The following is a 56,498-nucleotide window of genomic DNA, read 5'->3' as shown; positions in this document are numbered from 1 at the left end:
ACGGTCCAAGAGCGATCATTGAGTGATCCGCGGACTACCTGCGGTTGCGACCGCTCACCGTTTCCACCGCTCGCTGCCGGTTCGCCCCTGTGACGACACCCGGATCACCGCCGGCGGGAACGGGCGAAGGAGAATCCCGTCGAACCCCAGCGCATGAGCGGACGCGGCACCGCTGGAGCAGCGAGGGCAGCCAGACGATACCCCCATCCCGGCACCGAGACGACCCTCCCCGCCCGCGCATCACGCAGAGACTCCCGCACCACCTGATCGACGCCGAGCCAGATCAGACCGGGTCCGGGCCGCTCCACGCCGAGGCGGCTGTGGAATTCCGTGCGGACGAAACCGGGCAGAACTACGGTGACCGTCACCGGGCTGTCCTTGAGCTCACCGGCGAGCGCCTCGGTGAAGACCAGGGTCGACGCCTTCGAAGCGGCGTACTGTCCCATCGTCGTCACCGCCGCCAGCGAGGAGACGTTGATGACTCCTCCGCGACCACGGGCCTGCATGCGCCGGGCTGCGGCCAGCGACAGTTCCCTCACCGCCACGGTGAGCACCCGATCCTGATCATTGAGCTCGGCGATATCGGTGTCCAGCAGTGTTCCGCGCAGACCGAAGCCGGCGTTGTTGATGAGCACATCGACCGGCTGCGTCGCGATGATATCGATGACCGCGTCGATTCCGTCACGGGTCGACAGATCGGCCACGGCCACCTCGGCGTGGATATTCTGCGCGGTCTGCAGCTGTTCGGCCAGCACACTCAGTCGGGCCTCGTCCCGGGCGACCAGGACGAGGTCGTATCCCTCGGCGGCCAGCGTGCGGGCATAGCCGCGTCCCAGCCCGGAGCTCGCCCCGGTGATGAGGGCACGCGGCCGCAGGCTCATACCGCTCCGCGGCCTCTGCGCACGGTCAGTGACTGCACCGCGGTGCCGATGGGACCGTCTGCGTCGTTGAGCACGCTCGTCGTCTGCCCCAGACCGTTCGGCCCGAAGGCGACCTTCGTGTCGAAGCCGACCCAACCGGCCTCGGGAACACGGGTGAGGTGGATGGAGAGGTCCACGTTCGGGAAGAACGTCGTCTTCGGATCCTCGCGGACGGCCAGACCGTTGGCGGTGTCGACGAACTTGACGAAGGCCGCGGTCGGCGGGTCGATCTCACCGTCGACGAGAGGGTAGGAGCTGCGCACCCAGGTCTGTGCGTATCCGGGGTGGGCGTCCGCTCCCTGCCGACCTTCGAGCGACGCGATGTAGCCACCGCCCCACCGACCGGTGAACGGGACCTCGGGCACTTCGGACACCGGCGGCAGCGCCTGCCATTCGTCGCCGGCGACCTCCTCGGTGTCCGAGGCCTGCAGACGCCACACCCGGGCGGTCACGCTGGTGCGCTCACCGTGGCGCATCTGCGCTTCGACGAGTTCGATGGTCCGTCCCGGACGGATGACGTTGACGTCGATGGTGAACTCGCCGGAGTGGATGACGCCGAGGACGTCGAAGGTCACCCGGGAGATGAGCTTATCGCTGGGCAGGCGACGTTCGATCTCGGCGAGCACCATCCCCGAGGCGGGTGCGAGGTGCTGTTCGCCGGGCTGCCATGCGCCCTGACTGTGCAAGGTCGAGACGAAGCGGTCCTCGGACAGCCGCACATAGTAGGAGTCCGGGTAGGCGGCACCGTCGTGGCCGAGGTGTGCGTTGGGAGCTTCAGGCATGCACCCAGCCTATCGAGCCGAGGGTGCCCGTTCGACGCGGGGGCGGCGCACGCACCCGCTTTCACCTCCGCCGCGGACGGCTTAGGGTGGGAGGGTGAGAATCGCTACGTGGAATGTGAACTCGATCCGTGCCCGTCATGACCGCATCGGAGCCTGGCTGGATCGTTCGGATGTCGATGTCCTGGCCATCCAGGAACTCAAGTGCAAGGATTCGCAGTTCCCCGAGGAGCTGTTCACCGAGCGCGGCTATGAGGTCAGCTATCACGGCCTCAATCAGTGGAACGGTGTGGCCATCGCCTCTCGCGTCGGACTGGCCGACACCGAGATCGGGTTCAGAGACATCCCTGCCTTCGGTGCCGACGACCCCGTCGTCGAAGCCCGGGCACTGTCGGTGACCTGCAACGATGTGCGAGTCTATTCGCTCTATGTGCCCAACGGCCGCGAACTCGATCACCCGCACTACGGCTACAAACTGGAGTGGTACAAGGCGCTGACGGCCGATATCGCCGCCCAGCTGAGCGCCGAACCGGAGAAGAAGCTCGTCCTCTGCGGTGACTTCAACGTCGCTCCTCTCGACGAGGACGTCTGGGACATGGCCGAATTCGACGGTGCCACCCACGTCTCCGAGGCCGAACGCGCGGCCTTCGACGATCTGCTCGGCGCGGGCCTGTCCGAAGTCACTCGGCAATTCACCCCCGGGCCCGGCGTCTACACCTTCTGGGACTACCAGAAGCTGCGGTTCCCGAAGAAGCAGGGCATGCGCATCGACTTCCAGCTCGCTTCGCAGGCGCTGGCGAAGACCGCGACCGCCGGCGAGATCGACCGTGAGGAACGCAAGGGCAAGGGCGCGTCCGACCACGCTCCCGTCATCGTCGACTACGACGCCTGAGGCACCTTCGTCTCACCTTTCGGCACACCGGCGCAACTTCGGAGTCGAAGCCATAGACATCTCTCCTCTCTTCTGGTGAAGTTGAATCAGGAGCTAGGAAGGTGACGAGGATGTCAGCAACTGTCCGCGAATTGGTCGACGAAGCCTACGATCGGCGTGAGTCGACCTGGAGGGCCGCCCTCGAGACGGTCAACGACTGGGTCGAGTCCGTCCGCGCTCCTTCCGCACTGCTCTCCGGCGATCGGGTGCGTGTCGTCGACGGTCGGATCAAGGATCGCCTGCGCACGGGAGAGAAGCTGCGCCGCAAGCTCGCCGACGCCAATGACGAGATCCACGAATCCGTCGAGGTCGAGAACCAGGTCATCGATGTCGTCGGCTCCCGCGTCATCTGCCGCACCGAACGCGAACAGTCAGCCCTGTGGGATCTGCTCACCGAGGTCAGTGACGATACGAATCTCTCCATCGCCGAGGTGCGCGACTATTCCGCGATCCCGAAGCCCTCGGGGTACCGCGGCCGTCACCTCATCGTCGAGGTCCCCTTCGATTCCGAGCCCTCCGTCCTCGTCGAGCTCCAACTGCGCACGATCATGCAGGACGCGTGGTGTGTGCTGGCCGAGGAACACCTGTTCAAACCCGGGCAGGCGCTGAAATCCGATGCGCAGCAGGAGCGGCTGTCGGTCATCCTCGCCGGGCTCATGGCGCAGGCGGATTCCGTGGCCGGCTATATCGCCGACGACGTCGGGGCGTATCTGGGCATGGGCAATTCCGCTCCGCCCCGAGCCTTCGCCGAGGTGGACGAACCGACCGATCCGGCCATCGAGGTCACGATCCGCGAACTCAACCACTCCTATGTCCTCGCCGCCGACGAGGTGGGCAGACACGGAATCATCCGCTTGGAGACTCTCGGGCTGACTCCCGACAATCCGGAGCGCTCCGCCTTCCCCCATCCGGGGGACAAGCTGCAGGTGCGCATGGACGAGTCGAACACCACGCGCTACTTCATCCCCGTCGGCCGGGAAAGCTGAACTCGACGCCGCAGCACCGACCGCGGACCCATCGACCCGGTCACCGCTGCACCGACTAGACTTGCATCCCATGGGAAAGAAGTCGAAGCGCTCCAAGGAAGAACTCATCGCCAAACGCCTCGCCAGGGCGCAGGCCACGGCATTCATCGCGAGACCGTTCGCGGACCTGGCGTTCGAAACCGACCTGATCTGTCTGCGCGAGCTCGTGCCCGCGGCCACCGCGACCGCGAAGCTGACCGAGGAGTACGGCGGCCACGAGGTGACCATCGCCTCCCTGCTGCCCGCCGCCTGGCAGGCGTGGCGCCGCGACGACGGTGAGATCATGGCCGGCATGCAGGTGCCCGTGTCCTCGACCGACGCCTCCCGCGACGTCGCCCGTGGGCTGCTGGCCGCCGTCGACGCCGAACCCGGCACCTCGATCGAGGCGACGACAGAGCCCGGCGAGGGTCCGCGCCTGCAGGACATCCTCGACACCTCTCATCCGTTCGACGTCCGCGTGCTCGAGAGCTTCGACTACTGGGCCCTGCCCGAAGCCGAGTCCGACCCCGACGTCGCAGCCGCCCTGCAGCAGGCCAACGACTCCGTGGCCCCGACGGAGAAGCTCGCCTCCGTCGATTCCGCCTACTGGACCGAGATGTCCGGCCGCACCTACGTCCGCTGGGCCCGTTCCGAGGGTGAGGACCGCGTCGTCGACGCAATGGCGCGCCTGCAGGCAGAGAACGCCAACGACCTCGGCGGAATCGGCACCTTCCTCGGCTACTTCCGCGCCCACGGCATCATCGTCCCCGTCTGGGAACTGACGTTCGGCACTCAGGTCGACGACGTCGAAGAGCCCATCGCCGCCTTCGGCAAACGCCTCGACGAAGCGCTGAACACGACCGAGCCGATGAGCACCGAGGCCCGCCGCGTCCGCTCGGGCATCGTGTCCCGCCAGCTGACCATCCACTGATATCCGTCACCACCCCATCACCGAGGCAGGACCCGGGAACGGTGCCCCGCCTCGGTGCCGGTGACGGACAGGAGAACCGACATGAGCGCACAGCCGCACCCCGCCCCCGAGGCGGTCGCCGCCGTCATCCCCGCGATGAACGAATCCGCACGGATCGGTGCCACCGTCACCGCGGCCAAGCAGATCCCCGGGGTCGACATGGTCCTCGTCGTCGACGACGGATCATCTGACGACACAGGGTCCCTGGCCCGCCGCGCCGGCGCCGAGGTGATCACCCACCCGAAGAACAAAGGCAAGGCCGCGGCCATGATGACCGGGGCGTTCGCCGTGCGCAACCGGGAGATCTCCGACGCGGATCCGAACGTCGAACCGACGCACCGGGCGCTGCTGTTCATCGACGGCGACCTCGAGGACTCAGCGACCAATACCGCTCCCCTGGCCGAGCCTGTGCTCGCCGGGGATGCCGATATGACGATCGCGATCCTGCCCGCGCAGAAGCGCAAGGGCGGGGGCTTCGGCTTCGTCGTCGGGCTGGCGAAGAAGGGCATCGCCGAGCTCTCCGGATTCGAAGCCACCCAACCTCTGTCGGGCATGCGCTGCCTGTCGAGAGAGGCCTTCGATGCGGCCCTGCCGTTCGCCGCCGGCTGGGGTGTCGAGGCAGCCATGACCATCGACGTCGTGAACGCCGGACTGCGCGTCGAAGAGGTCGAATGCGATCTCCACCACCGCGTCACCGGCCGCGACCTGAAAGCCCAGATGCACCGCGCCGCGCAGTACCGCGACGTCGCCCGCGCGATCCTCGTCCGCCGCCTCCGCGCGAAGCGCAGCGGGACTTCCCCTGCGGCCCGCAGCGAGTCCGACGTCTCCGCACAGAATCTTTCCGCTGACCACAAGGAGACCGGCCGATGAGCCTCAACCGTTTCGCGTACCTCGGCCCGGAGGCCACCTTCACCGAGGCGGCCCTGCTCAGTTTCCTCGACTCCCGGAACCTGCGCGCCGAGGCCACGACGCATCCGATGCGCAATGCCCCCTCGGCGCTCGATGCGGTGCTCGAGGGTGACTGCGATGCCGCGGTCGTGCCGATCGAGAACTCCCTCGAGGGAGGGGTGCCCGCCACGATCGATGCGCTGACCGAGAACGGACGACTCCAGATCATCGCCGAGGTGGTCGTCCCCGTCCGCTTCGTCCTCGCCGTCAAACCCGGCACTAACAGGGAAGAGATCTCCTCCTTCGGTTCGCACCCGCACGGTGAAGCGCAGGTGCGTGCGTTCATGAACGAGAACTTCCCCGAAGCCGTCTACCTGCCGACCTCGTCGACCGCTGCCGCAGCACGTGATCTGGCCAATGATGCCGGTGACCACATGGCCGCCGTCTGCCCGGCTCTGGCCGCTCAGCGCTACGGTCTCGAGATCGTCGCCGAAGACATCGGCGACCGCAAGGATGCCGTCACCCGATTCGTCGTCGTCACCCGCCCGGGCCCTCTGCCCGCTCCGACCGGCGCGGATAAGACGACCATCGTCGCAGCGCTGCGGTCCGACCGCGCCGGTTCCCTGCTCGAACTGCTCGAACAGTTCTCCAGCCGCGGGGTGAATATGTCCCGCATCGAATCCCGGCCGACCGGGGACGGGCTGGGCCTCTACCAGTTCTCGATCGACCTGCTCGGGCACATCCATGAGGCACGGATGGCCGAGGCTCTGCAGGGAGTCCACCGGGCAGCACTCACACTGCACTTCCTCGGCAGCTACCCGAGCTCCGACGGAGCCGTGGTGCCGATCGACCCGACGACGACGGATGAGTCGTTCGCCGCAGCCGCCGATTGGCTGGAGTCGACTCTGGGCGCCTGAGCGTCTGGGGCTGCTCCCCGTCCCGTTTCGCCGCTGAGTGCGGTGCCTCGCGCGCCCTACCCGGCGCCTAATCTGCAATACTGGCGTCTACTGGTAAGTAAGTGTGCGCAGATTGCCAGAAAAGGGTCCTGTTCCGGGCAATCTGCGCACACTTGACGTCGGTTTGCCCGCCGATGAATGCGACAGAGGAGTCGACGATGAACGCAGACAGCCGCCCATCCCCCGATGCGATCGTCGTCGGGGCCGGTCTCGCCGGACTCGTCGCCGCACATGAACTCACCCAGGCCGGCAAGCGCGTGCTCATCCTCGACCAGGAGAACCGAGCGAACCTCGGCGGGCAGGCCTTCTGGTCCCTCGGCGGACTCTTCCTCATCGACTCCCTCGAACAGCGACGGCTGCGCATCCACGATTCGCTCGAGCTCGCCAAGGATGACTGGGCCACTTCGGCGGGCTTCGACCGAGACGAGGATCATTGGCCCCGGAAGTGGGCGGAGGCCTACCTCGAGTTCGCGGCCGGAGAGAAGCGCCAGTACCTGAGTGACCTCGGCCTGCGACTGACCCCGATCGTCGGCTGGGCAGAACGTGGAGGGTCCGGGGCGGGTGAGCACGGCAATTCCGTGCCCCGCTTCCACCTCACCTGGGGCACCGGCCCCGAGGTGGTCCGAGTGTTCCGTGACCCCGTCGAGACCGCAGAGGCCGCCGGACTCGTCGAGTTCGCCTTCCGTCACCGCGTCGACGAACTCATCACCGAGGATGGGGCCGTCGTCGGTGTCCGCGGACGCACGCTCGCCCCCAGCCACACTGCCCGCGGAATCAAGTCGAACCGGGAGGAAGTCGCGGACTTCGAACTCCGCGCTCCCGCCGTCATCGTCACCACCGGCGGCATCGGACACAATTTCGAGCTGATGAGGAGATACTGGCCGACCGACCGCCTCGGCGAATTCCCGGACACGATGCTCGCCGGAGTGCCCGCGCACGTGGACGGGCGGATGCTGCGGATCGCCGAGGATGCCGGAGCCAGCCTCATCAACCGGGACAGGATCTGGGCGTATACGGAGGGCATCGAGAACTGGAATCCGATCTGGCCGGGGCACGGGATCCGCATCATTCCCGGACCGTCGTCGCTGTGGTTCGATGCCGAAGGCAACCGCTTCCCGGCCCCGAACTATCCCGGCTTCGATACGAATCGGACGATGCGCACCATCCTGGAGACCGGTCACGACTATTCGTGGTTCGTGCTCAACGAGTCGATCATCCGCAAGGAATTCGCGCTCTCCGGTTCGGAGCAGAACCCGGACCTCACCGAGAAGGACATTCGCATCACGCTCGACCGGGTGCGGTCCTCCGACGCACCGGGACCGATCGAAGCTTTCAAGAAGTACGGTTCCGACTTCGTCGTGGCCGAGACCACCGAGGATCTGGTCGCGGGAATGAACGAACACTCCCGCGGACCGGTCATCGATCATGACCACCTCGTGGAGCAGATCCGGCAGCGAGACCGGCAGACCGACCACGCCTTTTCGAAAGATGCGCAGGTCCAAGCCATCCACAATGCGCGGTCCTATCTGGGCGACAAGATCGTACGCGCGGTCAAACCGCACAGAATCCTCGACCCCGCACACGGTCCGCTCATCGCGGTGCGTCTGAGCCTGCTCTCGCGCAAGACTCTCGGCGGGCTGGAGACGAACCTCGACGGGCAGGTGCTTGCCGCGTCTGGTGCTGGTGCAGGGTCCGGCAGCGGCGAACCGATCCCCGGCATGTATGCCGCCGGTGAGGTGACCGGTTTCGGAGGCGGCGGGATGCACGGCTACAACGCACTCGAGGGAACGTTCCTCGGCGGATGCATCTTCTCCGGCTTGCGCGCCGGACGCGCTGCCGCAGAGCAGGCAGGCTATACGGCGAGGCCTGTGAAGCCGGAGACCGGATCCGCACCCAGCGAAGGAAAGCGCACATGACCCCCACCGCACAGTCGGACCTCACCGTCCTCGTCACCGGCGGCACCTCGGGAATCGGCAGAGCCGTCGCCGAGGCACTGGCGACGAAGGGATGCACGGTGCTGGCGACCGGACGGAATCTCGACCGCCTCGAACCAGCCGAATGGATCCCCGGCGTCCGCTATCTGCCGCTCGATCTGGCCGTCCCCGACGGTCCGGACCGTTTGGCCGGAGAACTCGATGAGCTCGGCCTGCTCGACGGCATCGATGTGCTGATCAACAATGCCGGTGAGAGCCAGTCGGGGCCGTTCGAAGAGCTGCCGGCCGAGGCCATCGAGCGGCTCTTCCGCACGAACGTGTTCGGGCCCGTTCGGCTGAGCCAGCTCGTTCTGCCCGGAATGCGTGCACGCCACCGGGGGCGCATCATCATGGTCGGGTCGATGCTCGCCAGTTTCCCGCTGGCCCACCGCAGCTCGTATTCGGCGGCGAAGGCGGCTCTGCGCGCCTTCGCCACGGCGGCAAGGCAGGAGCTCTCCCCCTTCGGAGTGTGGGTGAGCACCGTCGAACCGGGATCGATCGCCACAGGCATCGGACTGCGGCGGACGAAGTACCTCGAAGAGGGTTCGCCCTATACGCAGGATGTCACGACGATGCTCGAACGTCTCGACGCCAATGAACGCGGCGGCATTCCGGCAGAGAAAGTCGCGGCCACGATCGTCGATGCAATCATCGCGCCGCGACCGCGCGAGTTCTACGCCGTCGGCAGCAGGGCACCGCTGCCGTTCCTGCTGGGGCGCGCGCTTCCGCGCGAACTCATGTCGAAGATCGTCGCCGCCCAGCACGGGCTGAAGCGGTGACGACAGGCGCCGGAAGCGGAGGCAGGGCGAGTATCTGACGTCGGGCTGAAGCGGTGAGCCTCGGAGGCCCGGCCCCAGCCGCCTACTGCAGCCGTGACGGGATGAGGTGCTGGGTGGTCGAGATGCCGAGCACCCGCTGCTGCCGTGACAGGTTGTAGGTCCGGTCCGACTGCAGGTATCTGACGAGGAAGAGCTTCGCGAAGTCCCCGCGTTTAAATATGCTCTTGACCTTGAGCCCGAGCTTCGCCGCCACCAGTGCCTTGTCCTTCGCCACGCCTTCGATGACGACTTGGTCGTAGCCCATTCGTGCGAAGTGAGTGACGACAGCCTCTTTGAGCCGGTAGGGAATCGGGTCGCCGATATTGAACGGTCCCGCCGCCGACGGCACATCCAGGCAGGCGAGCGCCGCCCGGACCACATTGTCGATATGAGTCAGGGTGATCTTCTGACGACCGCCACCCGGCAGCCGCAGCACACCCTTCTTCGACATCCGCGACAGGAACGGCATGAGCATCGTCTCGCCCGGGCCATAGACTGCCGCCGGCCGCAGGATCGCCGCATCGGCCCGCAGGCGCCCGACGAGCTGTTCGGCGAGCGCATGAGTGCGAGAGTAGGCATCGGCGAAATCGTTGGGATCCTTCGGACCGGCCTCCTCCCACAACTCGGCGTGGGGTTCGGACTCGGAGTACACCGTCGTCGAGGACACATGGACGACGCGGGACTGCGGGAAGGCGTCGAGGACATTGCGCGTGCCCGTCACCTTCACCTCGTAGAGCTCATCGTCATCGGCGCTGACAGAGGCGATCCCGGCACAGTGGAAGACCGCGGTCGCGCTCTTGGCCAGCGAAGTCACCGCTGCAGGTGCGGGCTCCGTGATGTCCCAATGCTGGAAGTTCACCCCGGGGATCTCCGGGTTCCTCCGACACAGCGCATAGACCGTTTCGCCCCGATCGGCGAGCGCCCGTGCAATGGCACCACCGATGAAGCCGCTGGCTCCGGTCACTATCACCGACACGACGGTCCCCTTCTCCTCTTCATGCCCACCGCCTCAGCGGCGGTGCTGCCACTGCGGTTCCCTCTTCGTCAGGAAGGCGTCGATCCCCTCCTGCGCATCGGCTGCAACGGCATTGTCCGCCATCACCTGCGACATCCGCGCATAGGCATCGGCCACAGGCAGTTCCCGCTGTTCGTAGAACGCGGCTTTTCCTAGGGCAACTGTAGCCGACGAGGCGGACGCGACCTTGAGAGCCAATTCCAAGGTGGCCGACTCCAGGTCAGCATCGGCGACGACATCGGAGACGAGGCCGAACTTCAGCGCATCTGCAGCGGTCACGAAATCACCGGTCAGCAGCATCCGCATCGCCTGCTTCGCCGGCACCGCACGGGAGAGTGCCACCATCGGAGTCGAACAGAACAGACCGATCTTCACCCCGGGAGTGGCGAACCTGGCGGACTCGGCGGCGACCGCCAGATCGCAGGTCGCCACCAGCTGGCAGCCCGCAGCAGTGGCCACTCCCTGCACCTGCGCGATGACCGGCTGCGGGATGGACTGGATGAGCTGCATCAGCCGCACACACGCATCGAACGTGGTCTGCTGCGTGGCATGATCGGCACCACGGATCTCGGTGAGATCATGACCGGAGCTGAACACATGACCGGCGGTGTTGAGGATGACCGCGCGCACATCGGCGCGCTCGGCCACCTCGGTGAGGGTGCCGATGAGGTCCTCCATGACCGTGCGCGACAGCGCATTGCGCGTGGACGGCCGGTTGATCGTCACGGACGCGACTCCGTCGTCGAGGTGGCCGAATACAATTGATTCCGACATAGCCTCATTCTGCCAAAGGTCTGCGGACCCGGCGCGGAATCTGCGCCGACATTTTTCCGCCCGCCTCCGGACTTATCCGCCCCGGTGGGAGCGGTTCGGAGGGACTGGCATGACCACGTTGCTGATGATCATCGGATTCGGAGCCGCCACCTCTGTGGTGGTCGGATTGGGGCAGAAGCTCAAGCTTCCCTGGCCGGCGCTGATGGTCCTCATCGGCATCGCCGGCGCGTTCATCCCCACCTTCGCCGAGGTGGCTATCGACCCCGAGCTCGTCCTCCCCCTGTTCCTGCCGCCCCTGCTCTTCGCCGCCGCGCAGAAGACATCGTGGGCGCTGTTCGCGATCCGGTGGCGCACGATCCTCGGCATGTCCGTGGCCCTGGTCGGGGTGACCGTGGCCGCCGTCGCCGGGTCCGCGGTCTTCCTCATCCCCGGAATCACGATCGCCGCTGCCATTGCACTCGGCGCCATGCTCGCCCCGCCCGACCCCGTCGCCGTCGAAGCCGTGGCCAGCACCGTCTCGATCCCCCGCCGCATCATGTCGACCCTGCAGAGCGAGGGCCTGTTCAACGATGCCGCCTCCCTGGTCATCTTCCAGACCGCAATGGCCGCGGTCCTGGCCGGCACCGAGGTGGACTACGCAGATCTGGCCGTGTCATTCGTCGTCTCCGCCGTCGTGGCGATCATCGTCGGACTGGTTCTGTCCTTCGCCGCATGGTGGGTGATGGAGAAGATCGACCACACGATCGCTCGGTCCTCGCTCATGCTCGTCCTGCCCTTCGGCGTCTACCTCGTGGCCGAGCACTTCCACGCCAGCGGAGTCATCGCCGTCGTCGTCGCGGCCCTCGAGGTGCGACGCCGCGATGTCGAGGGCAATTCGGCGGAGCGGGTGACGCAGAATTCGACGTGGCAGGTCCTCGAGATGCTCATCACCGGAATCGCCTTCGGTCTCATCGGCCTCGATCTGCGCCTCATCGTCGAATCCGAGCACGCCGACCTCGGGCGGGCGATCCTCGTCGGTGCCCTCATCGCCGTCGTGGTCGTCGCCGTCCGCTTCGTGTGGCTGCTGTTGGGCACGGTCATCGAACGCAAGAGACGCGAGGAGGATCCGGATGCCGCGCCCCTGAGCGTCCGCGATGCGACGCTGATGACCTGGGGCGGGATGCGCGGCCTGGCCACCGTCGCACTGGCCCTGTCCATCCCGGCCACGACGAGTTCCGGCGCACCGTTCCCCGGGCGGTCCTATATCGTCGTCGCGGCCGCGGTGGTCCTGCTGGTCACTCTGGTGCTGGCGGGTTTGAGCTTCCCGACGGTCGTCGCCCTCCTCGGCATCGACGACGAAGCGGAGAAGGAGCATCAGGCCACCAGGGACATCGCACTTCGGGCCTACAAAGCCGCGATGCGCGAGATCAAGAACGACGACAGCCTGCCCGACGACGTCATCGAACCTCTGCGGGCACGGTTCAAGGTCCTGCACGATCAGCTCAGCGGAACCACCGATGACCAGGCGAGCTCGGAACAGGCGATGGCGTTCAAGGAGCACCGGGAGCAGATGATGCAGGTGCAGAAGAAGGCCATGCAGTCCGCCCGCGCCGAGGTGCTCAAGGCCCGTCGCGAACGCGGCACCGATCCGGAGATCGCCGACCGGGTGCTCCACCGCTTCGACCTCCAGTCAGTCATCACCCGGTAGGGGCGCCTCGGCGAAATTCTTCTTCGATTCTGAAGGTTGAGTGGAATAGACTCAACTTTGTTGGTGTTGTTCTTTTCGAGAGCTGAAATCAGCACAGAATTCTGAAGAGGAGATGCGTACATGGACGCACAGATGACAACCAAATCCCGGGAGGCGCTGCAGACTGCGGTCAACGACGTCGTCGCCCGGAAGAATAACCAGATAGAACCGGCTCACCTCGTCGCGGCCCTGCTCGGCCAGCCCGATTCGCTGGCCGCCACCCTGCTGACGAAGGTCGGTGCCGACCCGCAGGCCGTGCTCCGGTCGATCGAATCCGTGATCAGCGGATTCCCCACCGTCAGCGGTTCCACCGTCAGCCAGCCGGGGCTCTCCCGCGCGGGCCTGGAGATGATGAACCTCGCGCAGGAGGAGATGACCGCACTCGGCGATCAGTTCGTCTCGACCGAACACCTGCTGCTGGCCGCCGCGGCCGGCCAGGACACCACGGGTGAGGCGCTGCGTGCGAATGGAGCGAACCGGGACGCGCTGCTGGCGGCCCTTCCCGAACTGCGCGCCGGCAAGAAAGTCACCTCGGAGAACCCCGAGGAGACGATGCAGTCGCTGGAGAAGTTCGGTATCGATCTCACCGCAGTCGCCCGTGAGGGCAGACTCGACCCGGTGATCGGCCGCGATAAGGAAGTGCGCCGCGTCGTACAGGTGCTCTCCCGCAGGACGAAGAACAACCCCGTCCTCATCGGTGAGCCCGGCGTCGGCAAGACCTCCGTCGTCGAAGGCCTGGCCCAGCGGATCGTGGCCGGTGACGTACCCGAATCGTTGCGCGACAAGACGCTCATCAGCCTCGACCTGTCCGCCATGGTCGCCGGGGCGAAGTACCGCGGCGAGTTCGAGGAGCGGTTCAAGGCCGTGCTCGAGGAGATCAAGAACGCCGACGGCCGGATCATCACCTTCATAGACGAACTGCACACGATCGTCGGTGCCGGTGCCGGCGGGGACTCCTCGATGGACGCGGGCAATATGCTCAAACCGATGCTCGCCCGCGGTGAGCTGCGGATGATCGGTGCCACCACGCTGGACGAGTACCGCGAGAACATCGAGAAGGACCCCGCCCTGGAACGCCGGTTCCAGCAGGTGTTCGTCGGTGAGCCCAGCGTCGAGGACACGATCGCGATCCTGCGCGGGCTCAAGGAACGCTACGAAGCCCACCACAAGGTCACCATCAACGACGGCGCCCTGGTCGCGGCCGCGACAATGTCGAACCGGTACATCACCGGCCGACAGCTGCCGGACAAGGCCATCGACCTCGTCGACGAGGCGGCTTCCCGCCTGCGGATGGAGATCGATTCGGCTCCGGTCGAGATCGATGAGCTCCGCCGCGCCGTGGATCGACTGAAGATGGAGGACATGGCGCTGGCGAAGGAGACCGACTCCGCGTCCGTCGAGAGGCTGAGCGCCCTGCGCGCCGATCTCGCCGACAAGGAGGAGGAGCTGCGCGGACTTGAGGCCACGTGGGAGTCCCAGCGCGCCGGCCTCAACCGGGTCGGTGAGCTGAAGACGAAGCTCGACGAGCTGCGTTCGGCCGCCGAGAAGGCTCAGCGCGACACGGACCTCGAGACCGCGTCCCGTCTGCTCTACGGCGAGATCCCCGCCGTGCAGAAGGAGATCGCCGAGGCCGAAGCCGCCGAAGCCCAGGCCGAAGCGGGAGCGAATTCGGATCAGATGGTCTCGGACAAGGTCTCGAGCAACGACATCGCCGAGGTGGTCTCCTCGTGGACGGGCATCCCCGCCGGACGTCTCGTCCAGGGTGAGGTCGAGAAGCTGCTCGGCGCGGAGGGCATCCTCGGTGAACGTCTCATCGGACAGAAGAACGCCGTCGCCGCGGTCTCCGACGCCATCCGCCGTTCGCGCGCCGGTGTCGCCGATCCGGATCGTCCGACCGGTTCGTTCCTGTTCCTCGGACCGACCGGTGTCGGCAAGACGGAGCTCGCGAAGTCTCTCGCGGACTTCCTCTTCGACGACGAGAAGGCCCTGATCAGGATCGATATGAGCGAATACGGTGAGAAACACACCGTGTCCCGTCTCGTCGGTGCCCCTCCGGGCTACGTCGGATACGACGAGGGCGGCCAACTCACCGAGGCGGTCCGCCGTCGGCCGTACTCCGTCGTCCTGCTCGACGAAGTGGAGAAGGCGCACCCGTCCGTGTTCGATATCCTGCTGCAGGTCCTCGACGACGGTCGGCTCACCGATGGTCAGGGACGCACGGTCGACTTCAGGAACACCATCCTGATCCTGACCTCGAACCTCGGTTCGCAGTTCCTCGTCGACAAGAATCTGTCGACCGAGGAGCAGAGGTCCAAGGTGCTCGATGTCGTGCATTCGACGTTCAAGCCCGAGTTCCTCAACCGTCTCGATGACATCGTGATCTTCGACGCACTCAGTCAGACCGAGCTCGCTTCGATCGTCGATCTGCAGATCGCGCACATGTCGCGCAGGCTCTCGGACCGTCGGGTCTCGCTCGAGGTCACTCAGGGTGCCGAGGACTGGCTGGCTCTCGAAGGCTACGATCCGGCATTCGGTGCCCGGCCGCTGCGCAGGCTGGTCCAGCGCGAGATCGGCGACAAGCTGGCCCGTGCCCTGCTCGCCGGCGACATCGTCGACGGGGACACCGTGGTCGTCGATCTGCCAGAGGACCCCGAGGCCACCGGCCTGGAGCTGCGCCCCAAACGGTAAGGCTCCTGGCCGCGGCGAGTTCGCAAGAGGCAACCACAAAAGGTGCAGGGCATCAGTTTCGATCCTGATGCCCTGCACCTTTTGTGATGCGGCGTCGAACGTCGGGGCGGGACTACTTTTTGCGCGACCCTGACGACGTCTTTGCCCCGGCCTTCGCGGACTTGCCTTTCGATCCGCCGCCGCGCGCGGCGGAACCTGCCTTCGCCCCTGAATCCACAGCCGAACCGCCCCTGCGCGCGGCCGAACCGCCTCGCGCGCCCGAACCGCCGGCAGACGCGCCGGGTCCAGCAGCCCCGGCGACCGACCTCGGCGCCGACGACTTCCACCAATGCCGCAGGTAGCCCCTGACCTTCGCGAACGAACGGTCGCGGATGAAGATCGCGTCGACGGCGATCATCGTCAGCGAGAACCACGGCAGGCCCATGAGCAGCGCGATGCCGAGGTGGAAGGACAGGATGCCCAACAGCGCAATGATGCGGGTGTAGCGGTTGAAGAGCATGAACGGGAAGGCACACTGGAAGAGGATCGATCCCCACGAGATCGCCACGACCATCGGCCCCCATGCCGTCATCAGGTCTGACAGCACCGGCCATGTGCCGAACTGCTGAGTGTGCAGAGGGTTGTACACGGCGAATCCGTGCTGCCAGGCTTCGCCGCCGGCTTTGTACAGGCCGCCGGACATGTAGATAGCGCACACCTGGAATGCGAGCACGACGATGGCGAGGTTGTTGGCCATGATGAGCGCCCAGCGCCACTGTCCGCCGTCGCGGTCCGGGAACTCCGGGTTCCGCGCCCGCCGTCTGGCGTCGAGGGACCACCGGCGGGTCGTATCCGCGAAGAGCAGGGCGATCATGAACATCCGGTAGGCGTTGTCTCCCTGGTCGCCGGCCCCGTCGTTGAGCTCGATGAAGCTCACCCACAGCACGAGGTAGACCGGCAGAACGATTCGTGTGCGCCAGCCGAGGATGATGACGACCGCCAGCAGCGCGAGTCCGATCATCATCGCGGTGAACAGCGGCGGCACCGTCACCGCCCGGTGGAAGAGGGAGAAGAGCCAGATGGTCGGGAAGTCGCTCTTGGGTTCGGCGATCTCCCCGTTCCAGGCCGACCCCACGCCGAAGGCGTAGTGCCGAGCATTGAAGTTCGTGAGGATGAGGCCGAGCCCGGTGAACCCGATGAGGATCCGCGTCACCGCCAGCCCGTACGTCGCGTGGTACCGGCCGGTGAGCATCTCCTCGAGCCAGTTCCACCCCTGCGAGAGCTTCGTCCGCACGAGGGTCGTCACCGGAACGAGTCCGAATTCTGGCACGGATTCCTGCGCCGAAGCAGCCGTGCCGGTCCGCTGATCCGTGACCTCTGCGTCGCGGTCGTTTCCACCCTTACGGTTCGTGTCGTCACTGTTCACCGACGCACCTCACCTCGTCCGAGGCGCAGAAGTACTTCGTGAATTCCTCTTGCGACTGGTGATCTTCGACGACGAGCGCACGCCATCCCACCGGGACGGGTTGGATATTCGGGCGCTTCGCACCTTTGTCATTGCGGTCGGCGAAAGGCACGACGTTCTGACGGGCGGCCTGGTACTGGACGCGCTGGACATCGTCGCCCCAGATGGCCTTCGCCACCTGCGTCGCATACGCAGTGGCCAGGTGTTCGCTCTTCAGGTACGCGGGAATCGCGTTCTCCGGATCGTCGTATTCCTTCAGCTTCGTCTCCAGCCGGTCGACGGAATCGTCGCCCTTGAAGTAGTCGAGTTTGACGATCGCCTTCTGGTCATCGGGCAGCTCCTCCCAGGAGCCCTTGATGTCCGAGGCCACGCCGATTCCCAGTCCCGCCGACCGCGGCGGAAAGAGCTTGTACGTCGAGTGGTCGAGCTCGACATCAGTGGCCCGCACCCACTGGGTGATCTCTTCGCCGTTGTCGGTCTTGATCACCGCACGCACGTCGAAGTAGTAGTCACCGTTGATCGGTTCGGGGGCGAACACGCTCCACGACTGTCCCCACAGCGGGATCATGTACTTGGAGAGTAGGTCGCCGGGAATCACCTCCCGCATCGTCGAGGCAGGGGCGATCCACAGGAAGCTGGCGAAGATATGGAAGCCCGTGATCACCATGGCGATGACCATCAGGGCCCGTTTCACCGCCGAACGTCGCCGAGGAGTGACCTCGGTCGGCTGATTGTCCATCTCGGTTCCGGAATTCTCTTGGGAATACGACTGTCGTCACCGCAGGTCCCCTCGCCTCATGGGGCGCGTTGCAGATCCTTCGGTGACAACGCACAGTCAATAGCGTACTTCAGCTGTCCCACTGCCCGCCCGTGTACCGACAGAATCATTCGCGAGAATCATTCGCGGTCATTGGACACACAATGACTTGCCGATTCGCGGCGCACAGTCGACGTCGAACTCGGTCGGGCGCTACTCGGCCGCTCGCAGCCACGCCTTGACCGCTTCGGTGGAATCGCCGAGCGTCGGAGGGGCCAGTTCGTAGCTGGGTGGGGTCTCGGACAAGCGGATCGGGTTGCGGACGGTGGGGATGACGCGATCGCCGGACCCCGCCTCGGCGACGGGTTCGAGTCCCAGCGACGATGCCAGGTCCACGCCTTGGGCGATGGAGTTGATCGGTGCGCAGGGCAGCCCCGCCGCGGTGAGAATGTCGAACCATTCCTGGTTCGTCTTCTCACTCAGCGCCGCGATGAGCTCGGGTTCGAGGTCGTCGCGGTTGACGTTGCGGTCGGCGAAGTTCGCGAACCGCTCGTCGGCGGCCCATTCGGGGTGGCCGAGCACCTCGGCGAGACGAGCGAACTGCTTGTCGTTGCCGCATGCGATGATGATCTGCCCCTCGGCCGTGGGCATCGGCTGGTACGGGTACAGGCTCGGGTGCTTGTTGCCCATCGCCTGCGGAGTCACGCCGCCGGCCACGTACGCCGAGGTCTGGTTCGCCAGTCCGGACAGCGCCGAGGACAGCAGGTTCGTCTCCACCAGCTGACCGACCCCGGTGTCCTTGCGATGGGTGAGCGCACCGAGGATGCCCACCGCGGTGTGCAGTCCCGTGATCACGTCGACGACGGCGACGCCGGCTTTGACCGGGCCCGATTCCTCGGAACCGGTCACCGACATGAACCCGGACAGACCTTGGATGAGCAGGTCGTAGCCCGGCTGCGGGTTGCCCCGGCCGAAACCCGTCACCGAGGCGTAGACGATTCCGGGGTTGACTGCGCTGACCGTCTCATAGCCGAGCCCGTACTTCGCCAGTCCCCCGGCCTTGAAGTTCTCCACGAACACGTCGGCTCGCGCGGCGAGCTGCTGGGCGAAGGCGAGGTCCTCCTCGTCCTTGAAATCCAGGACGACGGAGTGCTTGTTCCGGTTCGCCGTGAGGAAGTACGTCGCATCATCCCCTCGCCGAGGCGGCGCCCAGTGACGTGTATCGTCCCCGGTCTTCCCCTCCACCTTGATGACCGTGGCTCCCAGGTCCGCAAGCATCATCGTCGCGTAGGGTCCGGCAAGGACTCGGGAGAAGTCGGCCACGACGGTTCCGGCCAGTGGCCCCGTCCCCCGTCTGCCGAACATCTCCTGCAGATCCTGGTCTTCCACTTGCAGCCTCCTTCGCACGCGATCGGTCGCTGGCTCCGGGTCCGATGCGCGGGTCCGGGCCAGATCTCTGACTCCCTGCCAGACTATACGGACTCCCGTGGCCGTTGACTGCCCGGTCGGCTCCGCGGACTCCGTCGGCTGCCTTGGTGGACTTCCCCGGCTGACGACGTGAACTCCCCGGTTGCCCAGGTGGACTCGACTGGCCGACTCCCCCGGGCTGGCCGGTGCGCAGATCCGGGGGCGGACCTGCGAAATCCGTCGACCGCCTCGGCGAGATTCTGGCTACACTCGGCCTCAGCGACTGGCCAAGCGAAGGGATGAACGATGACGTTGCACATGCCGGCGGAGACCGCCGCCCAGGACCGAGTCTGGATGGCGTTCCCATCGTCGGGATACGCCCTCGGCGACACGGAGTCCGAAGCCGAGGCCGCACGCGCCACCTGGGCCGCCGTTGCCCGCGCCACCAGCGAATTCACCCCAGTCACGGTCGTGGTGACCAGTGCACAGACAGCGCAGGCCAAGGCCCACCTCGGAGAGGGGATCAACCATGAGATCACCGTCGTCAATGCCGAGCTCGACGATGCGTGGATGCGCGATATCGGGCCGAGCTTCGTCGTCGACGAGGCTGGAGCGCTGCACGCGGTGGACTGGGTGTTCAACGGGTGGGGCGCGCAGGAGTGGGCGACCTGGGATCACGATGAGCACATCGGACAGTTCGTCGCGAGCCTCGCCGGGACGCCCGTGGTGTCCTCGGATCTGCGCAACGAAGGCGGCGGATTCCACGTCGACGGCGAAGGCACGGTGCTCGCGACCCGCAGCGTCCAACTCGATCCCGGCCGCAATCCGGGGCTGACCGAAGCCGATGTGGAAGCCGAGTTTGCGCGCACGATCGGGGCGAAGAAGGTCATCTGGCTCGACCGCGGACTCCACCGGGACAATCAGACCTTCGGCACCCGGGGACATGTCGACATCGTCGCCGCGATGCCCAGCCCCGGAGTCGTCCTCGTCCACGATCAGCGCAATCCCGAACATCCGGACTTCGAATTCAGTCGTGCGCTCAAGGAGCAGTTCGCGGCCGAGACCACCGCCGACGGCACACCCTTCGAAGTGGTGCCGATCCCGGCCCCCGAAGTGCTGCGCGACGAGGAGGGATGGATCGACTACTCGTATGTCAATCATCTCGTCACCAACGGCGGAGTCATCGCGTGCACCTTCGATGATCCGATGGACGCCGAGGCGGCCGCCGTGCTTGAGCGCGTCTACCCGGGCCGGAAGGTCGTCGGGGTCGATGCACGCGAGCTCTTCGCCCGCGGGGGCGGAATCCACTGCATCACCCAGCAGCAGCCGAGTCTGGGCTGAGCCGAGAACCCCGCGATGAAGGCGAGCGCGATTCCATCCCCGTACGGGCCCGACTCGGTATAAGCTGGTGCCGAGGGCACAGTGCCCGTACGCGGTTCCATTGCTGATCGGACCTGTGTCGCACAGCAGAGCCGAATGCTGTGACGTCGAGTTGCGAAGAGGAGCACGACCATGAAGAAGAGATTGATTCTCCTGACCGGTCTCGGAGTCGGATTCATTCTGGGATCACGCACCGGGCGCCAGAGCTACGAACGGCTGAAGGCCCAGGCTCAGGATCTGTGGACCGACCCGCGGGTCCAGGACACCGTCGAGAAGGCCAACCAGTCGATCCGCGAGAAGTCGCCGGCTGTCGCCGATGCGGTGCAGACCGCAGCCGACAAGGTCAATGCCGCCGCTGCCACGAGCTCTCCCGTCTCCGAGTTCGATGGTGACGAGGATTCGGCCGGCGCAAAGGCATCAGGCGGTGCCGCCGTGCACGTGCCGTCGCCGAAGGCCAAGGACACGGTCGCCGATCCAGAACGTCACCTCGACGACGAAGGCCCGGCCGGAGTCGCCGACGACGACTGAGCGTCGGCGAACTGGCTGAGCAGCCGCGCTTTCGTGGCAGCCCGTTCGCGGCCCCGTCGGCGGACTGGTTGAGTCGTACCGCCATAGCCCAGAAGAAGGCGAACAGCCACAGCGAACAGCCCATGTTCGAAACTGGGCTGTTCACCCCTTTTCTGTGCCTTTCGCGGATTCAGCCGGCAACCAACAGCACTTCCACCGGCCTCGGGCAGCTCTCCGCCCGCGAATTCCTCCGCCACCTACAGCAGTGAGCTCGTCAGCCGGGCCACGTTCTCCAGATACTTCTTCAGCAGCGGCCGCGCCTGCCATTCCTCGACATTGAGTTCGACGGAGTTCGGTGCATAGCGTTCGGCTTCGAGGTCGTACATGCGCTGGGTGAATTCCTTGTTGACGATGAAGAGGGTGACCTCGAGGTTCATTGCGAAGGACCGTTCGTCCATATTCGACGAACCGATGATCGAGACCTCGTCGTCGATGATGAGGAACTTCGAGTGCAGCACCGTCGGAGCGTGATACATGAAGATCCGCACCCCGGCCCGCACCAGCTCGTCATAGTAGGACTGCTGCGCTTTGTGGGTCAGCCAGTGATCGCTCGTCTCGCCGACATAGAGGCGCACGTCGACTCCCGATCTGGCTTCGGTCGTCAGCGCGTGCAGCAGCGACTCGTCGGGCACGAAGTACGGTGAGCAGACGACGACGCTGCGGTTCGCGTTGTAGATGAGGTGGTTGAACAGGCGCAGATTGTTCTCGTCTTCGAAACCCGGACCGGACGGCACGATCTGCGCCTGGATGCCGCCGAATTCGGGGGCTTCGAGTTCGAAGCTGTCGGGTTCGTCGAGGATCTCGTCGGTCTCCGAGTACCAGTCGGTGATGAACACGGCATCGAGCTCTTCGACGACCGGCCCGCGGCATTCCACCGACAGGTCCTTCCACTGGAATCCCTTCCTGCGATTGCGGGCCTTGTTGTAGGTGCGGTCGATGATGTTCTGCGAACCGGTGAACGCAACCTCCCCGTCGACGACGAGGATCTTGCGATGATTGCGCAGGTCGGGGCGCTGGTACTCGCCTCTCCACGGTCGGATCGGCAGGGCACGGCGCCAGCTGATGCCCGATCGGTCGAGCTTCTTCACCAGTTCCGAATACCCCGGATAGCCCAGCGATCCCACATGGTCGATGAGCACCCGAACACTCACACCGCGCCGGTGAGCGGCCAACAGCGATTCGAGCAGCCGCCTCGTCGTGTCGTCGATGGCGACGATGTAGAACTCGAAGTGGACGAACCGCTGTGCGCGGTCGACGGCGTCTGCCATCGCCTCCATGCAGGCATGGTTGTCGACGTGGAGGTCGAAGGAGTTGCCGTGGGTCATCGGCAGGGCCCCGAGGTCGAAGTTGAGCTGCGCCGCGGTGCTCAGGGGTTCGGGCATATGGTCCTGACGCCCGACGATCGCCTGGTGGCGGATCTGATCCCGGAAGAGGTGGTTCATCTTCGACTGTTTGTCCCGCCGCCGTTTCGGCAGCTTCGCCGAACCCAGCAGCAGGAACGCCGCAATGCCCACATAGGGGATGAGGAAGATCGCGAGCAGCCAGCCGAGCGCGACAGATGGCCTGCGGTTGTGCGGAATCCACCCGAGCGCGATGATGCGGATGATCATGTCGATCAACAGGAGGATGATGATCAGCCAGTTCGGCCAAGCCTGGTTGATCGTGAAGAACGGATAGATCCCGAAACTGCTCATATATTGCCCGTTCAGCCCCGCCCTGTTCGTCACCGGTTGGGTTATCGGCCTCAGATTGAGGATGTCAGATTGTCCCCCATCGTATCCTGCCTGGCCAGTGCATTCACGGCCCACCCCACTGCCGGTCGCCCGTTCGTCGCCGGGCTCACTCCGCCCACCCCCGACGTCGGCCGCCTGTCAGCCCCCGGGCATACTGGATGAGGACATCAATTGCTGAGAGCGAAGGTGCTGAACGTGATTCGAGACATCAACCCCGAGGGCTCCGACCGTTCGGATACCGCCGACAGCGCGAGCCGCGGTCCCGATATCATCGACGCCGAGGCGGTCCCGATCAAGCCCGCCGTCAGCGTGCTCATGCTCCGCGACGGGGACGAAGGACTCGAGGTCTTCGTCCAGCACCGGGTGTCGACGATGGACTTCGCCGCCGGCGTCGTCGTCTTCCCCGGCGGTCGCGTCGACCCCGTCGATTCGACGACTGCACCGTCCATCACCGTTCCCGATCCACAGGCGCACACCTCCGCCTGGTCGAAGTCGACCATTGCCGAGGATGCCGAGGGTTGGCGTGTCCTGCTCGCCACCGCTGTGCGCGAGGTCGAGGAGGAGACGGGCGCGGTCCTCGACCCGGCGGGGCTCATGCCATGGGCGAACTGGGTGACTCCCCTGGGCCGACCGAAACGCTTCGACACGTACTTCTATACGATCGCCGCTCCCGAGCTGGCCGCCAAGCATCAGACGACGGAAGCGCACATGAGCGAATGGCGCTCCGTGACCGGGATCCTCGCCGACGAGGGGGAAGGCAAGCTCAAGCTCATGCGTCCGACGTTCGTCCTGCTGCGTGAGCTCTCAGAGTTCTCCACCGTCGCCGAGGTGGTCGCCGCCGACCGGATCATCGACCCCGTCCGCCCGGAGTTCCCTTCCAACCGCGGTTCCTGAGCTCGGTTCATCGCCTGAATCCCGTAATCCGCTGTTCGCTGCAGGACGCGAGAGAAGCCGGGATCTCAGCCCCTCGCGCGGGCCTTCATCGCGGCCAGTCGGGTGGCGACGACCTGCTTCTGCTCGTCGGTGCCCAGCAGCTCGGCCAGCGCTTCCTGTTCGGCGTCGAGTCCAGTTCTCAGATCGGAGTCATAGGACAGGTCGACGAGCCGCTTCGCCCACACCAGCGCAGATCGTGACTGGCCGGCGATCTGCCCGGCCAGTTCGAAAGCACGCGCCAGGGGATCCTCGGCGACCTCTTCGACGAGACCGATGCGCAGCGCTTCTTCGGCGCCGATCGTGTCCGCAGTGACGATGAGCTTCTTCGCCTGAGCCGGACCGACGAGGCGCGGCAGCAGCTGGGTGCCGCACATATCGGGGATGATTCCCCAGTTGAGTTCCATGAGCGAGAGCTTCGCATCGGGTCCGGCCACACGCATGTCCGCACCCAACGCGATCTGCAGTCCGCCGCCGAGTGCGGCCCCGCGCACGGCCGCGATGACCGGAACCTCGACGAGCGACCACACATGCACGGCCTTCTGTGCCAGGGCCCGTGCCGAACCGAGTCGCTGGCCGACGTCGACGACGCTGGCCACGGAGTCGCCCGCATCCGACTCACCGGCACCGGCCGCCTTCTCCACCGCCGCTTCCTCTGCAGAGGAGCGGGTCGCGGCACCCGCCTCGGCGATCCGGGCGAGCTCGGTGAAGTCGAGGCCGGCGCTGAATGCACGACCGCGACCGGACAGGACCACGGCCTTGACTTCGCTCGAACCCTTCAACGCCAGCCCCACCGCGACGAGGTCCTCGAAGACCTCACGGGTGAGGGAATTGAGTTTGTCGGCACGATCGATCTCGACGTTGGCGACGCCGTCGGTGATCGAGCAGACGACGGTCGAGTGGGTGGTCTCGGGCATGGACTGGCCTTTCGAAGACGGTGCCGGTGCGAATGCAGCCGGTGCAATGCGGAACACGCTGCGACCGCAGGCTGCCCGGCGCAGGCACCGGCGACCCTGAACGAACGATCAGCTGCGTTTCCTGAACCCTATCGGAGCTCCCGTCAGCGTCAAGACCAACACGGCGATCAGCGACGTCGCGCACATGCCGACGACGCCGGGCCAGGCGAAGTCGGCGAAGAGGACCGCCGAGAGCCAGGCTCCGAGACTCGTGCCGAGGTAGTAGACGGTGAGGTAGATGGCCGCGGACCGGGTCGAGTCGACTCCCGGCGAAGCGGCGCTGGCCGCCGCGGAGGCCCCCGTATGGCCGAGGAAGAAGCCGGCAGTGAGCAGCGACATGCCGATGATGATCACCACGAGCGAATCGACGAGGGTCAGGCCCGCACCGGCGAGTGCGATGACCATTCCGGCCAAGGTGATCCACGTGCGTGAGTACTTCGTCGCCAAGCGGCCGTAGTACGTCGTGACGACGGTGCCGACGAGGTAGATGAGGAAGAACAGGGCGACCGCGCCCTCGCTCAGCCGCCACGGGTCCTGCTGCAGGCGGGTGCCGAGCATCGTGAATGATCCGCCGAAGACGATCATGCAGAGGAACCCGGTGAGGTAGACCCGCCACAGTCCCCCGCGCAGCGGAATCGCTCGCCGAGGCGGCTGTGCACTCCCGGCCGCACCTTCATCGGCGTCACCTGCGGTGACAGCGTCAGGGTCGGCCGCCTCGGTGAGGGCGGGATCCGTGGTGGTCTGGTCAGGTTCGGTCGTGTCCGTGTCGAGGACGGCGCGGCTGCGGGCGGTGGAGAAGAGGTCGTGGCGCAGCAGCCAGACGACGATGAGTCCGAAGATCAGTGACACGGCCGCGGTGAACGCGAGGCCGCCGTGCCATCCGAGGAATTCGGAGGCCAACCCGGTGAGCAGTCGCGAACACAGTCCGCCGATCGTATTGCCGGCGATGTAGACGCCGATCGCCCCGGGCAGGGCGGCGGGCGGCAGCCGCAGAGACAGGTAGGCCATGGCCGTGGCCGGCACCGAGGCGATCGCCAAGCCCTGAAGGAACCGGACGACGATGAGCAGCTCCGGGGTCGGGGTGAAGGGAAGGATGAGCGCGAGGATCGCCGCAACGATCACTCCCGCGCCGATCTGCCTCGCGTGGCCGATGCGCGGGGCGAGCATGGAGAACGGTATGAGGAAACAGGCCATGGCCACATTCGTCGCGGACACCGTCAGGCTCGCCGTCGGACCATCGATTCCGTAGGCGTCGCGGATCGCCGGCAGCAGACCTTGAGTCTCGTAGAGGACGAGGAAGACGGAGATCCCCGCAAGGAAGACCGCAGCGACGGTACGCCGAGTGCTCGTCGGACTCGGCTCACCTGTGCTCATAAGCCCAACGCTATGCCTGCCGAGAGCATCGGCTCAAACGATTCCGGGCCCCGGACCGTGTGAATCCCGCCACCGCGTGGTCCGTCGAGCCGAGATCCGCACTCTCGTGCGGATCGTCGCGGACTGCTGCGGATCGGCACGGATTGCCGTGGTTGTGGAGGATAACCCCATCGCCGAGGCGACCCCGCGGCTCATAAACTGAAGACCAGAAGTTCGACGAGCACCGAATGGAAGTACTCAGCGATGACGGCCACCAGCGAGATTCCCGCACTCAGCGATGCTCCCGCGAACCGCACGCCTGCGACCTTCGACCCGGACACGGCCCCGGACACGGACGTCCCCGCCAATCGCTCCTTCGTCATCACCTGGCTGCTGTCGATGCTCTTCGGAGTCCTCGGTCTTGATCGGATCTATACCGGCCGGTACCTCACGGGCGCACTCAAGCTGCTCAGCCTCGGCGGTCTGGGGATCTGGTGGATCATCGACCTCGGCATCGTTCTGGCCGGGGGTCTGCGCTATGGGCGGGATCCGCTGCGCGGTTACGCTCAGGACAAGGAGATCGCGTGGATCGCCACCGGATTCACTCTCATCGTCGCCTACTCGCTGCAGGTCGACGAAATGGTCGCAACGCTGCTCAGCGGACTGTTCTGATCCAACCGCCTTTTCGCGAGGCTGAGGTCTGCCTTTCCTGAAATCTGCGTCTCCCGGGTCTAGGCTCGAGATGAGGACAGTCGAAGGAGGCACAATGAATCGGCAATTCCCCATTGTCAGGATGGTCACCGGCGATTCGGCAGGCAGACAGTTCGCAGGGGTGGCGGCGGCCGCCTCGGCGATCGGGCTCGGCGCACTCGCCGCGTGGGACCTCACGCAGAAGAAGCACTCGATCCTGCGCAACTATCCGATCGCAGGGCACGCCCGGTTCCTGTTGGAGTCGATCCGGCCGGAGATCCAGCAGTACTTCATCGAACGCAACTGGGACGGGCGCCCGTTCAATCGCGACACCCGCACCACGATCTACGAACGCTCCAAGGGCACTCATTCCGAACACGCTTTCGGCACCGAGCACGATGTCGACCGCACCGGCTACGAGGCGCTCATGCACTCGAATATGCCGATCCCCAATCCGCCTCGACCACCGCGCGTGCGCGTCGGCGGTGACGACTGCACTCAGCCGTACGACATTTCGCTGCTCAACGTCTCGGCGATGAGCTTCGGCTCGCTGAGCAACAACGCCATCCGCGCCCTGAATAAGGGTGCGGCGATGGGCGGATTCGCCCACGACACCGGCGAAGGGTCCATCTCGCCGTACCACCGGGAGCACGGCGGCGACCTCATCTGGGAGCTCGGCACCGGTTACTTCGGTGCTCGCACCCCCGAAGGACGGTTCTCCCCGAGATCTTCGCCGAGAAGGCCAAGGACCCGCAGGTGAAGATGGTCTCGCTCAAGCTCTCCCAGGGGGCGAAGCCGGGCATCGGCGGTGTGCTGCCCGGGGCCAAGGTCACCGAGGAGATCTCGGAGATCCGCGGCATCCCCGTCGGCCAGACCTGCATCAGCCCTCCCGGACACACGGTGTTCTCCACCCCGATCGAACTGCTCGAGTTCATCCGGCAGATGCGTGAGCTTTCCGGCGGCAAGCCCGCCGGCTTCAAACTGTGCGTGGGTTCGCGCACGGAGTTCCTCTCGATCGTCAAGGCCATGGTCGAGACGAACATCCTGCCGGACTTCATCATCGTCGACGGCTCTGAAGGCGGCACCGGCGCGGCACCGCTGGAGTTCGAGGACAACGTCGGTCTGCCGCTGACACAGGGGCTGATGATCGTGCACAACGCTCTTGTCGGCGCGGGGCTGCGGAAGAAGATCAAGATCGGCGCCTCGGGCAAGATCGCCACGGGCACCGATATCGTCAAACGCCTCATCCAGGGTGCTGACTTCACGAACTCGGCCCGTGCGATGATGATGGCCGTCGGCTGCATCCAGGCCCAGGCCTGCCACACGGGCAAATGCCCCGTCGGCGTCGCCACTCAGGATCCGCGGCGAGCCCGCGCCATCGACGTGCCGACCAAGGCCGATCGTGTCCGCAACTACCACGATGGAGTCGTCGCCGAGGCGGTCCGTCTCATGGCATCGATGGGTGCGGCAACACCGGACGAGCTGGAGCCGACGATGCTGCGACGCAATGTCTCGGCCTCCGAATCCTGGTCCTATGCCCGCCTCTACGACTGGCTGAAGCCCGGGGAGCTCCTCGACGACACTCCCTCGGCATGGTCCGATGACTGGGCCACGGCTCGAGCCGACACCTTTACCATCCCGCGCGGGCACAGCCGCTGACCAGTCGAGACGACGGCTCGGGGTCGGCGACTAGACGTCGGCCCCGACGTCCCTTGCGAAAGGATTGCGCATGACCACTCTTGTCCTTCTTCACTCCGCCCTGGGGCGGACGTCCGGGATGGACGCCATCGCCGAGCGCTTCGCTCTGGCCGGACATGCCGTCCACACTCCCGACGTCTACGCGGGCAGGACCTTCGACGACGCCGGACCAGGAGTCGCCCATTCCCAGGAGGTCGGGTTCTCGACCCTCGTGGACCGGGTGAAAGAAGCCTGCGAGGACCTCGGCGATGACCTCGTCTTCGGCGGATTCTCGCTGGGAGCCGCGCTTGCTCAGCAGATGGGCAAGAACGATCCGCGCGCCCGCGGCGTCCTGCTCTTCAACGGCGGCGGCTTCCCGAAGCCGACGCGCTGGCGGGCTGGGGTGCCGGTGCAGGCCCACTTCGCCGTCGATGACTCCTGGCGCAGTCCGGGCACGATCGAGACCCTGATGGAGTCCGCCACGAAGGCCGGCGCTCAGGCAGAGTACTTCCTCTATCCGGGCAGCACCCATCTGTTCGCCGACCCGACCCTCCCGGACTACCGCGAGGACAGCGCCGAACTGCTCTTCGAACGGGCCTTGACCTTCCTCGACCGTTTCTGAAGCGGTCTCCCCCGGTACCATGCCCGGGATTCCGCGCGCCCGCAGTCAGGCGCCCTCACCCCATGACGAGGCCGTTGTCGACGATGAGGTTCTGGCCGGTCACCGCACGCGAAGCGGGAGAGGCGAAGAACACCACCGCCGAGGCGAATTCCTCCGGAGTCGTCACCCGTCGCAGCGCGCTAGCGGCGGCGATCTGGTCGAAGACCTCTTCGGGTGTCGCCGATGACGCGTCCGTGGTGCGCAGCAGACCGCCGGAGACCATGTTGACCCGCACCCCGGCCGGCCCGAGATCCTTGGCGAACGTCCTGGTCAGCGACAGCAGCGCCGCCTTACCGGCCGTGTAGTCGTGGTACGGCACTACCGGGTCCTGAAACAGGTTGGTGCCGATGTTGATGACTCGGCCGGAACCGAGCTCACGGAAACCGTGCATCGCGGCCTGGATCGTGTTGACCGCACCTTCGACGGAACCGCGGAACTGATCGGCGAAGTCCGAATAGTCGATCTCATCGGCCGGCTGGCGCTCATCACCGTTGAATGAGAAGTCTGCGAGCGCGTTGTTGACCACGGTGGACACGTGTGCCCCGAACTCAGCGGCCGCGGTCTCGAACATGGCGTCGACGGCGCGGGAGTCGGTGACGTCGGCCTCGATGGCCACTGCACGTCCGCCGCGAGCGCGGACCGCCTCGGCGAGCTCTTCTGCAGCCTCGGCCGAGTACCGGTAGTTGATGACCAGCGCCGCGCCCTCCGGCGCGAAGGCCTTCGCGATCGCAGCACCCAGGCCGCGTCCGGATCCTGTGACGAGCACGACCTGCTCATCAAGCGGCAGGGCCTCTGAGGTGAATGCCTGTGGGTTGCTCATCGCGTGTCTCCTTCGGACGTCGGTGGCCGGATCTCGCAGACCTGATCCCACCCTACCCAGGAACCGCAGGCACCGGAATCGACCTGCGAATCGCCGCGAACCGCGCGCATATGCGGCGCGAAACGTGCTCTGAGCGGCATGAGTCCATAGACTGAAAAGAAGACCACCGCTGTCCATCCCCAGGAAGTCACCCTTATGAACGAGCTCGGCGCCGGAATCTCCATCGGAGTCCTCGCGGCTCTCGTCGTCTTCGTCATCTACTTCATCGGAGCGAAGATCGGACGATGGCAGCCTCGTAACCCGTCCGCCGGACCGGGCGCTCAGGGAGGCTACACTCAGACTCAGGGCGGCTATGGTCAGAACCCCTACGGCCAGTCCGGTTACAGTCAATTCGGTCGCCCATGGAGCAGCGAGGACGAGACTCGTGTGCTTCCCAGCAAGGCGCAGGGTTATGACGACGTCGACGTCGATCCGCCCCGGGCCACGAAGAACGAACTCGCCTCCAACATCCAGCACTCCGGCCAGATGATCGAGGCCAACCGGCGGGCCGCCACCGCAGCCAACGGCGACACCGTCGCAGTCTTCACCTACATCCTCGGTGCCGCGCTCATCGCCGTCGTCGCCTTCGTGTTCTTCAACAATCTGCTGCTGCCGGCCACCATCGGTGCGCTGACAGGCGCGATCATCTGCGTCGCCCTCTCCGCGACCTACACGCTCAAGCACCTGGACTTCTGGCCGGACAATGCGACGATCTCGATCATCAACCTCCTCGTGGCCCTGGCCGCCTCGATCTTCATGTACATCGGATCCGTGCAGACGGTGCGCGACAACATCAGTCTGTCCACGATCACCGACTCGTTCGATGCCCTGCCCTTCAGCGACGGCTTCTCCGCCTTCGCCCTGGCCATCGGCGACCGAGTCGTGACATTCTTCAAGGACTTCGGCTTTTTCGGCTTCGTGTTCCTGCTGTTCATGGGCATCGGCTGCATCATCGTATTCACCCTCGCCGCAAAATCGCTCATCGACGTCATGGACTGGCGGATCTTCGCCCAGTTCGGCCACAACGTCACCGATCGCCCCATGTCGTATTCGCGTGCCGTGCGCTTCCAGACCTCGAAGGTCTCACACACTGTGACCTCGCTCGTTCTGGCCGTCATCGCCGTGCTCGCAGCCACAGGATTGCTCTATGACGGGTTCACCTGGTTCACGCGCTGATGAACATCTCAGAAACCGGGCGGTAAGATAGGTCCGGAATTCCCCCGTCGTGACGCGTCACGTGCGCGCCTCTGCGGCCGATAACGACACGAACGAACGACCCGAAAAGGGATGAGTACCTCAATTGGCGAACGGCAACGCAACATTTCGGCACTCGAACGTGGCCCTGCTCGGCCTGACCGAGACGCTGGCCCCGAACGAAGTGACCTCCCAGGAATTCGACGAGCGCCTCGCCGATACGCTGTCATCCCTCAATCTGCCGCAGGGTCTGCTCCAACGCGTCGCCGGCGTGTACGCCCGCCGCAACTGGGATGAGCCCCATCAGTTCGCCGATGGCGCGATCGCGGCCGGAAAGAAGGCCCTCGCCGAGGCGGGCGTCTCTCCCGACGCCGTCGGACTGATGGTCAACACCTCGGTGACCCGTGAGCACCTGGAACCGTCCGTGGCCGTCGGCGTCCACGCCGGCATCGGGCTCGGCCCCCAGGCGATGAACTTCGATATCGCCAACGCCTGTCTCGGATTCGTCAATGGAATGACCTTGGCCGCGAACATGATCGACGCCGGGCAGATCGAATACGCCCTCATCGTCGCCGGCGAAGACGCCTCCCGTGTTCAGGAGGCGACGCTGCGTCGCCTCAACCGTCCGGACATCACTCGCGAGGAATACCTCAACGAATTCGCGTCCCTGACCCTGGGCTCCGGCGCTGCCGCCGCAGTCCTCGGACCGGCCGACAAACATCCGGAGGGCCACCGCATCCTCGGCGGGATCACCCGTGCGGCCACCCAGCATCACGAGCTGTGCGTCGGCGACCACAACGGAATGTTCACCGACACGAAGGGGCTGCTCTCCGGCGGCATGGAACTCGTCGTCGCTGCGTGGGAGGAAGCCCACGAGACCGGTTGGAACTGGCGGGAGATGGACCGCTACGTCATGCACCAGGTCTCCGATGTGCACACGAATTCGATCACGAAGGCCGCGAACCTCGATCCCGACCGGATCCCCGTGAGCTATCCGGAGCTGGGCAACGTCGGCCCCGCTTCCCTGCCCATCACCCTGTCCCGTGAGGCCGAGAACCTCAGACCCGGCGACCGCATCCTGTGCATGGGCGTCGGCTCCGGCCTCAACACCGCCATGACCGAGATCGAGTGGTAGAGACCTTCATGAGATTTCCTGCACGGCCGGCCACGATTCCCCCGCAGCTGCCCGAGTGGGACACTGCCTGGTCCCGGATCGTCGAGGCGAGAACCTCCGACGGGACTCATGCGTTCCATGTGCTCGACACCCTGCCGGCCCTGACCGCTGCCGGGGTGGAGCCGGCGGGCACGATCGTCGCCCTCCACGGCAACCCGACCTGGTCGTATCTGTGGCGTCGGCTGGCTCGCGCCACCATCGATGCCGCGCAGTCCGGCGGCCGCGCCTGGCGGCTCATCGCCCCCGACCAGCTCGAGATGGGTTTCTCCGAACGACTCCCCCATTCCGCGATGCCCAGCCCGAAGTCCGCCGAGGTGCGCCGCATCGCCGATCGCATCGCCGATTTCGATGCCGTCGCCTCCGATCTGTTCGCCGAGGTGGCCGCCACCGGATCCGCCGCCCACCCGATTGTGACGATCGGTCACGACTGGGGCGGAGTCCTCTCGCTCGGCTGGGCCGCCCGGAACACCGATCGTGTGTCCGCTGCCATCAGCCTCAACACGGCCGTCCACCAGCCCGAGGACGCCCCGGTGCCAGCACCGCTGCGCGCGACCCTGGCCGGACCCATGCTGCCGACGGCCACCGTGCTCACCGACTGGTTCCTGCGGGTGACCTTGAGCCTCGGCAATCTCGATGCCGAGACGAAGGGCGCGTTCCACGCCCCTTATCGGAAGGCGGAGGATCGGTGGGCGATCGGCAATTTCGTCGCCGATATCCCCGTCGATGACACTCATGCCTCCGATCCCGAGCTCCAGCGCATCGGCAAGGACATCGCTGCCTTCGACAAGCCGGCGCTGCTCGTGTGGGGTCCGAAGGACCCGGTGTTCCTCGAACGCTATCTGCGCGACCTGCGCCAGCGTCTGCCGCAGGCCGATGTGCACCGGTTCGAAACGGCCTCCCACCTCGTCAGCGAAGATCACGATGTTCCCGGTCTCGTCCTCGACTGGCTGAGCGCCCGGTTCGATGCGCCCGACACCGCGAACACCCCCACCGAGGCGGCCCCCGCTAAGGATTCGTCCGCGCGGTCGGGCACGTCCGCCTCGGCGAAGGCACCGACCTCCGAGGCCGCGGATGGCACGGCCTCCAGCAGCGCAGCAGACGTTCGCGCGGTGACGGCGATCCTCGATGCCCGCCACGATGACGAGGCGATCGCATCGGTCGACTTCGCGCAGAACCCGGCGCAGCAGATCACGTGGCACCACCTGTGGCACGTCACCACGTCGATCGCGAACGGCCTGCGCGACCTCGGCGTGAAGCCCGGGGATCGGGTGTCCATGCTCGTGCCTCCGGGCAACAATCTCACCGCCGCTCTCTATGCGTGTCTGAAGATCGGTGCGGTCGCCGTCGTCGCCGACGCCGGGCTCGGTCCGAAGGGGATGACCCGGGCGATCACCTCGGCCGATCCGCAGTGGATCATCGGCGAGCTGCCGGGACTGACCCTGGCACGCGCCTTCGGCTGGCCAGGCCGCCGGATCTCCGTGAGTCCGCTCGGGCCCGTGCGCTCCCGCCTGTTCAAGGCCGAGACCAGCCTGACCGAACTCTCCCGCACACCGCACCGGCACGAGCTGCCGACTCCGGCGCCGGATGCCGATGCGGCGGTCCTCTTCACCTCCGGGTCGACGGGACCCGCGAAGGGCGTGCGCTATACGCATGCGGACATCTCCTCGCTGGCGGCAGTGCTGACCAGGACCTTCAACGTCACCGAAGGCACCGGTCTGGTGGCCGGCTTCCCACCGTTCGCCCTGTTGGGACCGGCCATCGGGGCCACCTCGGTGACTCCGGACATGTCGGTGACGAAACCGAAGACTCTCACGGCCACCGCGATCGCCGATGCGATCATCGCCGGACGGGCGACCATGGTCTTCGCGTCTCCAGCCGCGTACACGAATGTCGCAGCGACCGCCTCGGAGCTCGACGCCGAGCAGAAGGCCGCATGCGAACGCGTCGAACTCGTGCTCTCGGCGGGTGCGCCCGTGCCCCTGGAACTCATGGACGCCATCGCCGAGGTGTTCCCGACCGCGTCCATCCACTCCCCGTACGGCATGACCGAGGGACTCCTGCTCACCGACATCGATCGCGACGGTGTGGCCGCTGCCGACGCCACGGGTGGTCTCGGTGTGTGCGTGGGGCAGCCGATCGACGGCGTCGAACTCGCGCTGGCGCCCATCGATGCCTCAGGCGCATCGTCTGATGAGCTGCTGCAGGGCAAGGCCGCACAGGAACGCCTCGGCGAATTCGTCGTCAGCGCCGCCCATATCAAGTCCGGCTACGACAACCTGTGGCGCACCACTGCGGACTCGGCCCGTGATGATCTGCACGGTCTGACCTGGCACCGGACGAACGACATCGGCCATATCGACGACGCCGGTCGCGTGTGGCTCGAGGGGCGACTGCAGCACGTCGTCACGACGCCGCGCGGGCCGGTCGGACCCGGGGGGCTCGAGGCGCTCATCGACGCCGACGCCCAGGTCAGCCGCAGCTCTGTCGTCGGAATCGGCCCCGTCGGCACTCAGGCTCTCGTGGCGGTGCTCGATGCCGAGGGCACCTCGCTCTCACCCGGTCTGGCGCCCCTGGACCTGTCGGAGCGTCTGCGGGAGAAGGTCGCCGAGGCCGGTGGACATGATCTGGCTGCGGTGCTCGTGGCACCCGAATTCCCCACCGACATCCGCCACAATTCGAAGATCGACCGTTCCCGCCTCGCCGCCTGGGCCGACAGCGTCCTGGCCGGTGGGCCGGTGCGGGGAAACGTCTGAGGATGACATGAGAATCACCGTCACCGGAGCCTCCGGGCTGCTCGGTTCCTCCGTCGCCAGTGCGCTCGTCACCGCCGGTTTCGAGGTCACGACCCTGCAGCGTCGCCCCTCTGGGGTGGACGGCGCCACCGATGTGATGGGTTCGGTAACCGATGCGTCCGCCGTCGATCAGGCGGTCACCGGCGCCGAGGCGGTCGTGCACTTGGCCGCGAAGGTCTCGATGATGGGCGATCCCAAGGAATTCGAAGCCGTGAATATCGGCGGCACCCGCACTCTCGTTGATGCGGCTCGGGCCGCCGGTGTGCCGCGCCTGGTCCATATCTCATCGCCGTCGGTGGCGCATACCGGCGAGTCGATCATCGGCGACGGTGCCGAACCTGCGTCTCCGGAGGTCGCGCGCGGCGAGTATGCGCGGACGAAGGGCGCCGGGGAGCGGATTGCCCTGGGTGCCGATTCGCCTGACTTCCGGGTGCTCGTCCTGCGCCCGCATCTCATGTGGGGCCCGGGCGACACTCAGCTCACGGAACGGGTCATCGATCGCGCTCGTGCGGGTCGGATGCCGGTGCTCGGGTCGGGAGCCGCCCTTGTCGACACTCTGTTCGTCGACAATGCCGTTGAGGCGATCGTCGCCGCGGTGACTGCAGTCGATTCCACTCATGGTGAGGCGCTGGTGGTGACGAATGGCCAGCCGCGGCCCATCGGCGAGCTGATGTCACGCATCGCGATCGCCGGCGGTGCATCGGAGCCGAAGCTGCGCATTCCGGTGTCACCGGCACTGGCCGCCGGAACCGTGGTCGAGAAGGTGTGGGAACTCGGAGAGCATGACGACGAACCCCCGTTGACCAGGTTCCTCGCCGAACAGCTGTCGACCGCGCATTGGTTCGATCAGCGGCGGACTCAGGAAGTCCTCGGCTGGACTCCCCGCGTCAGCATCGAAGAGGGTATGCAAATCCTCGCCGCACACTACGCCTGAGCGGGTTCGCTGGCTCAGAGACGATATGACCGGAGACGATATGACCGGCTCAGAGCCGGTACTGGTTGTTCTCCTCGGCTGAGGGACCCTTACGTTCAGGCGCCTCAGCGTCCTCGGATTCGTCGTCGGCAGGCTCTTCATCGGCCGTGCCGGCGGACTCATCGACCTCTTCCGGCAGCTTGCCGGAGAGTGCGTCTGCCGACATTCCGGGCTCACCGGTCGGCGGTGCCTCAAGCGAGGACCCGCTGGCGGATTCGTCGAATTCCTCCGGGTCGAGCGTCGCCGGATCATCAGCTTGCCCTTCGAGATCCGGGTCGGATGCCGGGGCGGATCCGCTGTCGCTGGCATCGTCCTTATTCAGTGACGGAGCAGCGGACATGTCATCGTTCCTCGCCTCGGCGGCACCGGCTTGCGGAGCGTTGGTGGGCTGAGAGGGGAACGCCGGAGGCATCGGCGGAAGCGGCGGCAGCTCGGACGAGTCTCCTGCCTGTGCTGCCGACTTCTCATCGGTTGTCGCCGATGCACCTTCGACAGTTTGTGCGCCGGCAGGTCCCGCGGATGCGGTCGGCTCCGGCGGTTCTGCGGGCTGCGCGGGCTTCACCAGCAGGTCGGGCTTCTCCGACTCATCGGCACCGTCCCTGTCCTCGTCAGACTTCACAGCTTCATTCGGAGCCGCCGTTTCGTTCGAAGCCGATGTTTCGGACTGCACCGCGTCTGCGGTCTGTCCCTCATTCTGCGATGTGGCGTCGGCTCCGCTTCCGTCTGATTCCAGGGACGATTCCGTCTCCCCGGACTGCTCGGCCTCACCTTCGGTCGCATCATCGGCGGCACTGTCGGAAGTCTTCTCGGCGGCGGTCGAGGCGGCAGTCGCCTCGGCGCCGGTGTCGGCGGTAGGCTCACCGTCGGCGACCTTCTCGCTCTCGGAAGCGTTCTCACCATCGGCTGCCGTTTCGTCGGAGTCGCTCGCCTCAGCGGTCTGGGCGGTCGATCCCGGCAGAGCACCGTCGACGCCTTCGAGGCTCACTCCCGCCTCGGCGGCGAGTCGTGCACGACGTTCGGCACGGGCCTTCGCCCTCTCGTCTTCGCTCTTCTGCGCCTTCGCCTTGGCCTTCGCTGATTCGCCCTTCGGCTGGGTCGGGCGCACGGCCTCCCAGATGAGCAGGACGACGAGCATGGTCAGTCCGACGATGACGCCCATGAGGATCGAACCCCACGGTCGCGCCATCGCGAAGAAGTCGAAGATGGCGTTCAGACCGAACATGACGGCCAGGCCGAGGATCAGTGCAACCAGGAATCTCATATCCCCATTGTGCCCTCTCCCGGTCCGAGTTCAGGGAATTGGGTCGACTTTAGTGCCGACGGCATTCCCCCGAAGATAGGCACCCCACCTCTGCACAACACTGTGCCATGCGTCACAATAGGATCATGAACACCACCGCCGAGAACTCCACAGCCAACTACGACGACGTCGTGACCCGCATCGCCGAGGACCCCGAGGGATTCTGGCTCGAGCAGGCCAAGAACCACATCGACTGGGTCACCGAACCGACGAAAGCCGTCGACGATTCGAATGCGCCGATCTATCGCTGGTTCCCCGACGGCGAGCTCAACGTCTGCTTCAACGCGATCGACCGCCATGTCGCTGACGGCCGCGGCGATCAGGCAGCCATCATCTACGACTCGCCGGTCACCGACACCGTCCGTTCGATCACCTACTCGGAACTCCTCGATGAGGTCTCCCGCTTCGCTCGAGCGCTCTCCGACAAGGGCGTAACCAAGGGCGATCGAGTCGTCATCTACATGCCCATGATCCCCGAGGCGGCCGTGGCCATGCTCGCCTGCGCCCGCCTCGGCGCGATCCACTCTGTCGTCTTCGGCGGCTTCGCCCCGAACGAACTGGCTGTCCGCATCGACGACACCGCTCCGAAGGCCATCATCTCCACTTCCTGCGGAGTCGAGAAGAGCCGAGTCCTCGAATACAAGCCGATGCTCGACGAGGCCATCGAGATCGCCGCGAACAAACCGGAATTCACCGTTATCGTCCAACGCGACGAACATCGCTGCGAACTCGGCGGCACCGACCTCGACTACGCCGAACTGCTCAACCGGACGCCCGAGGGCATCGACCCCGTGCCCGTGAAGGCCACCGACGAGCTCTACGTCCTCTACACCTCGGGCACCACCGGCAAACCGAAGGGAATCGTCCGTGATTCCGGCGGCTACGCGGTGGCCAGCGCCTTCTCGATGCCGACAGTCTTCGGTCTTCACCCGGGCGACACGATGTTCACCGCGTCCGATGTCGGATGGGTCGTCGGACACACTTACATCATCTACGCGCCCCTGTTGGCCGGCGTCACCTCGGTGCTCTATGAAGGAAAGCCCGTGGGCACACCTGATGCCGGAGCCTTCTTCCGCGCCATCGAGCAGCACAAGGTCAACGTCCACTTCACCGCTCCGACGGCCATGCGCGTGGTGCGCAAGGAAGATCCGAACGGCGAGCTGATGAAGAAGTACGACCTCTCACACCTGCGCGCGGAATTCCTTGCCGGCGAACGGCTCGATCCTGACACCTATGAGTGGACGACGAAGATCCTCGCCGAGGCGACCGGACGCGACATCCCTGTCGTCGACAACTGGTGGCAGACGGAGACCGGCTGGCCGATCACGGCGAACCCTTTGGGACTGAACCGGTTCCCCCTCAAAGCGGGATCGTCGACGAAGCCGAATCCAGGCTTCCAAGTCGAGGTCGTCGACCCTGGTGGTAAGCCCGTTCCCGCCGGAGAGGAAGGACTCATCGTCATCAAGCTGCCGCTGCCCCGGGCACCATGGCCACGGTGTGGGGCGATGACGAGCGGTTCATCTCCTCCTACCTCGCTGCCTTCGACGGCTATTACCTCACCGGCGATTCCGGCTACCTCGATGAGGACGGCTACGTCTTCGTCATGGGCCGCACCGACGATGTCATCAACGTCGCCGGCCACCGCCTGTCCACCGGCATCATCGAGGCGGTCGTCGCCTCCCACCCGGCTGTGGCCGAGGCAGCTGTCATCGGTGTCCACGATGACGTGAAAGGGCAGATCCCTCGCGCCCTCGTCGTGCTCGGGGAATCCTCCGAGGCGGCCGACCCGGACACAGTCATCGACGAACTCGTGGCGCTCGTGCGCAAGGAGATCGGACCGGTCGCCGCATTCAAACGCGTCGACATCGTCTCGGGTCTGCCGAAGACCCGGTCGGGCAAAATCCTGCGCAAGACGATGCGGCAGATCGCTGATGGCGACGACGATCCGGCTGTGCCGTCGACGATCGAAGACCGCACCGTACTCGACGACCTCGGGGCAGTGCTCTCCCGCGGCTAAGCCAGAGGCTTCAGCACGCAGACGCGATCCGGTCGAACCGTGGAGGTTCGCACCGGATCGCGTCGATGTCTCACGAGGCCGTTCAGTTGATGGACTGCGCGGATGCGCGGGTCGGCATCGGGTTCACGGGCGGCTAGTCGCTGCCTGCGAAATGCGCAGGCGGACCGTCCGATTCGGTTATGAGTTGCGCCCCTGTTCGAAGCCTGCGGCGAATCCGCGCTCGAAGGCCTCTTGGACCTCCTGCTCGCGACTGCGGCGCTCATCGGCCCACCCGAAGGGGTCGAATCCTCGGCGGCCCGGGCCAAAACCAGGACCGAAGCTCGGTCCGAATCCGCGGCCTCCGCCGCGACGGTGGTCGCGGTCACCGCCTCCTCGCCCGTGGACTCCGTGACGGTCAGGGCCGCCCCGGTGCTCGTCATGATCATGGGGGCGTTCGTGATCGCGCGGTCCGTCGTGGCGGTCCGAGTCGTCTCCGCAGCGTTCGGGGCCGAAGTTCTCGACGATCTTCGACAGCGAGGCCTTGAGGTTCTCGAACTCCTCAGAGGTGAGCACCTCTTCGATGCGATCGCCGACTCCCTCGCGCAAATCGCGGAAGCGCTGACGCAGCTCTTCGGGGTCGATGTTCTTCGACGGTCCCCGGCCGCCTCGGCCGCGCGGCGGCCCGTAGGCCACCGGCTCTTCGGGGTAGGCGGCGCCGTCAGCGACGACCTCATCGAGGTCCCAGCGGCGACGCCCTCTCCGCATGCGTCCGAAATCGCGGGGGTCGAATCCCGATTCGGCCGCGGCCGCGCGGAATTCGCGGCGCAGCACGTGGCTGAAATCGCGGAGCAGCTGCGGCAGATCGGCGTCGCTCACAGGCTCATCGCCTGCTGTCATGTCATTCTCCGCGCCGGCGTTGTCCGCCCTGCTGGTCTGGCCTCGACCGTCGTCGAAGTGCGAGGCATCGCCTGTATCGGTGTTCTCGTCAGTGTTCGGCGAGTCTTCTCGGTCGTCTGCACCTGCTGAGCCGGCGTCTGCGTTCGGGGTGGTGAAGTCGTCGTTGTCATTGCTGAAATTTTTGTTTTCAGTCATGCCATCTCCTTAGTTGTCATCTGACATGTAAATGCAGAATGACATGCAATTAGATTGCATGTCAAGTGGCATGTAAAATCGAATCATGACCACGAACGATGACATTCAGGCGATCGCCGAGGCGCTCACCCGCCTGCAGTGGCGGCGCGGACCCGGCGGCCCGCGCGGATTCGGACCTTTCGGCGGATTCAGTGAGCACGGCGGCCCCAATGAGAGCGGGGGCTTCGGCGAGCGTGGTGGATTCGGAGGCGGTCGGCACTCAGACGACTTCCCGTTCGGCGGCAAACGTCATCCCGGCGGACCGTTCGCCGCTCACGGTCGCGGGCGTGCGCTCATCCGCCTGCTCATCTCCCTCGTCCAGGCGGGGACAGCACTGGGAGTCAGCGCACTCGGCGATGCGATCGGCGTCGATCAGCCGCGCGCGTCCCGGCTTGTGTCCCAAGGCGTCGAGCTCGGTTTTCTGCGTCGTGAAGCGGACCCGGATGATGCCCGGCGAACCCTCATCGCGCTGACGGATAAGGGCCGAGCGATCACCAACAGGTTCCGCGGAGCTCAGCGCGAGAACGTCGATCAGGCATTGAGCACCTTCACCGAGGACGAGCGCGCGCAGCTGGCATCGCTGCTCACACGTTTGGCCGATGCCTGGCCGAAATGACCGTCCGCATCCGCCAGTTTGAACTGGATTGTTGTCCCGGCGGGGAAGGCACTCGGTCGCGTTGGATTCTCAGGCCTCGGCGAGCTGTTTGAGTCGCTTGAGTGACGCGAGCAGATTCGCCGTCGTCGTCGACTGCGCCCTCGGCAGACGCTTCGGATCGCGCAGCTCGGTCCAGTCGTAAGTGTGTCGGACCAGGACCGAGTCGTCCCCGGTCGGCGCGAGCTCCCAAACCCATTTCTGCCCGAACGGCTCTCCCCCGACTTCGGAGGGTTTCCAGGCGATGAGCCTGCCCTCGGCGAAATCGACAATGTGGTTCTCACGATCCACCCCCTTGGTCAGGGTCGTGATGAAGGAACCGCCGGTCCCACGCACTCGCTGGCCTTCGACGGCCGAACCGAGGTTGTCGTTTCCGTCCCATTCCGGCTGCCGCTGCGGATCGGCGATGAGCTCGAACACCGCCTCGGTGGGGGCTGAAATCTCGATTTCGGCGGTGACGACCTTGAGGACCGGATCGATCGAGTCGAGGACGGAAGCGTCGGAGGTCTGGTCGGTCATGGATTCCTGCCTTCGTAAGTGGTCCAGCTTCGCCGTCGAGCCGGAGTGCGGAGTGGATCGGACACAGTCAGAATACACTGGCCCGCAGCTTCAGTCCTCGAGTCCGCGGTCCTGTCGCTCGGCGCGCAGGGCGGCCGTGCTGAAGCGGGTGAACATCCGAGAGGAGTCGCTCGACAGTGCCAGCAGCACCGCCACCTGCATGGCGATCGCCGTCAGGGCGTACATGTTCGTCGCCAGGTCGCGATCTCCGGTGAAGTAGTTCGTCATCCATACGATCACGGAGATCGTCGAGAGCGTGAGGATCCACAGTCCGGCCCGGTTGCTGCCGCGGAACACCGACGTCGAGGCGATGACCTGCAGACACCCGATGAGGAGGCTGACGCCGGCGAGCACTCCCGCGACGATGCGGGTGGCGTCGAGAGCCAGCTCCAGGCGTTCGGGGTGGTCGGCTTCGTCGGAGACCACCTCGGTGACGTCGACGATCGGCAGGTGCCCGTCGGTGACGATCGAATCGCCGCCGCTGTTGCGGGAGTGGTATCCGGTGGAGAAGTTCTTGATCCGATCGACCGAGATCGCTTCGTTGACGCCGGTGACGGTGTCGACGATATGGTCGCGTTCGACGTCGGTGTTCTCTTCGATCTTGTGGGTGAGCTGAAGGGTGAACAGGGAGATTCCGACGGCTTTGTCGTAAGTTCCTGCCGCCAGCCGAGGCTGAAGCCTTTGAGCAGGATCAGCAGCGCCAACCAGGTCGAGGCCGCGCCGGCGAAGAGGAAGAACAGGTAGTCGAGCACCCCGGTGGGCGTGAAGTGGTGTCGCCGATAGATGAACGGCTGCCTCAGCCGCCGCTTCTGCCCGACCCCGCCTCCGGTCGCATCCGTTCCACCTGCCCTCCCTCCCGAAGTCATGGGCGCCAGTTCAGCCAACCGTCTGAAGCACCCGGAATGCGGATTCCCCGCATCTGTTCACGCTCACCGTCGCCGGCGTTCGAGGGCGGCTCGGGCAGTGGCCGCGAGTTCCGGGCTGTCGTCGTCGCTGAGCTCGGCGATGAGGTCATCACTGCGGTCGCCGGAGATCTCAAGGAGGACTTGGAGCACGTGGAACCGTGTCGTCGTCTCGCTCGAGTCCGCAAGCCGGTGCAGCTCGGACAGGATTCTTTCACTGATGTCGGCATTCGGTCCGGCCGCATCCACTATTGAGCCGAGAGTCTCTGCCGCTTCGATGTCCTTCGGTCCGTTCATCGCCATGTCGAGCAGCACGGGCACGGCCTTCGCGTCACCGGAGTCACCGAGGGTGAGCGCGACGAAGCAGCGGATGTCGGGATCGACATCGTCGAGCCCGCGGTCAAGCGCCTGCCGGATCATCGACTTCGAGCGTGAGCCGAGTTTCTCTTCCGGAGTGGTTCTGCGGATCTCGTCGAGGGCGAGCAGTGCGTTGTGGCGCACCTGGGCAGATTCGTCGTCCATTCCCTTCAACACATGGGGCACAGCCTCGGCGCCGGCCTGGGCGAGCGCCCACCGCATGGCCCCAGCCGCGTTGAGCACTGTCTCCTGCAGAACCGCCTGCGCCAGAGTCTCGATCGGCATGCCTCCGTCGACTCCGCTGCCGAGTGCGGCCTTGTGCCTTTGGATGACGTCGCCGGATACGAGGGAGCGCATGAGATCGATGGTGTACAGGAGCGATTCGCCATCGGTCCGGCCCAGCCGAGAAACGGCCTGGAGGTGATCGAGCAGACGCTGCTCTGCGGTGATCCGCTCACGCGCCTGGTCGATGAGATCGCCGAGCACACTGCCGGGGTCGAAGTCAGGCTCGGACAGCACCCGACCGACTTCGGTCAGTGACATGCCGAGCTTGCGCAGACCCTCGATATGGAAGATGCGACCGATATCGGCGTCGGAATATTCGCGGTAGCCGCCCGTCGTCCTCTGGCTGGGGGCCACGAGCCCGAGTGATTCGTAGTGGCGCAGCATGCGTGCGCTCACACCGGAACGCCGGGCCACCTCGCCGATGAGCAATTGTCACCTCTTCTCTGCTGTCTCTCACTCTATGCCGCAGCCGCCGCTCGCTGGAGGAAGGGATCCGACACCGCGGCCGTGCGCCGGTGGGCTTGCCCCGCCCTCCGGCACACGCACGATCGGACCTTCCCTGTGCCGATCTAGACCGTGGTCTCGGACCCCAGTGCGACCACCCGCTTGGCTGCGTCCAAGGCGTGAGCGAAGCCGGCATCCGGGTCATCGAACATGTCCCGGGTCGCCATGGCGTGAGCTCGCACTGTGTCGTCCTCTGCTTGAAGCTTCTCATCGACCACTGACACGAGATCCTCACCGAGGGCCACGATCGCTCGACTGAGGCTCTTCTGCATCTCGATGTCGCCGCGACCCAACTGTGTCACCAGGACTGATGCCAGTTCTTCACGATTCTCACCGGGCACAAGGGCAACGGCGGCTCTCCACGCACTGCGGGCCACCTCGGTGTCGGGATGGGCGATGAGGGCGGTGCCGATCCGAGCCGGGTCCATGGCCGGCCAGGCGCGGACGCCACCGACCTTCGACAGGGTGTGCAGGGACTGGCTGACCGCCTGCGGCAGAGACGAATCGAGTTCGGCGACGAGGCGGGGAATGGTGTCATCGGCGGGCAGTCGGGTCAGCGCCCAGGTGAGCATGTCGCGGACGAAGAAGTCCGGCTCAACTCGGCACCGGGCGATGAGCATGTCGAGGTCGCCGGACTCCGCACGTGTGCCGATCGCCAACGCCGCCTGCAGGCGCTGCTGCGGGTTCGACGCAGTCAGGGCATCGATCTGACGATCGCCGATCTCGTTCCGTCCGTCGGTCCCGTCCCGCAGGATCGGTTCGCGAGTCTTGTGGTTGTTGAGTGGATGGGTCATTGTCTCCACCTCCTTGTCACCCAGTGAAGACCTTGACATCGTGTCAAGGTCAAGCAGGGGATTACACTCGTTTCATTCCCACCCCTGGAGCGGAACCCAATCATGGACAAGGTCGATTTCAAGAGGTCGCTGCCGAGCCTCCGCGCGAAGCAGGGACGGTTCGATCTCATCGAGATACCGGAATCGCGGTATCTCATGATCGACGGCCACGGTGACCCGAACACCTCTCCGGATTTCGCATCGGCGGTGACCAGCCTCTATCCGCTCGCCTATGGGCTGAAGTTCTTCAGCAAGCTCGAACTCGGTCGCGACTATGTGGTGCCGCCGCTCGAAGGGCGGTGGTGGGCCGATGACATGTCGACGTTCACGAGTGCCCGGGACAAATCAGCGTGGGACTTCACGCTCATGCTGTTCGTCCCGGACTGGCTGAACGGCGACCACCTCGACGGCGTGGTCGACACGGTCCTGGCGAAGGAATCGGCGCCCCGCCTCGGCGAGATCCGGTTCGAATCACTGCAGGAGGGAACCTGCATCCAGACCCTGCATGTCGGCCCCTTCGACGACGAAGGGCCGGTGCTTGAGCACATGCACACCGTCGTCATTCCAGGCGAGGGGATGACGATGACGGGAAAGCATCACGAGATCTACCTCAGTGACGTTCGCCGGACCGCACCGGAGAAGCTGCGCACGATCCTCCGTCAGCCGGTGGCTCCGCTGGACACCCGCGGGTGATCCCGGCGTCCGCAGCTGATCCCGGTGCCCGCGAGTGATCCGGGCGGTCGCCGATGATCCCGTTCGACCCGGCCTGCTCGGCGCTCAGCCGCCGCTCGACCAGCCTCCGCTGACCGGGGCGGTGGTCCTCGCTCCGGAGCCGTCGGCTGACTCCGGACCGGAGTCTGCGCCGGAGTCTGCGTCGGACGATGAGGACCCGACCGACGAGGAGTCCGGGGATGGCGATGAACCTGTCGACGGCGAATCCGCGGAGAGGAAGATGACGGCGACCATGATGCCGGCAACGGTGAGGATGCCGACGGCGACGAAGGAGAAGACCACGATGAGGCAGGTCATCAGAGGCGGGCGGTTGTTGCGCCGAACGATTCTCACCATGACTCAAGCTTAATCGGCACCGTTCATTCCACCTCGCTGTGACCTTACTGTGACAAAAACCTCGGCATGGTCTCATGCGTCCTTAAGTTTGTTGCATTATCGTTATATTCATGACTCGTCTGACACCATCTCGCAAGGGCCGCCGGTCCGTGCTCACTGGTGCCCTGATCGGGCTCGGGGCAGCAGTGATGGCACTGGTGGTGGGCGCCGTCATCATCCTCAATTCCCCCATCTCGTTCGGTTCCACGAAGATCAGGCAGATCCAGATGGCTTCGGTCAGTCAGCTCAGCCAACAGCAGATCGACAACGCTCGACTCATCATCGGCGTCGGCCGCGGCGGCGACTTCGACGACCAGGCGATCCGGATCGCCCTCATGACGGCATTGCAAGAGTCCTCGCTGCGCAATCTGGATTCCGGCGACCGTGATTCGGTCGGCCTGTTCCAGCAGCGCCCCTCCCAGGGATGGGGTGAACCCCATCAGCTCACCGATCCCATCTACGCGGCAAAAGCCTTCTACGGGATCAACCCCGCAGTCGAGAACCCAGGTCTCAATCAGATCGACGGCTGGGATTCGATGACACCGACCGAAGCGGCACAGTCCGTGCAGCGGTCGGCTCTTCCCGACGCCTACGGGCAGTGGGAGTCCTTGGCCGACGACCTCCTCGGCACGCAGGCCGACGTCGAAGCCCTCGACTGACGTCCCCGCGCGACCGCCTCACGGTGTCGGATATCGCATGACCACGCCGGTTGTCCGGTAATCTGCACTCATGGCTTCCATTCCCGATTCCGTTCCCGTCAATGACGAGGTCGAGCAGCTCCTGCTCAACCCCGAGGACCATCTCGAAGCCATCACCGAAACCGCCGACCTCTTCAAGGCACTCGCCACCCCCTCCCGACTGAAGATGCTGCTCGTCCTCACCCACGGCGAGGCCACCGTCACGCACATCGTCGAGGCGACGGGGCTGTCCCAGCCGCTGGTGTCCCAGCACCTGAAGTTCCTCCGTGGGCTCCACCTCGTCGGCGTCAACCGGATCGGCCGCGAAGCCTACTATTCGCTCAAGGACGACCACGTCGCCCACATCATCGTCGACGCCATCGCTCACACGATCGAGGCTCACGAACACTGAGTTCCGCCCGGGGCGCCGCTTCCGCAGCGGTTCCTTCGCCGAGGCGGCCCACCGTTCCTGCCGATCGTGCGCTACCGCTGTCGGCGCCGTGTCAGCGCTTCCGGTCCCCCGCCGACGACCCACACTATGAGGGCCACGAGGACGGCGCCGATCCACTGTCCCGCCTGCAGCCGCTCACCGGCGATGAGGGATCCGAGCACCACCGCTGACAGCGGTTGGAGCAGCATGAGCGCCGCGGTCATCGGCACCGGCACCAGCGGACTGGAGATGCTCAGCAGCACCCAGGACAGCGCTTGACCGCACACGGCCAGGGCGATCATCCAGCCCCAACCGGCCCAGCCTAGATCGAAGTCGAGTCCGCCGAGGGTCAGCCCGGCCACCGCGGTCATCACACCGGCCGCGATCGTGCCCACCTCGACCGGGGCGACGACGAAGTCTCCTGCGACCTTGCGGCTGTGGTGGATGCCGAAGATGTACACACCGTAGAGCACACCGGACAGGATCCCGAAGATCGCTCCGCGCGTCGGGTTCGCCGCCGACTCATCGGCGCCGAACACGCCTCCGGTCAGCAGCATGCCGATGATCATGATCGGCACGCAGCCGATGAATAGCCACCCGGGCCGGTTTCCGCCGGAGATCCATACCAGTGCCGGGAATACGATGACCTGGACGCTGATGAGGACCGTGGACACACCCAGACCGGCATCGAGCACACTCTGGGCCCACAGCACATAGTCGATGCCGAGTGCCGCTCCCGAGACTGCGGCGATGATGATCGCCTTCGGTGGGAACCGTCCGTGTCGGCGCAGCTCGAGCACTGCCAGCGGAGCGAGCACGACCACGGCGATCCAACACCGGAGGAAGGCCGCGGTGGGGGCGGTCGCCTCGGCGAGGATGACGAACAGCCCCGCCGATCCGAGCAGGACGGCGGCCATAATGATGCCGAGCACGGGCAGGGCCTTCGGTGCGGGAGGCGGCCCTCCCGCGCGCGTCCGAGGTGAGCTCATCGGGCCGCCCCGGCGACTTTCATCCCGCGATGTTCGGGACTCATCCCACGAAGTCGAGGATGCGGTCGATGGCCTCGGACGTTCGGTCAGCGCCGACGGCCAGCGACAGGCGCACCGAACGGGAGCCGTCGACGGAGTCGAAGTCATCACCGGGAGCGAGCGCCACGCCGGTGGCCTCGAGCACCTGCTCACACCACTGACCGGCGGTGGCCAGACCTGCGCGGTCGAGGATATCGTCGACGCGGGCGTACATGTAGAAGGCGCCGTCGGGTGGGGCCATCTCGCCGAACCCCAGGTCGGCAGCGGCACTCAGCACATGTTCGCGGGCTCCGGCGAAGGAGGCTACGGCCGCTTCGCATTCGGCGTAGGACTCGTCTGCGAAGGCCGCGACTGCCGCGTACTGTGCCGGGACCGGGGCGCACAGGGAGAGGTTGCCGGTGACGTTCTGGGCAGGGGCGACGAGTGGTTCGGGCAGGATCGCCCAGCCCAGGCGCCACCCGGTCATCGCCCAGTATTTGGAGAATGAGGAGATGACGATCGCGTCGTCGTCGTGGGCGAGTGCGCATTCTCCACGGGTGCCGATATAGCTGATGCCGTGGTAGATCTCGTCGGAGATCACCTGCACCCCGTTCTTCCGGCACCAGTCAACGAGTTCGCCGAGCGCCTCCGGCCCGATCATCGTGCCCGTCGGGTTCGCCGGGGACGCGAGCATGAGTCCCTTGAGCGGGGCCTCGGCATGGGCGGCGGCCAGGAGGTCGACGGTGGGCTGGAACCCTTCGTCGCCGCCGCAGTCGAGTTCGACGACCTCGCAGCCCAAGGCGGCGAGGATGTTCTTGTACGCACCGTACCCGGGCCGGGCCAGAGCCACCCGGTCGCCGACGTCGAAGCAGGTGAGGAACGTTGTCTGGAATCCACCCGAGGATCCGGTGGTCACGGCGATGCGGTCGGGGGCGATGTCGAGTCCGTACCAATCGCGGTAGTGGGTGGCGATGGCCTCGCGCAGTTCGGGGATGCCGAGGATCGGCGAGTAGCCGAGTCCCGTGCCGTCGCTCATGACCTCGGCGGCGCGGGCGAGCACGGGACTGGGTGCGCCTTGGGTCGGTTCACCCAGACACATGGCGATGGTGTCGCGGCCGGCGCGCTGCATCTGCCCGACGGTGGCGACGATGCCCATCGCGGCGAAGGGCTTGACGAGTCCGGAACGGGCCGAGGCGGCGGGGACGGAAACCGCGGAGCCGGACGTGGTGGGGGCCGCCTCGGCGGGGGTCGATGAGGTCATCGGTTCACTTCTTCTCGCGCGGGAGGCGGCCGAGGGTGTAGAACTCCGGGTTCGGGACCATTCCGGAGATGTGGGCCATGCGGTTGGACAGGCCGAAGAAGCCCGTGATCGCGGCGATGTCCCAGGCGTCTTCATCGTCGAATCCGTGCTCGGCAAGTGCTTGGTGGTCGGCGTCATTGACAGCCCACGGTTCTTCGCAGACCTTGACGGCGAAGTCGAGCATGGCCATCTGACGTGGGCTGATATCGGCCTGGCGGTAGTTTGTGGCGACGACGTCGGCGATGAGGGCGTCCTTCGCGAAGATCCGCAGCATCGCCCCGTGCGCGACGACGCAGTAGAGACAGTGATTGATCGCCGAGGTGGCTACGACGATCATCTCCCGATCCGCCTTGGTCAGGTTCCCCGTCTCCTTCTCCATGAGCGCGTCATAGTAGGCGAAGAAAGCGCGGAATTCGTCCGGTCGGCGGGCCAGGGCGAGGAAGACGTTGGGCACGAAGCCCGACTTCTCGGCGACCTCTAGGATCTGGGTACGGATGTCATCGTCGACGTTGTCGATGTCAGCAAGTGGGTATCGCATATCCCTCATGCTAGCTCGGGTGGATCGGTTCGGTTCGAGCCCGTTCAGGGCGATACAGTGAGGGCGTCAGGTCCGTCCCGGCTTCCATGCAATTCCACGGGGGCCGTTCGCGCATCGAAGGAGATCACTATGACAGCAGACAGTGCAGCAGACACCGGTTCGACCGGCGAGGTCCAGCTCGACAACGGCGTGTTCCGGGTGACGAAGTGGACGATCCGTCCCGACGGCGTCATCCCGATGCACAAGCATGAATATGAGTACGTCGTCGTGCCGATGGTCACCGACACGATGCTCGTGCGCAATTCCGATGGCACCGAGATCCACGCCGAACTCGAGGCCGGAGTCTCCTACACGCGTCCGGCAGGATCCGAGCACGAGGTCTCGAATCCCGGAGGCAGCGCCGACGTCGTCTTCGTCGAGGTCGAACGCCTCTGAGGCCCGTCGCCTTTCTCAGAGAATAGGTCGCCATCGGATGCTTTCGGCGACGAACGACTGCCTCAGCGGGTGGGGATCTCCCAGGTGTGGACGGGCTTCCCGGTCGCCTGGTTCGCCACATAGGCGTCCATCATCGCCGTGATGCCCTCGGCGCGTTCGGGTGAGTCCTGTCGGCTGCAGGGGGCGAGGCTCTCGAGCGCCTTCAACTGCCAGGTCGCGCCGTTGACGCGGTTCTCCGCACGGCCCTCGATGATCGACATAAATTCGTCGATGACGTCCTTGTCGATGTTCAGCCGTGACAGTCCGCGCCGGGCCTGGGGTGCGAGCACATCGGTGACGAGGTCAGCCACGCCGATGCGACCGATCTTCGGCCATGTCACTCTGGCCTCGATTCCGTCCTTCGCGCAGGCGTTGAAGTTCTCCTCCGCCTCGGCGAACGACATCCGCGACCATACGGGACGGTTCTCACCGACGAGGAACTCGGCCAGGCCGTAGTAGAAGGCCGCATCGGCAACCATGTCGACCGGGGTCGGGCCGGCCGGCAGCAGTCGGTTCTCGACACGGATGTGCGCGCCGCCGTCTCCGGAGTTGTAGATGGGACGGTTCCAGCGCCACACGGTGCCGTTGTGCAGATTGAGTTCGAAGAGCTTCGGGGCGTCGGCGGCGCGGAACTCGACGAAGTCCTTGATCTCGGGCAGCAGCGGCGGGAAGTAGCGGACGTTCTCCTCGAAGAGGTCGAAGACGCTGGTGATCCACCGTTCGCCGAACCACACGCGGGGACGCACACCCTGGTTGACCAGTTCGGGTGTGCGAGTGTCGATGGACTGCGCGAAGATCGGGATCCGGGATTCGTGCCACAGCTTGCGGCCGACGAAGAGCGGCGAGTTCGCTGCCATCGCCACCTGTGCCCCGGCGATCGCCTGCGAGGCGTTCCACGCGTCGGCGAACCGGTTCGGCGCCACCTGCAGATGCAGCTGCATCGACGTGCACGAGGACTCAGGAGCGATATCGGCGAACTCCGCCCTGTATCGCTCTTCACGGCCGAGTTCGATGCGGACGTACTCGCCGCGGGCGTCGATGACCGAGTTGCTCAGCGCCTCGTACCGGTTCTCCTCGGTCATCCACTTCTCGTCGGTGAGGAACTCAGTGGTCAGAGTCGGCAGTGTGCCGATCGACACCGCCTTGAGTCCGTCCGCCTCGGCGGCCTTCTGTGCTTTCTCCAAACGGTGAGCGACACCGGCCTCCAAGGTCTTCAACCCGCGCCCTGCCACTTGGAGCACCGGGTGGTTGAGTTCGAGGTTGAAGGCGCCGATCTCGGACTGGTACTCGTCATCGAGTCGGGCAAGCACCTCCTTGTTCCGCAGGCTCGGCTGATTGTCTTCACCGACGAGGTTGAGCTCGAGTTCGAGTCCGATCGTGCCCGCCGATTTGAAATCCGCATGACGAAGGTAGGTATCGAAGAGCTCGAGGTTCTCCGCAAGCTTCTCTCGATACAGTGTGCGTTCCTCCGGCGTGTACCGCTTGGAGCTGACTGCCTCACCCATAGGACTAGCAAACCACAGACGGCCGGGTTTGTGCGCGGTCGCAGTGCGGACGGGGAGTGCATCGCCTCCGTCAGGCAGCATCCGGACACCTGCGCCGGCGGCAACCTGCCTTCCGTAGACTCGCACCATGACATCGACCACATCACCCGCGCCCCAGCCCGCTGACTTCGTCGAACAGGCGAAGCGACGTCTGCCCGACATGCTCGCCGACATCGAACGGGTCATCTCCATCGAGACTCCCTCACACGACAAGGAGGCCGTGGCCGCAGGCGCACGGGACTTCGCTGCGCTCCTGAAAGACCGCCTCGGCGCCGAGACGGAGCTGCTCGAAGTCGACGGCACCGCCCACCTGCGACTGCGGTTCGGCACCGGGCCGGCCCGTGTCGTCCTGCTCAATCATCAGGACACGGTGTGGCCGCACGGCACGCTCGAGCGCATCCCCTTCTCCACCGCTGACGGCATCCTGCGCGGTCCCGGCAGCTTCGACATGCTCACCGGGGCGATCATGAGCGTGCACGCGACCGCGATCGTGGCCGACCACCTCGGCGAGGGCGGTCTGGACGGTCTGTCGATCCTCGTCACCGGTGATGAGGAGATCGGCTCGCTGTCCTCGTCGGATCTCATCCGCGCCGAGGCGGCCGAGGCGAAGGCCGTGTTCGTCACGGAGGCGAGCGCCGACGGCGCGCTCAAGCTCGAGCGCAAGGGCACGAGCAACTACGTGCTGAAGTTCACCGGCAAGGCTTCACACGCCGGCCTCGAACCGGAGAAGGGCATCAACGCGGGCATGGCCCTGGCCCTGACCCTGCCGTTGGTAGCCGATCTGGCCGACGCTTCAGCCGGGACGACGGTGGTGCCGACCGTGATCAGTGCGGGGACGACGTCGAACACCGTGCCGGCCGAAGCTCGCGTGGACATCGATGTGCGCGCCCGCACCGCTGCCGAACTCGAACGCGTGGATGCGCAGATCCGAGAACTCGCCGCAGAGCCGCAGTTGGAGGGTTCGACAACGGAGGTCCTCGGCGGGATCAATCGGCCCCCGTTCGAACGGGAGCAGTCGGCTGCGCTCTTCGACCGGGCGACGGCGCTTGCCGGCGAACTCGGACTGCCCGCGCCGCAGGGAGTATCGGTGGGCGGCGCCTCGGACGGGAACTTCACCGCCGGCGACGGCATCGCCACCCTCGACGGTCTGGGAGCCGTCGGCGATGGAGCACACGCCGAACATGAACACGCCGTCATCGACGAGATCGCCCCGCGCACCGCTCTGCTGGCTGCTCTCATCGCCGATCAGCTGCAGGCCTGAGGGCCGGCTGGGCCAGGGCTGCAGGCCTGAAGGTCGGCTGGGCCAGCGGGCCGCAGCGCCGAAGTCCGCAGTCTGCAGCCTCCGCCCTGCCCCGCTGCCGCCGTTGATAGTGGCGAAAAGTCCGCAATTGCCCCTGAATTCGGACTTTTCGCCACTATGAACGCAGGTTCACGCCGATGGCGGTAGTGGAGGTCTCGCTCGCCGACTACCCGACGGATTGCCGGCGCCGGCCGGTTCAGTCCACCGGGTACCCGGCGGCGCGCATCTGATCCGGTGACTTCAGCGTGAACAGCCAGTCGCGCAGGCGCGGATCCGGCCGGATCGTCGTCCGCGCATACAGCCGATCTTCGCCGACGAGGTAGTAGTGGTAGCCGTGCTCGCCGAGGTGGCCCATGAGCTCCCGCGGTTTCGCGCGGTCATCGAGGACTTCGCACAGAATGTCCGGGTGCAACGCAGCGAGGAAGTCCTGCCCGTGCGCGAAGACGTCGTTCTCACCGCCTTCGACATCGATTTTCACCGTCACGCACGGTGCCTCTCCCCGACTTGAAACGTCAGGAACACCGTCCCGGGAGTGCAACTGCGGATCTCGGTCCGAAATCTCTGCCAGCACCTCGGGCAGGAGCGCGTCGAGGGAGGTGAAGCGCACCTCTGCATCGGAATCGAAGCGCATATCGGAGGAGTAGAACGACGGCAGCGCCGATCCTCCGTCCCCGATGGGCACCTTCATCCAGGTGTCGGGGCTGCCTACCCCGGTCGGGTGGACGGTCACGCGGCTGTTGAAGCCGTTGCGTTCGACGTTCTTCTCCGCGCCGGCGACCACTGCAGGGATGATCTCGAAGACGTGGGCGCGCACGTTCTCGTTCGCGGCGAGGACGGCCATGGTGAAGACCCCGGTGTAGGCGCCGATGTCCAGAAAGACGTCCGCATCGGCGCTGAGTGCGACCATGAGGTCGAGGGCGAATGCGTCTTCGGGTTCGGTGCGTCGGCCTCTCCCCCAGTAGAACTCCTTGGCGATTTCGCAGCGGAAGGGTTCGACGAGGATGAAGTCCGCTCCGCCCGCTCGCCCGCGGATTTCGGTGAGTTCGATGGGCGCGGGCAGGCGACCGATCTTCAGTCCTCTGATCCGTGGCGCGATCATCCGCAGCAGAGGGTGGAGCGCAGGCTGTGCGAGGGCGATTTTGACCGGCAGCTTGAGGCCGAACCAGGACTGTCTGCGCGCGGTGAAAGTGCGCAGGTGGTCATTCACGACGGTGGCCCCCTTGCTGACAGGAAGACTTTTGTTCACACTACCAACCGCCTTACGGTTGCTCCAGACCCTGACATAAGGTGGAAGCGAAGACCCATCCGCCCCGTTGCGAAGCAGGAGCCCGGCATATGAAGCTGAAGTCAGTCACCCTCCACCAAGTCTCGATTCCTCTCGTCGCCCCGTTCGAAACCTCGTTCATGCGGGAGACCGAGAAGGACTGCTACCTCGTCGAGGCTGTCTTCGACACCCCGCAGGGCGAGATCACCGGCTGGGGAGAGTCCGTGGCGATGATCTCCCCGCTGTATTCGGCCGAGTATGTGGCTGCCGGGATCGATGTCACTCGCCGCTGGCTGGCTCCGCTGCTCTTCGACGTCGACGACCTCAGCGCGGAGACCGTGGCGTGGCACCTGCGTCATGTCATCGGCCACCCGATGGCGAAGTCGGCGCTGGAGATGGCCGTCATCGAGGCTCAGCTGAAGATGCACAACCAGTCATTCAAGGACTACCTGGGCGGAGTCGTCGACTCCGTGCCTTCGGGAGTGTCGGTGGGCATCCAGGATTCCGTCGAGGAGACCGTCAAGGTCATCGGCGGCTACCTCGAAGAGGGGTACGCGCGGATCAAGCTGAAGATCAAGCCCGGCAAAGACATCGCCCCCGTTGCTGCAGTGCGCAAGGCCTTCGGCGACGATTTCGGTTTCCAAGTCGACGCCAACGCCGCCTATACCCTCGTCGACGCCGCACACCTGCGTCGCCTCGACGAGTATGGTCTCCTGCTCATCGAGCAGCCTCTCGGCGAAGCCGATATTCGCCAGCATGCCGAGCTCGCCAAGCTCATGGACACCCCCATGTGCCTCGACGAGTCGATCGTCTCCGCCGAGGCGGCCGCTGACGCGATCATGTTGGGAGCCACCTCGGTGATCAACATCAAGCCCGGACGCGTCGGCGGGTTCATCGAGGCGAAGAAGATCCACGATCTCGCTGTCGCCCACGGCGTCGCCGTCTGGCACGGCGGAATGGTCGAGACCGGCCTGGGGCGCGCGGCGAATGCGGCGCTGGCGTCACTGCCGGGCTTCAGCCTACCCGGCGACATCTCCGGATCGAATCGGTTCTTCCACGAGGACATCACCGAGGAGATCGTCATGTACGACGGCAAGGTCGACGTGCCCACCGGCGTCGGCTTCGGCGTCTCGATCGACCCGGAGAAGCTCGAACGCTTCCGTACGGATTCATTGGAGATCCTGCCCGGGCAGTGATCCACCATCGCCGAGGCGGCCCACCCTTGACCGGTCACCGACCGGCACCGGGTTGGCCGTCTCAGTCGTGTGTGTGGATCTCCTCGGCGGCGTCTGCGGCTCGATCGAACTGGAAGGTCGAGTGTTCGATCGCAATCTTGTGGTGCTCGGCCAGGCATTCCTGCAGAGCCTTGAGGATGCGCGGAGCATGCCCGTCATAGAAGCACTCCTCGGCGAGCACCACATGCGCCGTGAGCACCGGAAGGTTCGAGTCGATGCGGGTGACATGGAGGTCGTGGACTTCCTGCACATGCTCGACTGCCTCGAGGTGCTCGCGGACCTTGTCCAGGTCGAGCTCCTTCGGGGCCGCTTCGAGCAGAATCGACCCGGTTTCGCGCAGGATGGCGAACGCCCTCGGGACGATGAGCGCTGCGATGACCAGTGCGGCCACCGCGTCGGCGCGCTCCCAGTCGAAGAGCCAGATCGCCAGGGCGGCGAGAATCACGGCCACCGAGCCGAGAGCGTCGGCGATGACCTCGAGGAACGCCGCCTTGAGGTTGAGGGAGTCTTCCTTAGACGAACTGAGGACGACGATGGAGACGAGGTTGCCGACGAGCCCGATTGCGCCGAAGAGCAGCAGGCCCGGTCCGGGCACCTCCGGCGGAACGAAGAATCGCCGGATGCCTTCGATGAGGCTGTAGACGCCGAGGCCCAGCAGCAGGGTCGCCTGGGCACCGGCCGCGAGCACTTCCGCCCGGCGGAAGCCCCAGGTCTTCTGTCCACCCGTCGGCTTGACGACCAAGCTCGCCGCGAAGAGCGCGATGCCGATGCCGATGAGATCGACGGCGTTGTGGCCGGTGTCGATGAGCAGCGCCAGGCTGCCCGTGACGACGGAGCCGATGAGCTGAAACACGAAGATCGTCGCAACGATGCCGAATACGATCCGCAGCTGCCGCCGCGAACCTGAACCATGCGCATGATCGTGAGCCATAGATACCTCCTCGACTCAACATATTAACATATGCACATTTGTTTATGCATCCAATCGACCTCGACGCAGAATCAGAGCACACCAGACCCCACCCGCAGGGCACTTCACTGCCGGGTCGGTCGGCACCTCGGCGTAATCGACGAAAGAAGCGGCCGCCGAGGATGTCCTCGACGGCCGCTGCCCT

52 protein-coding genes and 2 pseudogenes are annotated in these 56,498 nt (G+C 65.7%); 29 read left to right on the top strand and 25 right to left on the bottom strand.

The annotated features are described in order from the left end of the window. Positions 1–104: 104 nt before the first annotated feature. Positions 105–881 carry an SDR family NAD(P)-dependent oxidoreductase gene (locus BLU88_RS03980; RefSeq protein WP_092010203.1) on the bottom strand — a complete coding sequence of 259 codons (777 nt, stop codon included), beginning with the start codon at positions 879–881 and terminating at the stop codon, positions 105–107. Further along, complete coding sequence (locus BLU88_RS03975; RefSeq protein WP_092010201.1) at positions 878–1,702, bottom strand: thioesterase family protein; 825 nt, start codon at positions 1,700–1,702, stop codon at positions 878–880. Before BLU88_RS03975 ends, BLU88_RS03980 begins: the two co-directional genes overlap by 4 nt. 94 nt (positions 1,703–1,796) lie before the next feature. On the opposite strand from BLU88_RS03975, the gene BLU88_RS03970 reads away from it, so the two are divergent. The 7 genes from BLU88_RS03970 to BLU88_RS03940 all read left to right on the top strand — a co-directional run bounded on the left by BLU88_RS03970 (position 1,797) and on the right by BLU88_RS03940 (position 9,200). Continuing rightward, complete coding sequence (locus BLU88_RS03970) at positions 1,797–2,591, top strand: exodeoxyribonuclease III (RefSeq protein ID WP_092010199.1); 795 nt, start codon at positions 1,797–1,799, stop codon at positions 2,589–2,591. Between the two features lie 110 nt (positions 2,592–2,701). After that, complete coding sequence (locus BLU88_RS03965; protein ID WP_092010197.1) at positions 2,702–3,616, top strand: GTP pyrophosphokinase; 915 nt, start codon at positions 2,702–2,704, stop codon at positions 3,614–3,616. A 70-nt stretch (positions 3,617–3,686) separates the two neighbouring features. Continuing rightward, positions 3,687–4,565: a DUF5926 family protein gene (locus BLU88_RS03960; protein WP_092010195.1), complete on the top strand. Its 879-nt coding sequence runs from the start codon at positions 3,687–3,689 to the stop codon at positions 4,563–4,565. Positions 4,566–4,646: 81 nt separating this feature from the next. Beyond that, complete coding sequence (locus BLU88_RS03955; protein WP_092010193.1) at positions 4,647–5,474, top strand: glycosyltransferase family 2 protein; 828 nt, start codon at positions 4,647–4,649, stop codon at positions 5,472–5,474. After that, entirely contained in the window at positions 5,471–6,409 is a 939-nt protein-coding gene (gene pheA / locus BLU88_RS03950; RefSeq protein ID WP_092010191.1) for a prephenate dehydratase, read from the top strand. The genes BLU88_RS03955 and pheA overlap by 4 nt, the downstream gene beginning before the upstream one ends. Before the next feature lie 197 nt (positions 6,410–6,606). Beyond that, positions 6,607–8,364, top strand: a complete 1,758-nt coding sequence (locus tag BLU88_RS03945) for an FAD-binding dehydrogenase (RefSeq protein WP_092010189.1) — start codon at positions 6,607–6,609, stop codon at positions 8,362–8,364. After that, the gene (locus BLU88_RS03940) at positions 8,361–9,200 is read left to right on the top strand and encodes an SDR family NAD(P)-dependent oxidoreductase (protein ID WP_092010187.1); all 840 of its coding nucleotides are present in this window, start codon (positions 8,361–8,363) and stop codon (positions 9,198–9,200) included. The genes BLU88_RS03945 and BLU88_RS03940 overlap by 4 nt, the downstream gene beginning before the upstream one ends. 82 nt (positions 9,201–9,282) lie before the next feature. Here BLU88_RS03940 and BLU88_RS03935 read toward each other — a convergent pair whose 3' ends face one another. Continuing rightward, positions 9,283–10,215 (bottom strand): NAD-dependent epimerase/dehydratase family protein, encoded by a 933-nt coding sequence (locus BLU88_RS03935; protein ID WP_092010185.1) that lies wholly within the window; start codon positions 10,213–10,215, stop codon positions 9,283–9,285. A 33-nt stretch (positions 10,216–10,248) separates the two neighbouring features. Next, complete coding sequence (locus BLU88_RS03930) at positions 10,249–11,028, bottom strand: enoyl-CoA hydratase (protein ID WP_092010183.1); 780 nt, start codon at positions 11,026–11,028, stop codon at positions 10,249–10,251. 109 nt (positions 11,029–11,137) lie between these two features. Here BLU88_RS03930 and BLU88_RS03925 point away from each other — a divergent pair, with 109 nt between their 5' ends. Together BLU88_RS03925 and clpB are read left to right on the top strand one after the other, a co-directional pair. Then, a complete protein-coding gene (locus tag BLU88_RS03925) occupies positions 11,138–12,715 on the top strand; it encodes a Na+/H+ antiporter (RefSeq protein ID WP_092010181.1) in 1,578 nt (525 codons plus the stop codon). Positions 12,716–12,835: 120 nt separating this feature from the next. Next, positions 12,836–15,442, top strand: a complete 2,607-nt coding sequence (clpB, locus tag BLU88_RS03920; RefSeq protein ID WP_092010179.1) for an ATP-dependent chaperone ClpB — start codon at positions 12,836–12,838, stop codon at positions 15,440–15,442. A gap of 112 nt (positions 15,443–15,554) precedes the next feature. Here the strand turns inward: clpB and BLU88_RS03915 are convergent, their stop codons facing one another. From BLU88_RS03915 to BLU88_RS03905, 3 genes are all read right to left on the bottom strand, one after another. Further along, positions 15,555–16,847 (bottom strand): HTTM domain-containing protein, encoded by a 1,293-nt coding sequence (locus tag BLU88_RS03915; protein ID WP_231939575.1) that lies wholly within the window; start codon positions 16,845–16,847, stop codon positions 15,555–15,557. Then, positions 16,837–17,625, bottom strand: coding sequence for a DUF5819 family protein (locus tag BLU88_RS03910; RefSeq protein ID WP_092010177.1), 789 nt, complete (start codon positions 17,623–17,625; stop codon positions 16,837–16,839). Before BLU88_RS03910 ends, BLU88_RS03915 begins: the two co-directional genes overlap by 11 nt. Before the next feature lie 231 nt (positions 17,626–17,856). Further along, positions 17,857–19,032: a CaiB/BaiF CoA transferase family protein gene (locus BLU88_RS03905; protein WP_092010174.1), complete on the bottom strand. Its 1,176-nt coding sequence runs from the start codon at positions 19,030–19,032 to the stop codon at positions 17,857–17,859. 324 nt (positions 19,033–19,356) lie between these two features. Between BLU88_RS03905 and BLU88_RS03900 the strand changes: the two genes are divergently transcribed. After that, positions 19,357–20,391, top strand: a complete 1,035-nt coding sequence (locus BLU88_RS03900) for an agmatine deiminase family protein (RefSeq protein ID WP_092010172.1) — start codon at positions 19,357–19,359, stop codon at positions 20,389–20,391. Between the two features lie 171 nt (positions 20,392–20,562). Beyond that, positions 20,563–20,958 (top strand): hypothetical protein, encoded by a 396-nt coding sequence (locus BLU88_RS03895; RefSeq protein WP_092010170.1) that lies wholly within the window; start codon positions 20,563–20,565, stop codon positions 20,956–20,958. 236 nt (positions 20,959–21,194) lie between these two features. On the opposite strand, the gene cls is transcribed toward BLU88_RS03895, so the two are convergent. Then, the gene (cls, locus tag BLU88_RS03885; RefSeq protein WP_092010166.1) at positions 21,195–22,691 is read right to left on the bottom strand and encodes a cardiolipin synthase; all 1,497 of its coding nucleotides are present in this window, start codon (positions 22,689–22,691) and stop codon (positions 21,195–21,197) included. A 69-nt stretch (positions 22,692–22,760) separates the two neighbouring features. Between cls and BLU88_RS18900 the strand changes: the two genes are divergently transcribed. Together BLU88_RS18900 and BLU88_RS03880 are read left to right on the top strand one after the other, a co-directional pair. Next, entirely contained in the window at positions 22,761–22,892 is a 132-nt protein-coding gene (locus BLU88_RS18900) for a hypothetical protein (protein ID WP_269457665.1), read from the top strand. 33 nt (positions 22,893–22,925) lie between these two features. After that, positions 22,926–23,624, top strand: coding sequence for an NUDIX hydrolase (locus tag BLU88_RS03880; protein WP_092017147.1), 699 nt, complete (start codon positions 22,926–22,928; stop codon positions 23,622–23,624). 65 nt (positions 23,625–23,689) lie between these two features. On the opposite strand, the gene BLU88_RS03875 is transcribed toward BLU88_RS03880, so the two are convergent. Both BLU88_RS03875 and BLU88_RS03870 read right to left on the bottom strand, forming a co-directional pair. Beyond that, positions 23,690–24,577, bottom strand: a complete 888-nt coding sequence (locus BLU88_RS03875) for an enoyl-CoA hydratase-related protein (RefSeq protein ID WP_092010163.1) — start codon at positions 24,575–24,577, stop codon at positions 23,690–23,692. Between the two features lie 108 nt (positions 24,578–24,685). After that, on the bottom strand, positions 24,686–25,990 hold the full coding sequence (locus BLU88_RS03870; RefSeq protein ID WP_092010161.1) for an MFS transporter: 1,305 nt from the start codon (positions 25,988–25,990) through the stop codon (positions 24,686–24,688). A 243-nt stretch (positions 25,991–26,233) separates the two neighbouring features. On the opposite strand from BLU88_RS03870, the gene BLU88_RS03865 reads away from it, so the two are divergent. The 4 genes from BLU88_RS03865 (at position 26,234) to BLU88_RS03855 (ending at position 28,958) form a co-directional block, all read left to right on the top strand. After that, on the top strand, positions 26,234–26,641 hold the full coding sequence (locus BLU88_RS03865; protein ID WP_092010159.1) for a TM2 domain-containing protein: 408 nt from the start codon (positions 26,234–26,236) through the stop codon (positions 26,639–26,641). A 94-nt stretch (positions 26,642–26,735) separates the two neighbouring features. Continuing rightward, on the top strand, positions 26,736–27,419 hold the full coding sequence (locus BLU88_RS19115; protein WP_407922844.1) for a glutamate synthase-related protein: 684 nt from the start codon (positions 26,736–26,738) through the stop codon (positions 27,417–27,419). A 2-nt stretch (positions 27,420–27,421) separates the two neighbouring features. Next, positions 27,422–28,318, top strand: coding sequence for a glutamate synthase-related protein (locus tag BLU88_RS19110; protein ID WP_407922849.1), 897 nt, complete (start codon positions 27,422–27,424; stop codon positions 28,316–28,318). A 70-nt stretch (positions 28,319–28,388) separates the two neighbouring features. Continuing rightward, positions 28,389–28,958 carry a dienelactone hydrolase family protein gene (locus BLU88_RS03855; protein ID WP_092010157.1) on the top strand — a complete coding sequence of 190 codons (570 nt, stop codon included), beginning with the start codon at positions 28,389–28,391 and terminating at the stop codon, positions 28,956–28,958. A gap of 55 nt (positions 28,959–29,013) precedes the next feature. On the opposite strand, the gene BLU88_RS03850 is transcribed toward BLU88_RS03855, so the two are convergent. Next, on the bottom strand, positions 29,014–29,817 hold the full coding sequence (locus BLU88_RS03850) for a 3-oxoacyl-ACP reductase (RefSeq protein ID WP_092010155.1): 804 nt from the start codon (positions 29,815–29,817) through the stop codon (positions 29,014–29,016). A 195-nt stretch (positions 29,818–30,012) separates the two neighbouring features. Here BLU88_RS03850 and BLU88_RS03845 point away from each other — a divergent pair, with 195 nt between their 5' ends. The 4 genes from BLU88_RS03845 to BLU88_RS03830 all read left to right on the top strand — a co-directional run bounded on the left by BLU88_RS03845 (position 30,013) and on the right by BLU88_RS03830 (position 35,950). Further along, positions 30,013–31,032: a hypothetical protein gene (locus BLU88_RS03845; RefSeq protein ID WP_092010153.1), complete on the top strand. Its 1,020-nt coding sequence runs from the start codon at positions 30,013–30,015 to the stop codon at positions 31,030–31,032. A 124-nt stretch (positions 31,033–31,156) separates the two neighbouring features. Beyond that, positions 31,157–32,185, top strand: a complete 1,029-nt coding sequence (locus BLU88_RS03840) for a 3-oxoacyl-ACP synthase III (RefSeq protein WP_092010151.1) — start codon at positions 31,157–31,159, stop codon at positions 32,183–32,185. Positions 32,186–32,193: 8 nt separating this feature from the next. Then, positions 32,194–34,977 (top strand): alpha/beta fold hydrolase, encoded by a 2,784-nt coding sequence (locus tag BLU88_RS03835; protein WP_092017145.1) that lies wholly within the window; start codon positions 32,194–32,196, stop codon positions 34,975–34,977. Positions 34,978–34,984: 7 nt separating this feature from the next. After that, positions 34,985–35,950 (top strand): NAD-dependent epimerase/dehydratase family protein, encoded by a 966-nt coding sequence (locus tag BLU88_RS03830; protein ID WP_092010149.1) that lies wholly within the window; start codon positions 34,985–34,987, stop codon positions 35,948–35,950. 49 nt (positions 35,951–35,999) lie between these two features. Here the strand turns inward: BLU88_RS03830 and BLU88_RS03825 are convergent, their stop codons facing one another. Next, on the bottom strand, positions 36,000–37,250 hold the full coding sequence (locus BLU88_RS03825) for a putative sodium/potassium/calcium exchanger (protein ID WP_092010147.1): 1,251 nt from the start codon (positions 37,248–37,250) through the stop codon (positions 36,000–36,002). A 125-nt stretch (positions 37,251–37,375) separates the two neighbouring features. Here BLU88_RS03825 and BLU88_RS03820 point away from each other — a divergent pair. Then, positions 37,376–39,306 (top strand): annotated as a pseudogene (locus BLU88_RS03820) (acetate--CoA ligase). 177 nt (positions 39,307–39,483) lie between these two features. Here the strand turns inward: BLU88_RS03820 and BLU88_RS03815 are convergent. Next, entirely contained in the window at positions 39,484–40,377 is an 894-nt protein-coding gene (locus BLU88_RS03815; RefSeq protein ID WP_092010145.1) for a hypothetical protein, read from the bottom strand. Positions 40,378–40,462: 85 nt separating this feature from the next. Between BLU88_RS03815 and BLU88_RS18280 the strand changes: the two genes are divergently transcribed. Further along, the gene (locus tag BLU88_RS18280; RefSeq protein WP_167356859.1) at positions 40,463–41,032 is read left to right on the top strand and encodes a MarR family winged helix-turn-helix transcriptional regulator; all 570 of its coding nucleotides are present in this window, start codon (positions 40,463–40,465) and stop codon (positions 41,030–41,032) included. Positions 41,033–41,101: 69 nt separating this feature from the next. Here BLU88_RS18280 and BLU88_RS03805 read toward each other — a convergent pair whose 3' ends face one another. The 5 genes and pseudogenes from BLU88_RS03805 to BLU88_RS03790 form a co-directional block, all read right to left on the bottom strand. After that, positions 41,102–41,587, bottom strand: a complete 486-nt coding sequence (locus tag BLU88_RS03805) for an SRPBCC family protein (protein WP_092010143.1) — start codon at positions 41,585–41,587, stop codon at positions 41,102–41,104. Positions 41,588–41,677: 90 nt separating this feature from the next. After that, positions 41,678–42,052, bottom strand: coding sequence for a hypothetical protein (locus BLU88_RS18515; protein WP_231939574.1), 375 nt, complete (start codon positions 42,050–42,052; stop codon positions 41,678–41,680). Between the two features lie 81 nt (positions 42,053–42,133). Beyond that, positions 42,134–42,253: pseudogene (locus BLU88_RS18510) on the bottom strand (LssY C-terminal domain-containing protein); the annotation flags it as partial. A gap of 302 nt (positions 42,254–42,555) precedes the next feature. Continuing rightward, the gene (locus BLU88_RS03795; protein WP_092010141.1) at positions 42,556–43,599 is read right to left on the bottom strand and encodes a MerR family transcriptional regulator; all 1,044 of its coding nucleotides are present in this window, start codon (positions 43,597–43,599) and stop codon (positions 42,556–42,558) included. 140 nt (positions 43,600–43,739) lie between these two features. Beyond that, positions 43,740–44,468, bottom strand: coding sequence for a HEAT repeat domain-containing protein (locus tag BLU88_RS03790; RefSeq protein ID WP_167356858.1), 729 nt, complete (start codon positions 44,466–44,468; stop codon positions 43,740–43,742). A gap of 102 nt (positions 44,469–44,570) precedes the next feature. Between BLU88_RS03790 and BLU88_RS03785 the strand changes: the two genes are divergently transcribed. Beyond that, positions 44,571–45,200 carry a GyrI-like domain-containing protein gene (locus BLU88_RS03785; RefSeq protein WP_092010139.1) on the top strand — a complete coding sequence of 210 codons (630 nt, stop codon included), beginning with the start codon at positions 44,571–44,573 and terminating at the stop codon, positions 45,198–45,200. 84 nt (positions 45,201–45,284) lie between these two features. Here the strand turns inward: BLU88_RS03785 and BLU88_RS03780 are convergent, their stop codons facing one another. Then, positions 45,285–45,575: a hypothetical protein gene (locus tag BLU88_RS03780; RefSeq protein WP_092010137.1), complete on the bottom strand. Its 291-nt coding sequence runs from the start codon at positions 45,573–45,575 to the stop codon at positions 45,285–45,287. 110 nt (positions 45,576–45,685) lie between these two features. Between BLU88_RS03780 and BLU88_RS03775 the strand changes: the two genes are divergently transcribed. After that, positions 45,686–46,273 carry a peptidoglycan-binding protein gene (locus BLU88_RS03775; RefSeq protein WP_331712459.1) on the top strand — a complete coding sequence of 196 codons (588 nt, stop codon included), beginning with the start codon at positions 45,686–45,688 and terminating at the stop codon, positions 46,271–46,273. Positions 46,274–46,343: 70 nt separating this feature from the next. Beyond that, positions 46,344–46,703 carry an ArsR/SmtB family transcription factor gene (locus BLU88_RS03770; RefSeq protein WP_025777104.1) on the top strand — a complete coding sequence of 120 codons (360 nt, stop codon included), beginning with the start codon at positions 46,344–46,346 and terminating at the stop codon, positions 46,701–46,703. Between the two features lie 71 nt (positions 46,704–46,774). On the opposite strand, the gene BLU88_RS03765 is transcribed toward BLU88_RS03770, so the two are convergent. From BLU88_RS03765 to BLU88_RS03755, 3 genes are read right to left on the bottom strand one after another with little or no spacing between them, the layout of a single operon-like run. Then, on the bottom strand, positions 46,775–47,710 hold the full coding sequence (locus BLU88_RS03765; RefSeq protein ID WP_092010133.1) for a DMT family transporter: 936 nt from the start codon (positions 47,708–47,710) through the stop codon (positions 46,775–46,777). A gap of 40 nt (positions 47,711–47,750) precedes the next feature. Beyond that, entirely contained in the window at positions 47,751–48,989 is a 1,239-nt protein-coding gene (locus tag BLU88_RS03760) for a pyridoxal phosphate-dependent aminotransferase (protein ID WP_092010132.1), read from the bottom strand. Between the two features lie 4 nt (positions 48,990–48,993). Then, a complete protein-coding gene (locus BLU88_RS03755; RefSeq protein ID WP_092010130.1) occupies positions 48,994–49,566 on the bottom strand; it encodes a peroxidase-related enzyme in 573 nt (190 codons plus the stop codon). 129 nt (positions 49,567–49,695) lie between these two features. Between BLU88_RS03755 and BLU88_RS03750 the strand changes: the two genes are divergently transcribed. After that, positions 49,696–50,001, top strand: coding sequence for a cupin domain-containing protein (locus BLU88_RS03750; protein ID WP_092010128.1), 306 nt, complete (start codon positions 49,696–49,698; stop codon positions 49,999–50,001). A 62-nt stretch (positions 50,002–50,063) separates the two neighbouring features. Here the strand turns inward: BLU88_RS03750 and BLU88_RS03745 are convergent, their stop codons facing one another. Continuing rightward, a complete protein-coding gene (locus tag BLU88_RS03745) occupies positions 50,064–51,545 on the bottom strand; it encodes a glutamate--cysteine ligase (protein ID WP_092017139.1) in 1,482 nt (493 codons plus the stop codon). Between the two features lie 127 nt (positions 51,546–51,672). Between BLU88_RS03745 and BLU88_RS03740 the strand changes: the two genes are divergently transcribed. Further along, positions 51,673–52,845: a M20 family metallopeptidase gene (locus BLU88_RS03740; RefSeq protein WP_092010126.1), complete on the top strand. Its 1,173-nt coding sequence runs from the start codon at positions 51,673–51,675 to the stop codon at positions 52,843–52,845. Between the two features lie 235 nt (positions 52,846–53,080). Here the strand turns inward: BLU88_RS03740 and BLU88_RS03735 are convergent, their stop codons facing one another. Further along, a complete protein-coding gene (locus BLU88_RS03735; RefSeq protein WP_092017137.1) occupies positions 53,081–54,091 on the bottom strand; it encodes an FkbM family methyltransferase in 1,011 nt (336 codons plus the stop codon). A 128-nt stretch (positions 54,092–54,219) separates the two neighbouring features. Here BLU88_RS03735 and menC point away from each other — a divergent pair, with 128 nt between their 5' ends. After that, the gene (gene menC, locus BLU88_RS03730; RefSeq protein WP_092010123.1) at positions 54,220–55,344 is read left to right on the top strand and encodes an o-succinylbenzoate synthase; all 1,125 of its coding nucleotides are present in this window, start codon (positions 54,220–54,222) and stop codon (positions 55,342–55,344) included. A 61-nt stretch (positions 55,345–55,405) separates the two neighbouring features. Here the strand turns inward: menC and BLU88_RS03725 are convergent, their stop codons facing one another. Further along, complete coding sequence (locus BLU88_RS03725; protein ID WP_092010121.1) at positions 55,406–56,314, bottom strand: cation diffusion facilitator family transporter; 909 nt, start codon at positions 56,312–56,314, stop codon at positions 55,406–55,408. Positions 56,315–56,498: the final 184 nt, after the last annotated feature.

This window comes from Brevibacterium siliguriense (assembly GCF_900105315.1).
Classification (GTDB): Bacteria; Actinomycetota; Actinomycetes; order Actinomycetales; family Brevibacteriaceae; genus Brevibacterium; species Brevibacterium siliguriense.
Note: the sequence above shows the minus strand (reverse complement) of the source record. Positions and strands in the feature narration are given on the sequence as shown.

Excerpts from the sequence above, each read along its gene's own strand:
- BLU88_RS03980 (WP_092010203.1), bottom strand. The coding sequence starts at position 881 with ATGAGCCTGCGGCCGCGTGCCCTCATCACCGGGGCGAGCTCCGGGCTG.
- BLU88_RS03975 (WP_092010201.1), bottom strand. The coding sequence starts at position 1,702 with ATGCCTGAAGCTCCCAACGCACACCTCGGCCACGACGGTGCCGCCTAC.
- BLU88_RS03965 (WP_092010197.1), top strand. The coding sequence starts at position 2,702 with ATGTCAGCAACTGTCCGCGAATTGGTCGACGAAGCCTACGATCGGCGT.
- BLU88_RS03960 (WP_092010195.1), top strand. The coding sequence starts at position 3,687 with ATGGGAAAGAAGTCGAAGCGCTCCAAGGAAGAACTCATCGCCAAACGC.
- BLU88_RS03955 (WP_092010193.1), top strand. The coding sequence starts at position 4,647 with ATGAGCGCACAGCCGCACCCCGCCCCCGAGGCGGTCGCCGCCGTCATC.
- pheA (WP_092010191.1), top strand. The coding sequence starts at position 5,471 with ATGAGCCTCAACCGTTTCGCGTACCTCGGCCCGGAGGCCACCTTCACC.
- BLU88_RS03945 (WP_092010189.1), top strand. The coding sequence starts at position 6,607 with ATGAACGCAGACAGCCGCCCATCCCCCGATGCGATCGTCGTCGGGGCC.
- BLU88_RS03940 (WP_092010187.1), top strand. The coding sequence starts at position 8,361 with ATGACCCCCACCGCACAGTCGGACCTCACCGTCCTCGTCACCGGCGGC.
- BLU88_RS03930 (WP_092010183.1), bottom strand. The coding sequence starts at position 11,028 with ATGTCGGAATCAATTGTATTCGGCCACCTCGACGACGGAGTCGCGTCC.
- BLU88_RS03925 (WP_092010181.1), top strand. The coding sequence starts at position 11,138 with ATGACCACGTTGCTGATGATCATCGGATTCGGAGCCGCCACCTCTGTG.
- clpB (WP_092010179.1), top strand. The coding sequence starts at position 12,836 with ATGGACGCACAGATGACAACCAAATCCCGGGAGGCGCTGCAGACTGCG.
- BLU88_RS03910 (WP_092010177.1), bottom strand. The coding sequence starts at position 17,625 with ATGGACAATCAGCCGACCGAGGTCACTCCTCGGCGACGTTCGGCGGTG.
- BLU88_RS03900 (WP_092010172.1), top strand. The coding sequence starts at position 19,357 with ATGACGTTGCACATGCCGGCGGAGACCGCCGCCCAGGACCGAGTCTGG.
- BLU88_RS03895 (WP_092010170.1), top strand. The coding sequence starts at position 20,563 with ATGAAGAAGAGATTGATTCTCCTGACCGGTCTCGGAGTCGGATTCATT.
- cls (WP_092010166.1), bottom strand. The coding sequence starts at position 22,691 with ATGAGCAGTTTCGGGATCTATCCGTTCTTCACGATCAACCAGGCTTGG.
- BLU88_RS03875 (WP_092010163.1), bottom strand. The coding sequence starts at position 24,577 with ATGCCCGAGACCACCCACTCGACCGTCGTCTGCTCGATCACCGACGGC.
- BLU88_RS03870 (WP_092010161.1), bottom strand. The coding sequence starts at position 25,990 with ATGAGCACAGGTGAGCCGAGTCCGACGAGCACTCGGCGTACCGTCGCT.
- BLU88_RS03865 (WP_092010159.1), top strand. The coding sequence starts at position 26,234 with ATGACGGCCACCAGCGAGATTCCCGCACTCAGCGATGCTCCCGCGAAC.
- BLU88_RS19115 (WP_407922844.1), top strand. The coding sequence starts at position 26,736 with ATGAATCGGCAATTCCCCATTGTCAGGATGGTCACCGGCGATTCGGCA.
- BLU88_RS19110 (WP_407922849.1), top strand. The coding sequence starts at position 27,422 with ATGGTCTCGCTCAAGCTCTCCCAGGGGGCGAAGCCGGGCATCGGCGGT.
- BLU88_RS03855 (WP_092010157.1), top strand. The coding sequence starts at position 28,389 with ATGACCACTCTTGTCCTTCTTCACTCCGCCCTGGGGCGGACGTCCGGG.
- BLU88_RS03850 (WP_092010155.1), bottom strand. The coding sequence starts at position 29,817 with ATGAGCAACCCACAGGCATTCACCTCAGAGGCCCTGCCGCTTGATGAG.
- BLU88_RS03845 (WP_092010153.1), top strand. The coding sequence starts at position 30,013 with ATGAACGAGCTCGGCGCCGGAATCTCCATCGGAGTCCTCGCGGCTCTC.
- BLU88_RS03835 (WP_092017145.1), top strand. The coding sequence starts at position 32,194 with ATGAGATTTCCTGCACGGCCGGCCACGATTCCCCCGCAGCTGCCCGAG.
- BLU88_RS03830 (WP_092010149.1), top strand. The coding sequence starts at position 34,985 with ATGAGAATCACCGTCACCGGAGCCTCCGGGCTGCTCGGTTCCTCCGTC.
- BLU88_RS03825 (WP_092010147.1), bottom strand. The coding sequence starts at position 37,250 with ATGAGATTCCTGGTTGCACTGATCCTCGGCCTGGCCGTCATGTTCGGT.
- BLU88_RS03815 (WP_092010145.1), bottom strand. The coding sequence starts at position 40,377 with ATGACTGAAAACAAAAATTTCAGCAATGACAACGACGACTTCACCACC.
- BLU88_RS18280 (WP_167356859.1), top strand. The coding sequence starts at position 40,463 with ATGACCACGAACGATGACATTCAGGCGATCGCCGAGGCGCTCACCCGC.
- BLU88_RS03805 (WP_092010143.1), bottom strand. The coding sequence starts at position 41,587 with ATGACCGACCAGACCTCCGACGCTTCCGTCCTCGACTCGATCGATCCG.
- BLU88_RS03790 (WP_167356858.1), bottom strand. The coding sequence starts at position 44,468 with ATGACCCATCCACTCAACAACCACAAGACTCGCGAACCGATCCTGCGG.
- BLU88_RS03785 (WP_092010139.1), top strand. The coding sequence starts at position 44,571 with ATGGACAAGGTCGATTTCAAGAGGTCGCTGCCGAGCCTCCGCGCGAAG.
- BLU88_RS03780 (WP_092010137.1), bottom strand. The coding sequence starts at position 45,575 with ATGGTGAGAATCGTTCGGCGCAACAACCGCCCGCCTCTGATGACCTGC.
- BLU88_RS03775 (WP_331712459.1), top strand. The coding sequence starts at position 45,686 with ATGACTCGTCTGACACCATCTCGCAAGGGCCGCCGGTCCGTGCTCACT.
- BLU88_RS03770 (WP_025777104.1), top strand. The coding sequence starts at position 46,344 with ATGGCTTCCATTCCCGATTCCGTTCCCGTCAATGACGAGGTCGAGCAG.
- BLU88_RS03765 (WP_092010133.1), bottom strand. The coding sequence starts at position 47,710 with ATGAGCTCACCTCGGACGCGCGCGGGAGGGCCGCCTCCCGCACCGAAG.
- BLU88_RS03760 (WP_092010132.1), bottom strand. The coding sequence starts at position 48,989 with ATGACCTCATCGACCCCCGCCGAGGCGGCCCCCACCACGTCCGGCTCC.
- BLU88_RS03755 (WP_092010130.1), bottom strand. The coding sequence starts at position 49,566 with ATGCGATACCCACTTGCTGACATCGACAACGTCGACGATGACATCCGT.
- BLU88_RS03750 (WP_092010128.1), top strand. The coding sequence starts at position 49,696 with ATGACAGCAGACAGTGCAGCAGACACCGGTTCGACCGGCGAGGTCCAG.
- BLU88_RS03745 (WP_092017139.1), bottom strand. The coding sequence starts at position 51,545 with ATGGGTGAGGCAGTCAGCTCCAAGCGGTACACGCCGGAGGAACGCACA.
- BLU88_RS03740 (WP_092010126.1), top strand. The coding sequence starts at position 51,673 with ATGACATCGACCACATCACCCGCGCCCCAGCCCGCTGACTTCGTCGAA.
- menC (WP_092010123.1), top strand. The coding sequence starts at position 54,220 with ATGAAGCTGAAGTCAGTCACCCTCCACCAAGTCTCGATTCCTCTCGTC.
- BLU88_RS03725 (WP_092010121.1), bottom strand. The coding sequence starts at position 56,314 with ATGGCTCACGATCATGCGCATGGTTCAGGTTCGCGGCGGCAGCTGCGG.